Annotated in this window: 56 protein-coding genes (2 of these 56 only partly in view); 21 read left to right on the top strand and 35 right to left on the bottom strand. The window is 45.7% G+C overall.

The genetic code is table 11. The features are described from left to right. From AZI86_RS18330 to AZI86_RS18340, 3 genes are all read left to right on the top strand, one after another. On the top strand, positions 1-444 hold the 3' portion of the coding sequence (locus AZI86_RS18330) for an AMP nucleosidase (RefSeq protein ID WP_061836738.1). It extends 330 nt beyond the left edge of the window; only the last 444 of its 774 coding nucleotides appear in the window; its start codon lies off the left edge, out of view; it ends in the stop codon at positions 442-444. 239 nt (positions 445-683) lie between these two features. After that, a complete protein-coding gene (locus tag AZI86_RS18335) occupies positions 684-1,217 on the top strand; it encodes a hypothetical protein (RefSeq protein ID WP_253716021.1) in 534 nt (177 codons plus the stop codon). 346 nt (positions 1,218-1,563) lie between these two features. Further along, the gene (locus tag AZI86_RS18340; RefSeq protein WP_061836814.1) at positions 1,564-2,043 is read left to right on the top strand and encodes a Dps family protein; all 480 of its coding nucleotides are present in this window, start codon (positions 1,564-1,566) and stop codon (positions 2,041-2,043) included. A gap of 65 nt (positions 2,044-2,108) precedes the next feature. Here AZI86_RS18340 and AZI86_RS19300 read toward each other — a convergent pair whose 3' ends face one another. The 3 genes from AZI86_RS19300 to AZI86_RS18350 all read right to left on the bottom strand — a co-directional run bounded on the left by AZI86_RS19300 (position 2,109) and on the right by AZI86_RS18350 (position 4,791). Beyond that, entirely contained in the window at positions 2,109-2,273 is a 165-nt protein-coding gene (locus AZI86_RS19300; RefSeq protein ID WP_157684769.1) for a hypothetical protein, read from the bottom strand. 24 nt (positions 2,274-2,297) lie between these two features. Then, positions 2,298-3,668: a hypothetical protein gene (locus AZI86_RS18345; RefSeq protein WP_157684770.1), complete on the bottom strand. Its 1,371-nt coding sequence runs from the start codon at positions 3,666-3,668 to the stop codon at positions 2,298-2,300. Between the two features lie 175 nt (positions 3,669-3,843). Then, the gene (locus AZI86_RS18350; RefSeq protein WP_061836740.1) at positions 3,844-4,791 is read right to left on the bottom strand and encodes a DUF4421 family protein; all 948 of its coding nucleotides are present in this window, start codon (positions 4,789-4,791) and stop codon (positions 3,844-3,846) included. A gap of 196 nt (positions 4,792-4,987) precedes the next feature. Between AZI86_RS18350 and AZI86_RS18355 the strand changes: the two genes are divergently transcribed. From AZI86_RS18355 to AZI86_RS18395, 9 genes are all read left to right on the top strand, one after another. After that, positions 4,988-5,419 carry a helix-turn-helix domain-containing protein gene (locus AZI86_RS18355; protein ID WP_061836741.1) on the top strand — a complete coding sequence of 144 codons (432 nt, stop codon included), beginning with the start codon at positions 4,988-4,990 and terminating at the stop codon, positions 5,417-5,419. Between the two features lie 66 nt (positions 5,420-5,485). After that, complete coding sequence (locus AZI86_RS18360; RefSeq protein ID WP_061836742.1) at positions 5,486-6,688, top strand: S41 family peptidase; 1,203 nt, start codon at positions 5,486-5,488, stop codon at positions 6,686-6,688. Between the two features lie 192 nt (positions 6,689-6,880). Then, on the top strand, positions 6,881-7,486 hold the full coding sequence (locus tag AZI86_RS18365) for a hypothetical protein (protein WP_061836743.1): 606 nt from the start codon (positions 6,881-6,883) through the stop codon (positions 7,484-7,486). A 72-nt stretch (positions 7,487-7,558) separates the two neighbouring features. Beyond that, positions 7,559-8,782, top strand: a complete 1,224-nt coding sequence (locus AZI86_RS18370; RefSeq protein WP_061836744.1) for an RDD family protein — start codon at positions 7,559-7,561, stop codon at positions 8,780-8,782. Beyond that, on the top strand, positions 8,779-9,738 hold the full coding sequence (locus AZI86_RS18375; protein WP_061836745.1) for a rhomboid family intramembrane serine protease: 960 nt from the start codon (positions 8,779-8,781) through the stop codon (positions 9,736-9,738). The genes AZI86_RS18370 and AZI86_RS18375 overlap by 4 nt, the downstream gene beginning before the upstream one ends. A gap of 87 nt (positions 9,739-9,825) precedes the next feature. After that, positions 9,826-10,674 carry an endonuclease I family protein gene (locus AZI86_RS18380; protein ID WP_081111993.1) on the top strand — a complete coding sequence of 283 codons (849 nt, stop codon included), beginning with the start codon at positions 9,826-9,828 and terminating at the stop codon, positions 10,672-10,674. A 95-nt stretch (positions 10,675-10,769) separates the two neighbouring features. Beyond that, positions 10,770-12,329, top strand: a complete 1,560-nt coding sequence (gene mqo / locus AZI86_RS18385) for a malate dehydrogenase (quinone) (protein WP_061836746.1) — start codon at positions 10,770-10,772, stop codon at positions 12,327-12,329. 316 nt (positions 12,330-12,645) lie between these two features. Then, positions 12,646-13,386, top strand: a complete 741-nt coding sequence (locus tag AZI86_RS18390; RefSeq protein ID WP_157684771.1) for a hypothetical protein — start codon at positions 12,646-12,648, stop codon at positions 13,384-13,386. Continuing rightward, a complete protein-coding gene (locus AZI86_RS18395) occupies positions 13,383-13,712 on the top strand; it encodes a hypothetical protein (protein WP_061836748.1) in 330 nt (109 codons plus the stop codon). The genes AZI86_RS18390 and AZI86_RS18395 overlap by 4 nt, the downstream gene beginning before the upstream one ends. On the opposite strand, the gene AZI86_RS18400 is transcribed toward AZI86_RS18395, so the two are convergent. The 8 genes from AZI86_RS18400 to AZI86_RS18435 all read right to left on the bottom strand — a co-directional run bounded on the left by AZI86_RS18400 (position 13,701) and on the right by AZI86_RS18435 (position 20,385). Further along, the gene (locus AZI86_RS18400; protein WP_061836749.1) at positions 13,701-14,504 is read right to left on the bottom strand and encodes a hypothetical protein; all 804 of its coding nucleotides are present in this window, start codon (positions 14,502-14,504) and stop codon (positions 13,701-13,703) included. The genes AZI86_RS18395 and AZI86_RS18400 overlap by 12 nt on opposite strands. Further along, positions 14,492-15,007 carry a hypothetical protein gene (locus tag AZI86_RS18405; RefSeq protein ID WP_061836750.1) on the bottom strand — a complete coding sequence of 172 codons (516 nt, stop codon included), beginning with the start codon at positions 15,005-15,007 and terminating at the stop codon, positions 14,492-14,494. The genes AZI86_RS18400 and AZI86_RS18405 overlap by 13 nt, the downstream gene beginning before the upstream one ends. Continuing rightward, positions 14,997-16,286 carry an HTTM domain-containing protein gene (locus AZI86_RS18410; protein WP_061836751.1) on the bottom strand — a complete coding sequence of 430 codons (1,290 nt, stop codon included), beginning with the start codon at positions 16,284-16,286 and terminating at the stop codon, positions 14,997-14,999. The genes AZI86_RS18405 and AZI86_RS18410 overlap by 11 nt, the downstream gene beginning before the upstream one ends. Next, positions 16,283-17,593 (bottom strand): MATE family efflux transporter, encoded by a 1,311-nt coding sequence (locus AZI86_RS18415; RefSeq protein ID WP_061836752.1) that lies wholly within the window; start codon positions 17,591-17,593, stop codon positions 16,283-16,285. Before AZI86_RS18415 ends, AZI86_RS18410 begins: the two co-directional genes overlap by 4 nt. After that, a complete protein-coding gene (locus AZI86_RS18420) occupies positions 17,586-18,116 on the bottom strand; it encodes a hypothetical protein (RefSeq protein ID WP_061836753.1) in 531 nt (176 codons plus the stop codon). Before AZI86_RS18420 ends, AZI86_RS18415 begins: the two co-directional genes overlap by 8 nt. Then, complete coding sequence (locus AZI86_RS18425; RefSeq protein ID WP_061836754.1) at positions 18,113-18,913, bottom strand: multinuclear nonheme iron-dependent oxidase; 801 nt, start codon at positions 18,911-18,913, stop codon at positions 18,113-18,115. The genes AZI86_RS18420 and AZI86_RS18425 overlap by 4 nt, the downstream gene beginning before the upstream one ends. Next, positions 18,910-20,019 (bottom strand): multinuclear nonheme iron-dependent oxidase, encoded by a 1,110-nt coding sequence (locus AZI86_RS18430; RefSeq protein ID WP_157684773.1) that lies wholly within the window; start codon positions 20,017-20,019, stop codon positions 18,910-18,912. Before AZI86_RS18430 ends, AZI86_RS18425 begins: the two co-directional genes overlap by 4 nt. 63 nt (positions 20,020-20,082) lie before the next feature. Next, positions 20,083-20,385 (bottom strand): hypothetical protein, encoded by a 303-nt coding sequence (locus AZI86_RS18435; protein WP_061836756.1) that lies wholly within the window; start codon positions 20,383-20,385, stop codon positions 20,083-20,085. A gap of 335 nt (positions 20,386-20,720) precedes the next feature. Between AZI86_RS18435 and AZI86_RS18440 the strand changes: the two genes are divergently transcribed. Further along, the gene (locus AZI86_RS18440; protein WP_061836757.1) at positions 20,721-21,830 is read left to right on the top strand and encodes a winged helix-turn-helix domain-containing protein; all 1,110 of its coding nucleotides are present in this window, start codon (positions 20,721-20,723) and stop codon (positions 21,828-21,830) included. Then, positions 21,827-22,264, top strand: coding sequence for a hypothetical protein (locus AZI86_RS18445; RefSeq protein ID WP_061836758.1), 438 nt, complete (start codon positions 21,827-21,829; stop codon positions 22,262-22,264). Before AZI86_RS18440 ends, AZI86_RS18445 begins: the two co-directional genes overlap by 4 nt. Before the next feature lie 120 nt (positions 22,265-22,384). Here AZI86_RS18445 and pruA read toward each other — a convergent pair whose 3' ends face one another. The 4 genes from pruA to AZI86_RS18465 all read right to left on the bottom strand — a co-directional run bounded on the left by pruA (position 22,385) and on the right by AZI86_RS18465 (position 26,881). After that, positions 22,385-25,333: an L-glutamate gamma-semialdehyde dehydrogenase gene (pruA, locus tag AZI86_RS18450; protein WP_061836759.1), complete on the bottom strand. Its 2,949-nt coding sequence runs from the start codon at positions 25,331-25,333 to the stop codon at positions 22,385-22,387. A 152-nt stretch (positions 25,334-25,485) separates the two neighbouring features. Then, positions 25,486-25,740, bottom strand: a complete 255-nt coding sequence (locus AZI86_RS18455; protein ID WP_061836760.1) for a hypothetical protein — start codon at positions 25,738-25,740, stop codon at positions 25,486-25,488. A 65-nt stretch (positions 25,741-25,805) separates the two neighbouring features. Beyond that, positions 25,806-26,390 (bottom strand): fumarylacetoacetate hydrolase family protein, encoded by a 585-nt coding sequence (locus tag AZI86_RS18460; RefSeq protein ID WP_061836761.1) that lies wholly within the window; start codon positions 26,388-26,390, stop codon positions 25,806-25,808. Next, positions 26,387-26,881, bottom strand: coding sequence for a phosphoglycerate mutase family protein (locus tag AZI86_RS18465; protein ID WP_061836762.1), 495 nt, complete (start codon positions 26,879-26,881; stop codon positions 26,387-26,389). Before AZI86_RS18465 ends, AZI86_RS18460 begins: the two co-directional genes overlap by 4 nt. 97 nt (positions 26,882-26,978) lie before the next feature. Between AZI86_RS18465 and AZI86_RS18470 the strand changes: the two genes are divergently transcribed. Further along, entirely contained in the window at positions 26,979-27,878 is a 900-nt protein-coding gene (locus AZI86_RS18470; protein ID WP_061836763.1) for an Hsp33 family molecular chaperone HslO, read from the top strand. A gap of 3 nt (positions 27,879-27,881) precedes the next feature. On the opposite strand, the gene pdeM is transcribed toward AZI86_RS18470, so the two are convergent. The 4 genes from pdeM to AZI86_RS18490 are packed head-to-tail and all read right to left on the bottom strand — an operon-like array spanning position 27,882 to position 33,581. After that, a complete protein-coding gene (gene pdeM, locus AZI86_RS18475; protein ID WP_061836764.1) occupies positions 27,882-28,529 on the bottom strand; it encodes a ligase-associated DNA damage response endonuclease PdeM in 648 nt (215 codons plus the stop codon). Beyond that, positions 28,526-30,940 carry a ligase-associated DNA damage response DEXH box helicase gene (locus AZI86_RS18480; RefSeq protein ID WP_061836765.1) on the bottom strand — a complete coding sequence of 805 codons (2,415 nt, stop codon included), beginning with the start codon at positions 30,938-30,940 and terminating at the stop codon, positions 28,526-28,528. The genes pdeM and AZI86_RS18480 overlap by 4 nt, the downstream gene beginning before the upstream one ends. Continuing rightward, a complete protein-coding gene (locus tag AZI86_RS18485) occupies positions 30,937-32,589 on the bottom strand; it encodes an ATP-dependent DNA ligase (protein ID WP_061836766.1) in 1,653 nt (550 codons plus the stop codon). The genes AZI86_RS18480 and AZI86_RS18485 overlap by 4 nt, the downstream gene beginning before the upstream one ends. Next, entirely contained in the window at positions 32,586-33,581 is a 996-nt protein-coding gene (locus AZI86_RS18490) for a ligase-associated DNA damage response exonuclease (protein WP_061836767.1), read from the bottom strand. Before AZI86_RS18490 ends, AZI86_RS18485 begins: the two co-directional genes overlap by 4 nt. Before the next feature lie 200 nt (positions 33,582-33,781). On the opposite strand from AZI86_RS18490, the gene AZI86_RS18495 reads away from it, so the two are divergent. After that, entirely contained in the window at positions 33,782-34,558 is a 777-nt protein-coding gene (locus tag AZI86_RS18495; RefSeq protein ID WP_061836768.1) for a sensor histidine kinase, read from the top strand. On the opposite strand, the gene AZI86_RS18500 is transcribed toward AZI86_RS18495, so the two are convergent. Continuing rightward, positions 34,559-35,293, bottom strand: a complete 735-nt coding sequence (locus AZI86_RS18500) for a coenzyme F420-0:L-glutamate ligase (protein WP_061836769.1) — start codon at positions 35,291-35,293, stop codon at positions 34,559-34,561. A 7-nt stretch (positions 35,294-35,300) separates the two neighbouring features. Beyond that, positions 35,301-36,299 carry an isocitrate/isopropylmalate dehydrogenase family protein gene (locus AZI86_RS18505; RefSeq protein WP_061836770.1) on the bottom strand — a complete coding sequence of 333 codons (999 nt, stop codon included), beginning with the start codon at positions 36,297-36,299 and terminating at the stop codon, positions 35,301-35,303. Positions 36,300-36,752: 453 nt separating this feature from the next. Between AZI86_RS18505 and AZI86_RS18510 the strand changes: the two genes are divergently transcribed. Together AZI86_RS18510 and AZI86_RS18515 are read left to right on the top strand one after the other, a co-directional pair. Further along, positions 36,753-37,391 (top strand): matrixin family metalloprotease, encoded by a 639-nt coding sequence (locus AZI86_RS18510; protein WP_081111995.1) that lies wholly within the window; start codon positions 36,753-36,755, stop codon positions 37,389-37,391. A 114-nt stretch (positions 37,392-37,505) separates the two neighbouring features. Next, a complete protein-coding gene (locus AZI86_RS18515; RefSeq protein ID WP_061836771.1) occupies positions 37,506-37,733 on the top strand; it encodes a hypothetical protein in 228 nt (75 codons plus the stop codon). 162 nt (positions 37,734-37,895) lie between these two features. On the opposite strand, the gene AZI86_RS18520 is transcribed toward AZI86_RS18515, so the two are convergent. The 4 genes from AZI86_RS18520 to AZI86_RS18535 all read right to left on the bottom strand — a co-directional run bounded on the left by AZI86_RS18520 (position 37,896) and on the right by AZI86_RS18535 (position 40,543). Beyond that, a complete protein-coding gene (locus AZI86_RS18520; RefSeq protein WP_061836772.1) occupies positions 37,896-38,369 on the bottom strand; it encodes a Fic family protein in 474 nt (157 codons plus the stop codon). Between the two features lie 36 nt (positions 38,370-38,405). Then, positions 38,406-39,692, bottom strand: coding sequence for an Hsp20/alpha crystallin family protein (locus tag AZI86_RS18525; protein WP_061836773.1), 1,287 nt, complete (start codon positions 39,690-39,692; stop codon positions 38,406-38,408). Positions 39,693-39,723: 31 nt separating this feature from the next. Continuing rightward, positions 39,724-40,029, bottom strand: coding sequence for a hypothetical protein (locus tag AZI86_RS19085; RefSeq protein WP_081111999.1), 306 nt, complete (start codon positions 40,027-40,029; stop codon positions 39,724-39,726). Between the two features lie 199 nt (positions 40,030-40,228). Further along, on the bottom strand, positions 40,229-40,543 hold the full coding sequence (locus tag AZI86_RS18535; protein ID WP_253716022.1) for a hypothetical protein: 315 nt from the start codon (positions 40,541-40,543) through the stop codon (positions 40,229-40,231). A 150-nt stretch (positions 40,544-40,693) separates the two neighbouring features. Between AZI86_RS18535 and AZI86_RS18540 the strand changes: the two genes are divergently transcribed. Further along, positions 40,694-41,584: a PBECR2 nuclease fold domain-containing protein gene (locus tag AZI86_RS18540; RefSeq protein WP_061836775.1), complete on the top strand. Its 891-nt coding sequence runs from the start codon at positions 40,694-40,696 to the stop codon at positions 41,582-41,584. A 9-nt stretch (positions 41,585-41,593) separates the two neighbouring features. Here AZI86_RS18540 and AZI86_RS18545 read toward each other — a convergent pair whose 3' ends face one another. The 5 genes from AZI86_RS18545 to lnt all read right to left on the bottom strand — a co-directional run bounded on the left by AZI86_RS18545 (position 41,594) and on the right by lnt (position 48,722). Further along, entirely contained in the window at positions 41,594-42,346 is a 753-nt protein-coding gene (locus tag AZI86_RS18545) for a hypothetical protein (RefSeq protein ID WP_061836776.1), read from the bottom strand. Positions 42,347-42,510: 164 nt separating this feature from the next. Continuing rightward, positions 42,511-43,290 carry a hypothetical protein gene (locus AZI86_RS18550; RefSeq protein WP_061836777.1) on the bottom strand — a complete coding sequence of 260 codons (780 nt, stop codon included), beginning with the start codon at positions 43,288-43,290 and terminating at the stop codon, positions 42,511-42,513. Positions 43,291-43,342: 52 nt separating this feature from the next. Then, positions 43,343-44,800, bottom strand: a complete 1,458-nt coding sequence (locus AZI86_RS18555) for a lipase maturation factor family protein (protein ID WP_253716023.1) — start codon at positions 44,798-44,800, stop codon at positions 43,343-43,345. Between the two features lie 3 nt (positions 44,801-44,803). Then, entirely contained in the window at positions 44,804-47,134 is a 2,331-nt protein-coding gene (locus AZI86_RS18560) for an endonuclease MutS2 (RefSeq protein ID WP_061836778.1), read from the bottom strand. Beyond that, the gene (lnt, locus tag AZI86_RS18565) at positions 47,112-48,722 is read right to left on the bottom strand and encodes an apolipoprotein N-acyltransferase (RefSeq protein ID WP_061836779.1); all 1,611 of its coding nucleotides are present in this window, start codon (positions 48,720-48,722) and stop codon (positions 47,112-47,114) included. The genes AZI86_RS18560 and lnt overlap by 23 nt, the downstream gene beginning before the upstream one ends. 81 nt (positions 48,723-48,803) lie before the next feature. On the opposite strand from lnt, the gene AZI86_RS18570 reads away from it, so the two are divergent. Further along, entirely contained in the window at positions 48,804-49,538 is a 735-nt protein-coding gene (locus AZI86_RS18570; RefSeq protein ID WP_157684774.1) for a hypothetical protein, read from the top strand. Between the two features lie 18 nt (positions 49,539-49,556). Here AZI86_RS18570 and AZI86_RS18575 read toward each other — a convergent pair whose 3' ends face one another. From AZI86_RS18575 to clpS, 5 genes are all read right to left on the bottom strand, one after another. Then, positions 49,557-50,948 carry a S8 family peptidase gene (locus AZI86_RS18575; RefSeq protein ID WP_061836781.1) on the bottom strand — a complete coding sequence of 464 codons (1,392 nt, stop codon included), beginning with the start codon at positions 50,946-50,948 and terminating at the stop codon, positions 49,557-49,559. Positions 50,949-51,019: 71 nt separating this feature from the next. Continuing rightward, positions 51,020-53,215 carry a tetratricopeptide repeat protein gene (locus AZI86_RS18580; protein WP_253716024.1) on the bottom strand — a complete coding sequence of 732 codons (2,196 nt, stop codon included), beginning with the start codon at positions 53,213-53,215 and terminating at the stop codon, positions 51,020-51,022. Between the two features lie 48 nt (positions 53,216-53,263). Next, complete coding sequence (htpX, locus tag AZI86_RS18585; protein WP_061836782.1) at positions 53,264-54,163, bottom strand: protease HtpX; 900 nt, start codon at positions 54,161-54,163, stop codon at positions 53,264-53,266. 95 nt (positions 54,164-54,258) lie between these two features. After that, positions 54,259-56,577 (bottom strand): ATP-dependent Clp protease ATP-binding subunit ClpA, encoded by a 2,319-nt coding sequence (gene clpA / locus AZI86_RS18590; protein WP_061836783.1) that lies wholly within the window; start codon positions 56,575-56,577, stop codon positions 54,259-54,261. Continuing rightward, positions 56,574-56,918 carry an ATP-dependent Clp protease adapter ClpS gene (gene clpS, locus AZI86_RS18595; RefSeq protein WP_061836784.1) on the bottom strand — a complete coding sequence of 115 codons (345 nt, stop codon included), beginning with the start codon at positions 56,916-56,918 and terminating at the stop codon, positions 56,574-56,576. The genes clpA and clpS overlap by 4 nt, the downstream gene beginning before the upstream one ends. Before the next feature lie 239 nt (positions 56,919-57,157). Here clpS and AZI86_RS18600 point away from each other — a divergent pair, with 239 nt between their 5' ends. Further along, positions 57,158-57,671, top strand: the 5' portion of a protein-coding gene (locus AZI86_RS18600; protein WP_061836785.1) for a type IV pilin protein. Its footprint extends 44 nt past the window's final position; the window shows 514 of its 558 coding nt (coding positions 1-514); its start codon is at positions 57,158-57,160; its stop codon lies beyond the right edge, outside the window.

The raw sequence follows: 57,671 nt of genomic DNA on the forward strand, positions 1-57,671 counted from the left end.
ATCGCCGCCATTCGCGGTGAAGGCACAAGTAACGAATATCTGCCAAAAGAAATCCCGGCCCTGCCTTCTTTCCGCTTACAGAAAGCGGTGTCTTCAACAATCGCCAAGCACCAGTGCGATTATTGGACGGGAACGGTTTACACCACCAATCGCCGCGTGTGGGAGCATGACGAGGCCTTTAAAGATTACTTAGCTAAAACTCGGGCGATGGCCGTGGATATGGAAACAGCCACGATTTTTGTGACCGGCTTTGTGAATGAAATTCCGCGTGGGGCCTTGTTGTTGGTTTCAGATAATCCCATGACTCCAGACGGGATCAAAACGGAAGAGTCCGATAAAAAGGTCACGGCTAATTATGTAGAACAGCACCTTGCCATCGGGATTGATGCGCTTCGCGAGTTAAGAGACTCAGGGGAGTCGGTAAAACACCTGCGCTGGGACTAGTCGGTTTACAATATTGAAATTTCGACACTGTTTTATCTGAATGGCGCCTCGCGTTTGGGAAACAAATTATTATTTTAAAAAATCCATTTCCCCTCTGACAGGAGGGGATTTTGGTTCCTCAAACACCCCCGGGAATTCTTTTCATAGTATTTAACATATTGTGTCATTCATAGAACTGCGATATAACTGGCTCCACTTTGAATCACTAAAGATAAGATGCACTTTTGGGGAGGCTTGCTTTGATCAATCCGGGCAACAATATGCACGTTGAAGATATCGACTCTGATTTGGACTTGGACGAAAAAGAGATGAAAAAGACGTCTGCTTTTGAAGCAGACATGGACGATGACCTGGAAACAGAAGCCCTGGCCAATATGGCAGGCGCCCTTCTTCAAGAAGGTGAAGAAGACGATACAAATCTTGATGAAATTGAGAATATTTTAGAGCTACCAGACAATGGTTTCCCAAAATTTACTTTGGCGAAAAACAAGGCCCGCTTCTTGCGTATGGTCAGCTGGTACCGCGGTAAAGAAGAGTGGATCGAAGTCGCTCCTCTTTCAGGTGTTACAAAACTTTTCAAGCAACAAACAAAAGAGTTAGAAGGCATCCGTTCTTCTAAACTTGATTACGAAATGGAACTTGAAACGGGAACATTGACTCCATCACAACGTTCTTACCGCCGTGACGAATTGAAAATGTGCCGTGTCCAAGAAAAAATGGCCGTTCACTTGATCTCTAAACTTCAAGTTAAGATCAAATCAGGTCGCAGATAGTTAAATCGCGAAAGCGACTAAAGAAATTCCGTAAATTTAAAAAGCCAGGTTTAAAAAGCCTGGCTTTTTTTATTTCCGTAACGCGCAAAGCTGCAGGACGCGGCAGCGAGTTGCGTTACAGTTTTGACACCCATCCGTTTGGACTCCGTCCCAAGCCTTACGCGGCATTCTCTTTTGGTTTACATTGTCCTCCTCGGCCAAGGCTGCGGGGGGACAGGTCCCGGTGGTGGCTCAGGCGGAGTGCTTGATGTGGAATTAAAAAACCTAGGAAAGGGTTGTTGTTATGAAAGCAAAAAAAGAAAAGTCTGCAAAATCATCTAAAAATTCATCTAAAGTTGAAATGGTTATGGACCATAAATCGCGCATCGATATCGGTATTCCAGAATCTGATCGCGTAAAAATCGCCGAAGGCTTATCCAAGCTTCTTGCAGATTCTTACACTCTTTACCTTAAAACTCACAACTTCCATTGGAATGTCACGGGACCTATGTTCCGCACACTGCATCTGATGTTTGAAGAACAATACACAGAGCTAGCGCTTGCCGTTGACGTGATTGCAGAGCGCATCCGTTCATTGGGAGCAAATGCTCCGGGCACTTACCAAGCTTTTGCGAAACTAACTTCTATCGAAGAACCAGAAGGTGTTCCAGAAGCCAAAGAAATGATTCGTCAATTGGTTCAAGGTCAAGAGGCTGTCGTAAAAACAGCTCGTGCGCTTTTCCCACGCGTTGAAAAAGCGGGTGACGAAGCCAGTGCGGATCTTTTAACTCAACGTATGCAATTGCACGAAAAAAATGCGTGGATGCTTAGATCACTACTTGAGTAGTGATTGAAAATAAAGATTAAAACGAAAAAGGCGGGCCCAGATTATTAGGCCCGCCTTTTTTATGCTTAGATGCTAAGACCTTGCTGTTCAAAACCCTTCGCACGGTTTTCAATAAGTTCGGCGATGCAGTTGATGATTTTCACTTCGGGATATTTCGTGGAAAGATTTCCGCCAAAGTATCCTTGTGAGTTTTGTATTGGGTGGGTTTCACAACCTAGGGATTTAGGCACGCTGAACCGAGCCTATAATTAAAATTATTTTTTTAAATTTAAAAGAAAAACCTGCTCGATATCGACAACATCTTCGGTACTCTTTTGATTTTTATCGTCCCGTAATGCCGTGACGTTGAAACCACCCGTTCCGGGTGACACGGAACCTTCAACGCACACTCGCTGACCACGTCTGGTTTCATACGACGGATCTATCTTTAAAAACGATTCCTTCACCAAAAGCGTCCTCAGATTTGATTTGCCCTCGATATAATATAATGTGCCATTAACGAAATCTTTTCGGACGAGCTTTCCGCAAAGATTTTGCGGTTTGCTATACCAACCCAGTCCAAGATTCTTGCTTTTTTCTGCAAGGTATTTGTCCGAAACCCAAACTAAGCAGTTGTCTTCATACTTCAATGAAGGCTCCGGATCAGTTTTACACCATTCACTGCCCCACGAATTTTTCAAAAGATATTCCACTTTTGAACTCGTTTGACGTCTTCCAACAATAGTAATGGCATGGTCACCGCACTCGCTTTCGCCGGCTCTCAAAATGCCACTACAGAATGTGAGTCCGACAGGCTGGGGATTTTTTGCGCAAAGATTTGCGTCTACAACTGTGTGCAATAGACTGATTCTCTTTTTAGGTTCAGAGCTATTAAAATGAATGAAATTACTCATTACGGATGTCACAGGCGAAATCAAATCTTGGCCACATAAAATCGGAACGATTTCCTGTTGAAGAAATTTACTTTCACTCACCTGTGGACCATTTTCATCGGGATTAAATAAATAGGGCCCTTTTGAAAAAGCGATCTCGAGCTTCTCTAAAATTGCTTGCTTTTTTGCAGGCTCGATCTGAAACATCCTTAGAGATCTATCCAAACTTTCCATAACTCCCGACTGATTAAGAATTTGGCGTATTTTCTCAGTGTCCAAATCAGCATGTTTCAACCAAAAATCGCGATTAAGCAAAACGGCGTCATGAAGTGCCTTTACGAAAATTCCCAATGGTCGACCATTCAGCGCCTCATCTACTGCACGGTCAGAGCAAAGATATGGTGTTTTGATGTGGTCAAGCGCACCAGAGAAGTCACCAACAATTTCACCATAAGATTCACTTACAACTCGTTCCCTATAGGCCGATACCATATCAAAAAATATATTCAAATTAGACGAGGTTTTCTGTAGATCGGTTTCGCCGTGGCTAAATCTCCACGCATCGTAAAGCTGTGTCCCGGTTTCGTACATGCAAGTTCCGCCAAATTGATTCCGTAAGGGAATCGTTTGCATGAGCGATTGATCAAGCCGAACAGTGCCACACGAGGATTCCACCTGACCGCTTTTAGCAACGCTGAATAATGGCGCCAATCCTAAAACTAATGCTATGGTTAAGTTTTTCAAATTATTCAAGGGAACCTCGCGATGAAATATTTCTATTCAATTTCTCTACAAAGTTGGACAATATTTGGCTTCTAAGAAAACACAGCCGCCTTTTAATGGACCTGACCTCAGACCGGAACATGCATTGCTAATTACGTTCCAAAATCAAATCCTTTGAGGTGAGCGTTGCTGACGGCAGGGGCGATTAAAACCGATAGCCGTAAAACACCTGGCCGGCCATAAGGGTCGAATAGATGTCTTGGGTTCCCAGGCGAGAGTATAAAGTATCAAGAAAAATACGGGCGCCGACCATTTGATCTTGAGAGTTGTGCGCTAAGGAAAGTTTTAATCCCCATTTCGCCGAAAAGCCCCAGGTTTTTTCTGGCGCCACTCCTGGATTTTCTAAAGTTTGGCTTTGGATCGCGGGGCCTAATGAGGATTGCGCCGAAAAAGCCGCGGCATAAGCCGGTATCAGCCACGTGTGACCATAACCGACCGTGCTCCCTAAGCTGACCAGATGCAGGTGATTCACGTCGGGGAAGGTTTGCAAGGCATCACTTTCTGATCCTAAAATAATTTTATCGCCCATATCTAGAACCAGATAATTTAAAAAGGGCATCACAAACCAACTGCCGCCATCGACCAACGGGATTTTAGTTTGATCAAAGGCCGCGCGCGGGCTGTAACGGGTGTCATCAAAAACAATATAAAGGTTTGCCCCCATATTGGTGACAGAGGCATCTGGAAATTGGGTGTAGCGTTCTGATTTATTAAAAGAAAACTCGGTCACCGGATTGCCAGCATAAAAGCCTCGATAATATTGGGAGTAAATATCGATATCATAATCAAAGATGTGCGTGTGGATAATAAGACTTTGTTGTTCAGACCTTCCACGGCGATCGATTTCCTCTTTGGGGATGGGTAAAGAAAAGGCCAAGGTGATTTGGTTTTCTTTCCACCCGGCGGTCAAACCTAGGCGGGTGGCATAGTTCGGGACAAAGGCATATCCTTTGATATCGGGAGCGCCCAAGTAAAATGAATAGGTCGGAAGTTCTAAGAAGGGGCGCAGTAAATACGGCTTTTGAATTTCTTCAAACGAAGAAAAGGCACTTAGCGGCACCAGCAGAAGCATCAGTGAAATAAGGCGATTCATGCGATACCAGAAGGGTCCAATCTCATTGTGAGACAGTCAAGTTACTAAATTCCCCGAGCAAAAGTCCAGTCATTCGAGACGTTTATACTGTCTCAAAAAATAATTGAACCTAGCCCTTTATTCTCACCATGAAACGCCGATAGGTACAAAGTGAGTCAAATTGCATTTGCTAATGTTTCAAAAGGGGAGGACTAAAATGTCACGTACAGTTATGATCGTGGTGAGCGACAACCAGGAAACTATCGAAAACACAAAGAAGTACTGGGAGAATCACGATGTGACAGTTCAAGCTTATTCATCAGCCCAATGGCGTGAAGGCTTGGATAATGCATTTTTCAGACAACAATTAACTGCTGGTGTTCCGGCTTTGATCTCTGGATCAAGTCCGTTGAATTCTGACGTTTCGGGAAATGTTATTCAATTCCCAACGCCAACAGCATCTTCTAGCAACGTCCAAAAAATGGAAGAGCTAGAAGCACACGCGATTGAAAACGCAATCGTCCAATACAAAGGCAACTTGACTGAAGCCGCTAAAGCTTTAGGTATCGGTCGCGCCACTTTGTACCGCAAAGTGAAGCAATACCATATCGATCCTTCGGCAGCTCGTAAGAAAAAAGTGGCTGCTTAAGCCCTTCCTTTACTTTTTAAGTTCAAAGACCGAGACTAAAAACCTCGGTCTTTGTATTTGGAAGCGATGAAAAAAATCTTAGCGATACTTTTCTTTTTTGGTTGCGCCGTCGGCGCTTATTTCTTTGGCGTAGAAAAAGCCTTCGTCAATCCGTATCCGGCGGTCTGTAATCTTGTCGCCCAAAAAATTTTTTTAGAAGATGAACCGGTAAAAAAATGGCACCGTATCTGTCTGCGCCGCCAGCGTTTGGTGACACCTTATTCACCACGCAAGCTTGTGATTAAAGATATCAATAATGTTTTAGGTCTATTAAACGTGTCCCACTTAGAAGTCTTTGATTCCGCCGCCGTAAAAAGTATTTGGGTCGGGGAAAGCAAGGAAACAGGACTAGAAACCGACTTTGTCGACAGTGAACTTGTGGTTTTTAAAATCCATCCCAAATCTCCGGCGGAAAAAGCCGGATTTAAAAAAGGAGATGTGATCACCACCATCAACGGCGAACAGCCCAATCCCTGGGAAGCACAGTCCGTCGCCGGGGTTTATATCGTTCAACGCCACCAAGAAAAGATTCCTATCAAAATTAAGACTGAAACCATTCAGCGTTTTGAACAAATCACTTTCAGCAATTTTAACAAAGACGTGGTGATTCATATTCCCTCTTTTCAGGCACGCTTTTTTTCGGACGAAAAGCTGCAGGAAATTTCTGAAAAAATGGCCGGGGCCCGCCGGGTCGTCGTGGATTTACGTGGTAACAGCGGCGGAAACTTTGTCGCGGGCTTAAGATTTTTATCCACAATGATTTGTAAGCCGTCTGAAGTCGGTCGTTTGGTAAGGACGCGGGCGGAAAAAAAGACGTCCTTAGAAATGCCCGATGATCTGCGCGATGAAAAACAGATCGAAGTTTTAAATAGTCACTATGAGGTGTTATTAAAAACCTTCCCGCAAAAAAGTTGTTATCGTGGTGAGCTGCGCGTCTTAGTCGACGGCAAATCAGCTTCGGTGGCGGAAATGGTGGGGCAGGCTTTAAAAGAATTCCGTCAGGCCAAACTCTTAGGTAACGTCAGTCGCGGGCAGCTTTTAGTGGGTGTTTGGTATCCGCTGGATGAAGTGGGGCCGGGTGTGCAGATTTCTATTCCGGAAGCTTATTACATCAGTGCGCAAAAGCACCGCATCGAAGGTCATGGTGTTGACCTAGATAAAGTTCTTTACTATGACCTCGATGAGTTACAAGCGGGCCAGGACACGTGGATTAAAAAGGCGCTAGACTAGTCTTGTGAACGGATGTCTCTTAATGAGATGATCACTTTAGAACGTCTAACAGCTTTTGTTCGTGTGTAGATCTCTTGGTCGAAATACAAGGGCGAACGGGCCTATAGCGGTTTTCAGTGGGCACACTCCTCGCATCAGCATCTTGTGTTGGCTATAAAATTAGCCGAAAATATTTAGCGAGGGGTCAGAGTTATGAGGGATGCAAAAGTGATCGAATTTCCAAAAGAACAGTCAACACGCAAAAGAATGCAGAACCGCGTGCAAGAACAGAAAGCCGTTCTAATGCTTTCTATCGCCTCGGTTTTAGTGATGACCGTTTTCTTGAATCAATGGTTGGTCCAAAGTCCAGCATCCTCGCTAACGACGGACGGCAATCGTAACGTGGCCAGCTTTGAGCCCGCGACTTTCGCTAAGGACGTAAAATGGGAACAGCACTTAGCCAAAGAATTTTCTAAATCTAAAGTGAGTGGTCAGTTGGCTGAAGCGCCCACTTTACGTGATGAATTGATCTTTGGTTTCCTTGAAGGCAAATACGGAATGAAATTGGCTTCAGGTCGCATTTCAAGCTTAGAGTTCATTGACGCGCAAGCTGGTGAGCAGCCTTTAGCAATCGGGGATAAAGCCGACTTCTTAGCGAAGTATGCGGATGCCTTTGGCTTAAAATATTCAACGGTCAGCCCTAAGGCTGATGCGCAAGACACTTATAACTTGATTGATTCGGATAAACGCATTGTTGCGACGGCGCACTTTGTTTTAGACGATGAAGGTCGAGTGGCTTCTATCAATATTTCCGAATAAAACATAAGGTCGAGTGATATCTCGACCTCAAGTTCCATTTAGAGAACTCCTTTAAACGCCGATAAATTCATTATGGTTTTTCCAGATTTATCGGCTCCAGAAGCACGACCTATTCAAAAAGATTCTAATCACTTTGCTATTGCTTCGGTGTCAGATCGCTTGATTGCGCTGATTTTAGATTTCCTGATCTTTTCACCGGTAGTCAGTCTTTTTATCGCAAGCTTCTTGAAACAAACGCGCACTTTCTTTTTGCTAAGCTCGTCTTCGCAAGAAGCTTTCGTGGCGGCGGCCTTATTAACGGGTTTGGTATTTTTCTTAGTGGTCGTTCTGCAAGCGGCGTTCTTGTTTTTCTGGCAAGCCACTCCGGGGCAAATTTTTTTGCAATTGCGTGTGGTTTCTTACCCGCATCCGCAGCGGCGTTTGACTTTGAATCAATGCTTTTTAAGATCTTTTTTATGGTGCACAGGCTTTTTACTATTAGCCTTGCCGTTTTTAGAAGTCGCCAGTCATCCTTTGCGTCGCGCTTTTCATGAAAGAGCTTCTGATACGGGTGTCATCACCTTAAAACGTCGGGCCGATGACGGACCTCATCCGATTGAATCCCGATTTATTGGCTCATGGATGCGCATGAGCTTTCTTTTGCTGATGCTTTTTGTCGCGATTGGTTTTTTGCAAACTTATAAAGAGCTTTTAGCGGGCCATTATCGTGGGACTTCGGGCACATCGCTTGTGGAAAACTGCAAAGAGATGAAAGATTCTGATCTTAAAGGCAGCGCCCGATTGGATGCGGCCTTTACGCTGTTTTTGTTAGAAGAAATTTCCCCTGAATGTCTAAATAAAGAAGCCGATGTCGTCTTATGGGAAAACCCCGTGCAAGCCGAAGGCTTAGGGTATTTGGCGAAGTACGCCGCAGCCGAAGGTGATGAGCAAGACAAGTACTTCACGAAGGTATGTGAAGACCGTAAATCGGGTGTCTGTATCTTGGCGCGTTTTATGGCGGGACAGGGGGCTTTAGACAGCCTAAGTAAAGACGATGCTCGCTGGTGGACAGCACAGTTTTTACAATCAGAAGAAAAGTTTTCAGCCCAAAATATCACGGGCAGTTTACAGCTGATTGAAAACCTGCAAAAGATTGCCGTTTTAAAAAATCCATTAGAAAAACGTTTTGTGCGTTCGGTCTGGACTCTTCAAGAGGGTTTTGAAGTCAAACGCAACAACGGTCGTAGTCCGGCAAGTACCAATGAAAACCGCGAAGAGTGGCTTGAGAAATTCAAAGAACGCTACGAGGTTCCATGATTCTGCCTTATCCGGAAGAAATCCAGTCGTTAAAACGCTTCCCGCTGACATTAACTTTGGCGGCATTGAACGTTTTGCTTTTTGTGATGATCTTTAGTGGCAATCCGGGTGGAGACGTGTCCTCTTCGGCCCTTTTAGATTCGGACGGTTTGGTTTTAACCGGCCGACTTTATCATCAATATTACGACAGTCTTCCTCGAAAAGACCAAGCCCGCCGACCTTCATGGGTTCAAAAGACGAACTCTAGCGACACTGAACATTTAGGCGTCTTAGGGGCTTATGCTCTTCGCGATGCCAACTTTGTGGCGGCGGCCGAAAAGTTTTCTTTTAAAGGAGATGTCATCCAGATCGAGGGATGGAAGAAGCACTTTACGGAGTTCCGCAAAAAATATAAGGCTCAGCTGCTTTATCGTTTCGGTCTGAGTTCGCTGGAGATGAAGCCGCTGTCTTGGGTTACCTATCAATTTTCGCATTCAACCTGGATGCATCTTTTATCGAATTTGGTCTTTTTAGTTGTGATGGGCATGGCCGTGGAAAGCATGGTGGGCAGTGCCGGGCTGGTATTGGTATATCTCTTAGGTGGCTTCCTGGGGGGCTTGGGCTTCCTGATTTTCGACCCCTCCGGAACGGTGCCGATGGTGGGGGCAAGTGCTTCAATCAGTGCTTTGCTGGCATTTTATTGCGTGGCAGAGCCTAGAATGCGAGTGCGGTTTTTATACCTGGTGTCGCCGATGCCGGGCTATTATGGCGCGATATATTTACCGACTTTGTTAATGATTCCTTTGTTTTTGGTGTCTGACGTTGCCAACCTGTGGGCGACCCCCGAGGGCTTGGGGGCGGGGGTGGCTTATGCGGCTCACCTGGGGGGTGCTGTTTTAGGCGTTTTCTTAGGGACTTTGTACCGTTTTAAAAAACCTCTTCAGTTAGAACATCATATTGTAAAATATTTCTCTTAAAGGTCCCGCATTGACGGCATCGGGGGGCTTAAGCGACTCTCTTTGGCAGAGGCTGTGAATCACCCCCTAACCATATGGTGGACCCGAATGAAGCTAACGAAGCTCATTAAGTCAGTGATTAAATTAAACGTATTTTCCCTTATCTTTGTCGGAGCCTTGGCTCAGGCCAATGACCAAATCGCCTACTACGGCGATGAATTTTATCAAAACTTAGAAGCCGGTGTTTCAGATCTCGCCCTGAAGCAAGATTTAAAAGCCATCTTTGATAGCTTTCATATCGCGCGTGCAGGCAAGAGTGATTTGATCTCGAATGTATGCAGCAATAAAGAGGGCCAATGTTACCGCCACAATGTGGTCGGTTATAAAGCGGCCCGCAACTTTGTGACTCGCGACTTTTATGTTCGCCAGATCTCTAATGGATCTTATGTTGTGGACGATGTTTACTGTGATATGACTCGCCCGGCTTCAAAAAACGGGGGGAGCAACGCAGTGAATGTGGAGCACACTTGGCCACAAAGCAAATTCAACCGTGGCTTTGCCGATGAAATGCAAAAATCGGATTTGCATCACTTATTTCCGACAGATCCCTACATTAATATGATCCGCGGCAACCATATTTTCGGCGAAGTCGACACCGACGAGCAGCACCTCGATTGCAAAGGCCCGCGTTTTGGTCTGGGGACCGGGGGATCTGAAGAAGTTTTTGAACCACCTCAGAACCACAAAGGCAACGTGGCTCGCGCGTTGTTTTATTTCGCAGTTCGGTACGATTTAACCATCGGAAAAAATGAAGAGCAGATCTTGCGTAAATGGAATGTTGAAGATCCTGTCGACGCTGAAGAGATGGACCGCAATAATAAGATCTTTGAATTGCAACACAACCGCAATCCCTTCATTGATTTCCCGGAATTAGCCGACAGAATCTCTGATTTTTAGTCGCCAGAAATGTGTCTTTTGTGGGGTTTGTAGCAATAGACTTTTCGCCTCGCCCACTTCATGTTTAGGATCTCTTTAGAAAAAGAGGTCCTTTGATGAAAAATCTTGTAGTCCTTGTTCTTGCGCTTTCATTATTTGCCTGCGGCAAAAATCCTCCACCTCCTGAAAAAGAAGTCGATGCGGTCCTTATCGGGGCCGGCATTATGAGCTCCACTTTAGGAGTCTTTCTTAAAGAACTTGAACCCCAGATGACCATAGAAATTTTTGAGCGCTTAGATGGCGCCGGGCTTGAAAGTTCTGCGGCTATGAATAACGCAGGCACAGGGCATTCGGCTTTTTGCGAATTGAATTACACTCCCGAAAAAGAAGACGGCACGATAGAAACGGTCAAGGCCGTGGCGATCAATGAACAATTTGAAATTTCAAAACAATTCTGGGCCTATCAGGTCTCTCAAGGTGTGTTGGGCGATCCAAAAACATTTATTAACAATGTTCCGCACATGAGTTTCGTGTGGGGGGACGACAACGTCCGATATCTAAAAAAACGCCACGAAGCGATGATCAAAGAGCCCTTGTTTCAAGGCATGCTTTACACCGAAGATCATGAACAATTAAAAAAATGGATTCCGCTGGTGATGCAGGGGCGTGATCCCAATCAAAAAATTGCCGCGACCTACATGGACATGGGAACGGATGTGAACTTCGGATCTTTAACCACGCAGTTCATTAATCACCTGGGTCAACAGCCTGGCGTCGCCGTTCATTATCGCAGTGAAGTCCAAGATCTGGTGCGGGCAGATGATGGCTCTTGGATTGTGGTCATTCGTGACCTCGGCTCTGAAGAAACTCGGTCGGTGAAAGCCAAGTTTGTTTTTATCGGCGCGGGCGGACGGGCGCTCACTTTGTTGCAAAAATCCGGCATTGAAGAAGCCAAAGGTTATGGAGGCGTGCCGGTGGGGGGCGAGTGGCTTGTCACCACGAATGAAGAGATTATCAATCAGCACCAGGCCAAGGTTTATGGCAAGGCCAACTTTGGGGCACCTCCGATGTCGGTCCCTCATCTCGACACGCGAATCATCAACGGAAAAAAGGCATTGCTCTTTGGACCCTATGCCACGTTTTCGACAAAATATCTAAAAAATGGATCTTGGTGGGATATGCCTCGTGCTTTAAGCACGGACAACTTGTGGCCGATGATTCGTGCCGGTTTTGATAATCTGGATTTGACCTGGTATTTGATTGGTCAGCTTGTGCAAAGTGACAAGGATCGAGTCGCGGCTTTGCAGGATTATTTTCCGCAGGCCAAAGAATCGGATTGGACATTAGAACACGCCGGGCAGCGCGTGCAAATCGTAAAGAAAGATAAAGAAAAAGGCGGCATCCTGCAGTTCGGCACCGAGGTGGTGAGTGCGGGGGATGGTAGTATGGCCGCCCTTTTAGGGGCGTCACCGGGGGCGTCCACCGCAGCCCCTATTATGCTTTCAGTGTTAGAGAAAAATTTTAAAGACAAGATGTCCAGTCCCGCATGGCAAAGTCGCATCAAAGAGATCATTCCGTCTTACGGGCAGAAGCTCAACACGGATATCAAACTTGCCAACAAAACTCGGGCCCGGAGCAGTGGGATCCTAAAGCTGAAGGTACACACGATTCAGTAAAAGCCGTTGAGGTTGATAGAGTCTAGTGGTTTTGGTGGATTGCACCCCCTAGATCTAGGGGAGGTCAAAATGAGCCCGGGGGGACTTTGTCAGAGCGGCCTTCCGATAGTATTTATTTTCTCAAAATCTTAAAAAATATGTCATTGCCCTATTGCAATCTCTTTTTGCCTATGTTGGAATCATTGTTACGGGAGGGGTGATACCAAGGATGGTTCATGGGAGCATGATGTTCTCACCTCTATTTTTAAGAATTTAGGAAGGGCTGATGCAAATCAGCCCTTTTTCTTTTTCCCCACTTCTGAGATCATTAAAGCTTATGGATAAGATCTTAGTTATTGTTTTAGCTATCCTCTTAAGTTCACCATCAAGGGCCGTTACGCCTGCCGAAAAGCCTTATTGCGGCGTTAGTTTCTTAAACGATTTTAAAAAGCATTACGGAATCATCGACTGTCTTAGCCGCGGGGATCATCTCTGCGTGAGTGATCGCGTGCATGAAAAAAGCACCACGGCATTCGCGTCAACGGCGGGGGCCACGGGGGCCGCTGCCGCCAAGCTGGCAAGCAGCAAGTTTGCCCCGGCCATTGTTCGTCAGGGGGCCCAGACGGCCGGGTCTAAGATTGCTTGGGCGGCGGTGGCGGGTGGAACTTATTTTATTGCCACTAAGGCCATTGGCGGAGTTTTTGGCTTTTTAGCGGATTCTTCTGAAGCGGGGGAGTGCCGTGATAACCATCCTTGGATTTTGTACGTGAAAGGCAAGCGTGGTTGTGAGATCGGTTATAAAATCGCCGACAATCCGGTCGCGGCCAACTTTTTTAATCTGCAAAATGAATCAGAACAACTGGCTTTGTTTAAAGATGAAAGAGTGTGTGAATACTTTTATCGTCTTCATCAGTTGATCATCGCCAAAGGTGAAGCAGCCGCGGTAGAGCAAGGCATTGATGATCCGACGCTGTTCCAAAAATCTCCGCGCGAAACCGTAACGACACCTAAAACTTCGCGCTTGCCGCAAAAAGCTGACAAGCCAGTTGATGCGAAAAAGCAAAAGGGGGAGCGATGAAAAAACTCTTTTTTGCGTTTTTGTTTTTAGCTTTGTTTGCCGGTGTTGAAGGCTTTGCTAAATCGTCAGAGTTGCAAAAGAATAAAGGCTTCGTGGGATATGTCGAAGCTGGTACGGTGGTAGAGATTAAATCGATCAGCCTTGAGACACAGACGTTGAATTTTATTGCCCCCAACAACTTAGATGTCGGCACCTTACAAGCCACCTTTAAGAATTTTGAGCGTGCCTTAGGGGGTGGTAAGAAAGTGGATTACCTGCATAAGGTTGAACCTTTACCTGGCCGATCCTTTACGCTGAAGCACAATCTTGTGTTGTTAAGTCTTTGACGGAACAGTGCCTCTTGCGAAAAAGCTAATTCCTAGGAATAGGCTAAAAAAGATCATAATTAGGCTTAGGTCTTTGATTTTAAATATGATCAGCGCGTTGAGATGCAACCCCAAAATTACCAACCAAATTAAGATTCTTGTTTTTCTAAAAAGAATCAACGGCAGACACAGTAATTCCGCGTAAACTGTGAGCCAAGTTAAAGACTTCAGTATCCCCTTCGGTAACGACATCAAAGTGGCGCGCACCAATTCGTTTGCAAGCAGTCGATCGTGCGGAATGATAATACTTAAAGCCGTGCCGTCGAACCACAGCGACGACTGAACTTTTAAAATGCCGTTGAGAGTATACCCTAAACCAAATATCAGCCATCCGCCAAGCCAGATATATGAGGGCACTTTTCCTTGAGGAAGCGTCTGTGGAATGAGAGCCAATGCCAAAAGCAACCAGCCCAGATAGTCATAGCTGACATTTAGAATCATGGGATTTTTCAATAAAAAACACGTATGCACGTAGAGCAAAAAAAGGCAGGCCCCGCGGCGCTGAATATCTAAACAGACAAAAATAGCGCTAAGGCAAGCCGCGGCATTAAGAACGCCCAAAAAAGGAGCCGCGTCGACATAAGAGAAAATATTGAGAACGCCGCCATCTTTAAGGGCTAAAAATTTTTCGGAAAATAAAACCTCTAAACTGCCAAATAAAAAGAAAAAATGAAAAAAAAGAAAGACCCCGAAAGCCGTCCGGAAAATTTTAAACAGCTCAGATTCTGTGGAGGGAAGTTTTAATTTACGCACAAAACCTCCTTGGTCCATACGGTATTTTTAGTTATGACATTTTTTCGCGCAATCAGGGCCATCATCGGCTTGTCCGCGATACCATTGACAGTTAAAAAATCCTGATCTTGGCAAACCAAGTACTTTAATATTTGTCCCGCGTGGGCCTCAATGTCCGGGGCTTTGATCGGCCAAAAAAGACTGTGCAGATAGACGTCGTATTTGTACAAGTGTCCACGGGCTTGTTGATCAATGGCTTTGAAATCAAGGTCGATCAGATAATCGTTGTGGGCGGATTTAATATATATATCTATCCCGTCTGAAAACCCCAATCCGGTATAGGCGCGTGGCAGTGGCGACAATCCTAATGCGCCGATGACGCCAAAGGGACTAAAAAGAGGTGAATTGAACCCCTCAGGTGAAAGGCCCGCTAAGTGCAAGTAGCCGCCGGCGATGCGGTTAAGGCTTAAAAAAAGAAACACGGTGATCAACGAATATTTGCCCATGGATTTCTTAGATGGCATCGGTGGCCTCGCAAGACGCAGAGTAAAGTGGGATTGTTTTTTCGTTTCGCGATGGGGTTAAAGAGGTCTCGTGCAAGAAAATTCTTAGCTCAGAGGGTTTCGTGTTTTTGCAAAGATATGTGCCAAACAGATTTAAGACCGTCGAATTATGGGGACGGGCGATTTGCATGAAAAACTTTTGCCAGTGATGACTGGGATAGTTTTTTTTCGCGTCTGGATAATAGAGTCGGTTTGTGATCAGTTCAAAAGAAATATTAGATTTTGCCGGTGAAGGCGAAAACATGCTCCATTTTTGATAGACGCCTAGATTCTGCAATGCCAATTTTAGGGGCTTAAACCCTTCTGGTTGAATAAAGAAAAGAAGATTAGACACGATGACGAGGATTAAAATGACACCGGATGCAGCATTTGCAAATCCTAAATGGAAATCCGATACGGTTTTGGAGCTTGCTCCGGGATAAAATAGAAAACTGCCCAACATACAGACGAAAGGAAATGTACCTATATCCATCGTGATGAAAATACCCAGATGAAAAAGGAAAAGGGAGATAAACAGGGCCCAACGTAGGGGGCGTAATTTAAAAGCCACAAAAATTAAAGGCAAAACTAAAAATTCTAAAGCCACCGTGGCATAGGTGAGGATCTTTAAGAGCGTGGGAAATTGAGAGAGGCCTTGACCGAGGCTATTTGAAATCCAGTCGTTTTGAAAGGCGTAAAATAGGGCTGAGCCATCAAGCCATTCTGGTCCGGATTTGTAAAGAGCTGAAAAGAAATACATCAATCCGATTTGTACAAAAAGGGCTAAGGTCGCAAAAGAAAAAAATCTTCCATTTTCAGCCTTCCAGCCAGAAGACCATGAATAAGATTGCATGGGTAAAAACAAAGACAACAAGAGGAACATTCTTAATAAGATATCGCCACCATGAAGAACAAAAGGATTTCGATTTTGAATAGAAAAAAGAAGAGCCAGCGACAAGACGCCAAAAAATCGTGTTCGGTACCCAGCTAAATAACACGTATAAGAAATGAAAGAGAGTACAATCAAAAAGTAGAAATAAAAATCATGCGCCGAAATCAAATACAAAGACAAAATGGACTTGTCTTTGAGGGCTTGTAAGGCCTGATCTACCGGAATAAGTCCTTGGGGAGAGATTAAATCATAGCCATAAATCAATCGTGAAATCAGATCCACCAGTAACAGCGTGCCAATCCCAATTCTAAAAAGACCTAGTGAGCGAAGGCTGATGGAAAAGTTTTGGCTTAAGAACTTGCGAATCATAATTTTTGTCCAAGAACGGATTGTGTCGAATTACTAGCAATCTGCAGCGATTTAAAATGAAGAACGCCAACCTTCAAGGCCGGAGCTAGAATGAAAATTGAAAATGCCACCAGGGGTGAATTGAGGTAAATGCCCAAAAATAAAACCGGGATAGAAAAAAACCAATCAATGACGATATCGGTTTTAGCCAGAACACTCATTTGTTTGTCAGCTTGAAAGCTGGCGCGCTGAAAAGAGTCCACCCATTTAAAGGGCAGAGCCAGGCAGCCAAAAATATAAATATATTTCCACCACTCTAAAGAATTGGCTGGCATATTATACCCTTTTTCTGCAATCACCTGACCAAAGGGGATTAAAACGAGGGCGAGCAAAGCAAGACCGATAAAGCCTTTTTTGCTCAAAGCCTTGATGGAGGCATATTTTGACTGGAAGTCCTTAAATCCAGACTTCGTGATCTCGATAGCGGCTCCTCGCAGCAAGGCGACAAAAGGGGTGTAAAGCAAAAATAAAAACTCTGCCCCAATACTAAAAGAAAGCAGGGCCGCTGAAAGAGCAGAAGCCACAATCGCGATTTCAACCAATGACAACACCCGGTCCGAAGCGACTCTGGAAAATTCCGCAAACTGTTTTTGAAAAAACTGAAGGCACCAAGAAGTGTCTAAACGGACGAGCTTTAGGGGAATTCCTGATTTTTGGTAAAGCACCCAGGCTGCATACATCAATGAAACGATGCTGGTGATAAAGGTCGCGATATATATTCCGGCAAATCCAAAACCCAGGGGATAGATAAAGATGTAATTAAGGACGATATTGAGCGCCAAGTTAAAGACGCCGACAATAGGCAGGAATCGACCATTCCCGGTCCCGTGAATGGCCATAGAGATAGCAAAATAACAAAGACGCATGGGGATAGAGAGTGTCAACCAGATTACGGCGGACGAAGCCAGCTGGGCGATCTCGCCGTCAGTGACTAAGAACTTTACTAAAAGAGGATAAAGCCCCAGTCCAAGACCCGTGAGCACCAAGGAAAGATAAAAAGTAAATGTTAAGCACTTTTGCACGACATCAATACGCTCATGAGGCGAGGATTTTTCGGCCACAAGCACTGAAATCACCGGCGCTAAAGAAAAAGCCACAATCATGTCGATGATACTGACGCGCACTGGGATCGCAAAGGCGGCAGCCGCGTTGGCAGAAATCTGGCTTGCCATAATCAGGTCGGTTTGATTGATAAGGCGCCCCACGATAAACGTCAGAAAAAAAGGATAGACCGAATGAAAAAGACTTTTGGGATCAAGCTTAGTCATAATTTAGAACCTCCCAATTGCTGTGGTCTTCCGCCAGACGTGACGTGCTGACCGAAAAGAAAAGGTCGTTAGTACTGTCAATATTGTCATGTAAGATTACTTTGAAGGTTTTGTCGTCGTCAATCCCAGCCGCTTTTTCACCCAAGATAGAGTGTCCGAAGTTTTTTTCGACGATAAAGATGGATTGAGCTTTGGTGAGATCAGAGATTGTCCAACGAATCGCCGCGGCCATCATCAGTTCCGCGCAAAGGTCTTCAGTCAAGGTGCCAGCTTTTTTATGGTCATCTAAAATAATAAAAAATACTTTCCAATTTAAGCTGATATTTGCGGCTTCAATTTTATCTAGGAAAACATCCAAAAACTCTTTACCCGATGGTGGATACATCGCTAATAAGGTAGGGCAGTAATCAAAAATATAATGCCAAGCCTGACGCAAAGAATGAGACGCAATAGATCTTTCGCGAGAATTTACAGGTAAAAGGCGTGCTTTAGACGGAGAAAGATAAGTGCTGAAATTGCTCATAAGGGTCCCACAGATTGGCGGATAAGTTGTATGTCCTTGGCAATGCTTTCAATCTCAAGATTGGCGTCGCGTTCAATGACTATGGATTTGCCTGAAAAATCTTGAAAGAAAGACTTTGTAAACACGGCTGTTTCTACGGAAATGCCCGTGTCATGACTATCAATAATCCATCGCTCTGATTGTTCTTTTCCCATGGTGCGGTAACCCGCCACATGGAAATGGCTGCAATAAGATTTTAAACTCAACCAATCGCTAAGGCGGGAGCCGCCATTAAGGTCGGCGACGACGGCGTTGCTCAAATCAAAAAGCAAACCGCAGCCCGTTTCAGAAATAAGGTCTGCAAAAAACGAGGCTTGCTGGCAAGATACACCCGCCGTGCGCGAAGGGAAGTTTTCTAAAAGAACGCGTGTCTGTAGCATTTCCTGCCACTGCTGAACTTTAGCGACAACCATAGAATACTCTGTTTCATAGTTGATTTCGGCGGTGATGGGCAAAACTTGGGTGTGAATATTAAAACGGGCTAAATGATCCGAAATATAAAGGGGATTTAAGACAGATGAAAACTCCTTTATGATCGCGGCGTATTCTTTAAGATCCGACGTGTCTTTATGAATAAATTCAGACTTCATGATGTGAAATCCCACGTCAAGGCCATCTAACTTTTCAGCAATGTGTTCTGGATTTAAATGCGTGAAATTATCCAAAAGAATTTCCACGAAATCAATGGCGCCTTGATGAGCAAGATCGCTGGCAACGCGATAGCTGACGGGGTCGGTAATATTAAATCCGATTTTCATACAAGACTCTTTCTGATGTACTCGTTGAACCCGTCCATCAAGGTGACAGTGACTTTTTCTTCAGCTGCGGATACTTCATTTTTCGAAAATACCAAACGAAGATCTCCTTGCATAAACTCTTGGATCCAAGCACTTAAGACATCTCTTTGTTCATAGCCGTAAGCGGACAATAAGTTTTGAATTTCTGGATGTCGAAGACTTACGATGCGATTTAAATTTGAAATAGCGTAGTCAATCTGCTTTTGGCTGAAGACCGAGGTTTGTTTTCGTGAAAATTTGAAATTCTTCAATAATGCAAATTCTTCTGCATATTGGGCGGGCTTGCGAGTCCACGAAAGATCGGTGTGTTCGATATTCACGATGACTTCTGAGGAAGTCACGAAATGCTCTAAAATAAACTGCAACCACTGCCAAATTTCTGGCTTTACGGGTTGCGAGTGACCGTCATGCAAAGCTCCGTCGGCACCCACCACGAATCCGGAGATATGAATTTCAACGACGCATTTCCAAGGGATGAGGGCAAAAATGAATTCAGGCGAAAGGCCTAAATTATGGCATTCGATATAGCTGTGAGTCAGGTCAAAGATAAGTTTTGCCTCTGCAGAGTCTAAAATGCGACGGGCACTTTCCCAGTTTTGAATGACTTCTTCTGCCGAAGAACTGTAAAAATTGGCGTTTTCTATCCACACCGGAAGAGCTGTTTGGTTTTTTAATTTTTTTATAAAACGAATGGCATTGTCTTCGTTGACGGCGGAAGTTTTGAAGTGAGAAGAAAATCCAAGCTTGCCCAGACCTTGGTTTCTATTTCCTGTCAGATGAACCCCGATAGATGACACTTTATTTGAGTTTCGAGAGATTTTTTCTTGAACGAATTCACAGAAATTATTTTGAGATTCTTCATCTTCGCAGATGGGTGAGCGCGCCAGGTGCAAGGAGAGCTCACAGCCGGGGTAAAGGGCGATATTGTTATGGCGCTCTAATTCAGCAAGTCCTAGTTCTACAAATTGAGCTTCAGCAGGGATGGACATAAAATCAGTAGAGTCCGCGGGCATCATGTGGGAAGGGTGGTATCCGCATCCGGTGACGATCTTGATATTAGTGTTCATATTACCTCCCGGAAGTTTGAAGAAGAAAAGCCAACCCATTTCTAGGTTGGCCTTCACAGATGATTACAAGTTATAATCACCACAAGTCATGCCGTGACCGATTCTTTGCACAGACTCATCTGAAACCTTCATGCGCATTTTTTGGAACTCTTTAGCGAAGTTCACTTTTTTCATGACGACACCAATTTGGGCGACCTTTTGAGATTCGCTGATCGATGAGTTGTTTAAAATGAACTGAATGCTCGAAGCTGCTTTTTGATCCAACTTTGATAACTCTGCCGACAGTTGAGCTGGGCTGGCGTTAGCTGTTGAAGAAAGAACTCCGGCAGCGATAAGTGTGGCGATTGAATTCAGACCTAATTTCATAGATTGCTCCTTGTTGTTTTGTGTTCGTGAATCGAACCCTAGGGCAAGGTTGCAACCCCGGGACCAGGCCAAAAGCCCCCATAAATGCGTTTAATTGGATTTGGTGTCCGATGGGCGTCTTGGTTCTTAGAATCCGGACGGATCCGTGGGGGGTAGGAACATCGGCCACTCGCAATGCCTTGTGTCCAAAAATTTAAGAAAACTTACGAAAAGTGAAATCCCCAGAGAATCAGTGGATTAAATGCCTTTTTAAAGGGCATATAGTCGCGAATAACGCATGACAGACAATTTAAGATTCTTGACCCATTCCTGACCTAAACAATACAACGTTCGGGATGAAAGAAACCGTCACACTTCTTTTAAATATTGCTCGCAAATCCTATCTGGGTGCTGATTTCAGGCAGGCCATCAGTTATGCCTCAGAAGCGAAATCTTCGGCGCAAGGTCGGGATTGGTTAGAAGCTCAAAAATATCTCTTGGGTTGCTACGGTGAACTGTTAGAAAAATCAGCGGTGCAGTCGATTCAGGATGAGCTGCGCGATTTCTCTCGAAGCTGCGATAATACGCTGAAGTCGTGCGCGCATTATCTTTTAGCTCAATCGTTTGCTATTCAAGGCCAGTGGCCCAAGGTGAAAGGAAATATTGAGATCGCTTTAGAAGCGGCCCTAGCTCAGGGAGATTTTGATGACATTTCTTATGCCATTTTCGGCGCGGCACGGATTGATGCAAACCTGGGACAATACCAAAAAGCCCTGGAAGGTTTAAGCAAATTAGAATCGATTCTGAATGCGCGTCCTCGTCCCGACATCCAGATTTCGCTAGAGATTCTTAAAAGTTATATCTACAAAAAATTAGGGCAGTTTGATGTGGCAGCAAGAATTGCTTGGCGGGCCTACGAGTTTGCTAAGGTCGAAGGATTTCATGTGCACATTCCGATTATTTTGGTCTCACTTGCAACCCTTGAGTTTGATCGTAAGAATTTTAACGAAGTACGCGTGTATCTTTCGTTAGCTGAAAAAGGTGTTTTGGCCGAAAAGCAGCCAGCTTTATTCAACTATCTTCAAGCAGAAAAACTCCGTTTGGATAAAGTTCTGCCCGTATCAGAATTTGATTTGATCGTGGACACCCATGCACGAGTTATTCAAGAGAAAGAAAAAGGATTGATTGATTTTCGCAATCAGCACACTTTGTTGGACCTCGCTTTATTGTTTTTAAGAAATCCCCAAAAGTCTTTTGATAAGAGTGAACTTTTGTCGCAGGTATGGGGACGTAGTTATGCGCCGGGATCCGACGACAATTTAGTTTATGTGACCATCAAACGATTGCGTTCCATGATTGAGCCTGATCCCGAAAATCCAAAGTATATTTTAAGAACGCGCCATGGATACTATTTTGATAACAGGCATAGACTGCATTTTAAAAATGAGGAGCAAGCCGCGGTATGAAGCATCTAGCAGCATTAGTACTTTTATTTTATTCATTAGGCAGTTTTGCAAACTCTGAAGTTCTAAGAGATCCGGATAATCCAATCACTCCCTGGCCTCTAGAAATTGGTCGTCAGGTCATTGACGTGAACTCTTTTGGCGGAACTTGGTTTGGCGCAAGTGGTGACGAAGACCCCTGGATTCTCACGATCACACCATGGCAAGAGGGGCGTGCGTATCATTGGGAGTTGTTCTTGCGATCTTCGCCCTCTTTGCGCAGCGAAGGTATTGTGTATCTTAAAGATCAATACGTGATCGGGCTGATCCAAGCCCCGTTTGTACAGCAAGAATTTATTGTGATGTATTTGTCTGAAGGAAGGCTGCATTTAAAACTGGGCGGGCGAAGTGCACCGCGGGTTGAGGTTTTGTTTGTCCGGAAATCGAACGAAATTTAGCCCTGAAATTTCGCGGCGCAGAACCGCATCGGTTCTGCAGTGCGAAACCGATGCGGTGGTAAGGCAAAAAAAAAGGCCGACATTGCTGTCGGCCTTGTAAAACTGAACCTATTTTTTAAACTACTCCTCAAGCGGCGCAAAACCACGACGAAGAGTATTTTCAGTGACAGCCACTGGCTCCATATATTGTTTCAAATAATCGGGCCCGCCGGTTTTTGAACCCACACCTGACATTTTGTACCCACCAAATGGATGACGATCCACCATCGCACCGGTGATACCGCGATTCACGTACAAGTTGCCGACTTCAAATTCATTTTTTACACGCGCGATGTTCGCTGGACTGCGAGAGAATAATCCGCCTGTTAAAGCGTACTCTGTCGAGTTTGCAATTTCTAAAGCTTGATCCAAGTTTTTCGCACGGATCACAGCCACCACCGGTCCGAAGACTTCTTGTTGTGCGAGTTTTGAATCGCCTGGAACATCACCAAAAATAGTCGGCGGAGCAAAGAAGCCTCCTGCTGGAACGGAAGCTTTGAAAAGAAGCTTATGCGATTTTTCCGCATCCGCGATCATTCCTAAGATCCTGTCATAAGCTTCTTTGTCGACCACCGGTCCCATGTAAGCTTTAGGGTTGTCCGCTGGTAAGATGTCGATAGATTTTGCGGCTTCCACCAAACGGTCGACGAAACGATCGTAAACTTCATCTAAAACAATCACGCGGCTGGCCGCTGAACATTTTTGACCACTGAATCCAAACGCTGAATAAAGAACCCCGTCCACCGCTTCGTCAAGATCGGCATCGTTATCGATAATGACCGCATTTTTGCCACCCATTTCGATGATGCACCGTTTGACATGGGATTGACCCGGCTGCACGTAAGACGCGCGATTCAGAATATGCAAACCAACCGCTTTTGATCCGGTGAACGCAATCGTCGTCGTGAATTTGTGATTCACGATGTATTCGCCCACTTCCTCACCAAAACCCGGTAAGAAGTTGATGACTCCTGCGGGGAATCCGGCCTCTTGGATCATTTTCATTAAACCCCAAGCAACCACGGAAGATTGTTCGGCAGGTTTCATGACGACAGTGTTTCCCGTCACGGCGGCGGCGGTCACCATGCCGGCAAGAATCGCTAACGGGAAGTTCCACGGAGCAATCACCGCGGTCACCCCACGCGATTTGTAAATGTACTGAGACACTTCACCCGGGGTAAACCCGGCACGCAATGGCTTTTGCAACTCGCGCATATGGCGAGCATAGTAACGGCAGAAGTCGATGGCTTCACCGATATCGCCATCCGCTTCATTCCAAGGTTTGCCGACTTCAAAAACTTGCGTCGCGATCAGTTTGTAACGATCCCGAGTCATAATATCGGCAAGCTTATCGACAAGCTCTGCACGTTTCTCAGCCGAAACATTTTTCCAGGTTTTGTACGCCGTTTGGGCGGCTTGCATGGCTTGTTCTGCTTGATCGATATTTGCCATGTGAATTTCGCCGACCACTTGTGATTCGTTTGAAGGATTCACACGATCAAAAATCTTTTCGCTGCGAACTTCTTTATTGTTGATCATCAATGGCACTTGAATGGGGAACGTGGCCTTAACCTCTGCCAATGCTTTTGTCATATTCGCTCGCACGGAAGGCACGGCGAAATCTAACAATGGCTCATTGTAAAAGCGGTGGGCTTTTTTATAACGATCAGGACTGCTGTGGGCTAAGTTCTGTGCTGGATCTTTTAAAAGCTCTGCGGTGGTTTTGCCATCGGCAAATTTTCCGCGCAACCAAGATTCGTTCGAAGTGTTTTCTAAAAGACGGCGAACAAGGTACGCCATGCCGGGGATCAATTCACCGACCGGAGCATATTCACGCAGACGATAACCCATATCCACGATGGCCTTTTTAATCGGTTCAGCCATGCCGTAAAGCATTTGGAATTCCAAAGCCTCTTTGGGGATATTTAATTTTTCAGCGTACACCATACAAGCGGCCAGCGTGCGCACGTTGTGCGACGCAAACGCCGGGCGGATGAACTTGATATTTTCTAACAAGTACTTCGCACAAGTTTCATAATTGGCGTCCGATTCCATTTTGTTGGTGTAAACCGGAATCGCCCAACCACGTTGTTCAGCCTCAATCGTTTCCGAATCCCAGTAGGCACCTTTAACAAGTCGAATCCAAAATGGTGTGCCACGTTTTTTTGCAAACTCTGTCAAATTTTTGATGTCATCAAACGAGTCGCGCAAGTAAGCCTGAATCACCAAACCAAAGAATTTATAATTTTTAAATTCAGGCTCGTTGATAAGCTCGGTGAAAACTTCGACCGTCATGTGTTTGACAGCGTAATGTTCCATATCCAGATTGACGAAAACGCCTTTATCCATTCCCAATTTAAAAATCGGGCGCAGACGGTCTTTGACGATTTTTTTAGACTCTTCCCACGCCAAGTCTTTAATTTGCGAGTAAAGTGCCGTCATTTTCACCGACACGTTCACTTTCGGCAATGAACCCTCGTGATCGCGTTCGATTTGAGGAATTTCATCCCAGCTTTGGGCGTCTTTGGCGAGCCAGTTCACTAGCTCGATGTATTTGTTAGAATAATCTTGGGCTTCTTTTTCAGACAATGTCGCTTCGCCTAAGATGTCCACAGTGAAAGTCATTTTATTTTTGCGGGCTTTTTTTAATACCGGCAAAGCTTCATCGGGGCTTTCACCCGTGATAAACATTTTTGCCATCCCCATCACGTTTTTCTTAATCGCGCCCGCCATCAAACCGGGAGCCAAAGATCCTAAACCAAGGCCGACGTTAAAAACCGGTGGCAAGGAACCACCGTCTTCAGCGAAGTATTCTTTTAAGTGACGGGAAACTTCATCGCCCGAATTAATCGAAGGCAAGACGTCGACAAAACGAAACATATTGGTTTTGAATTTTTCATTTTTCATACTCCATTCCATGATGGAGCCGTACCAGAAGTCTTTAGAAAAAATGGATGCCTTCGATTGGCTCTCCATGCGTTTAAGAATTTCTTCACCGCGCGCGATAATTTGCGACTGAATGTCGTTCATACATACCTCAAAATCGTGAGGGCCGCATATTCCCTCTGGGTGAGTAAAAACTCAAGGGATTTTGAGAGGAGGAAAATAGAGGATTTGCCGCGCCATAACGCACGGCAGCCTTTAGCCGGGAACACGCCCGGCCTCATGAATTTTCCAGTTGCTTAATTTACGAAACGGCAGCCGGTCGCTTTCACCTCGCCATTCCAATTTTTATCAAGAATGACGGCATCCGCCCGACGTTTACAGGTCTTTTCGCCACGAGCTTCGTAATTGCTTCGGTCCGCGTCGAAGCGAATGATATCCACCCACTCCCAGTACGCGGGTCTGCCCGCAAGGTAATAGCAGTAGCACTCCACCGTTGTTGCTTGGGCGAAAACGGGGCTTAAAAATAGAAAAGATGCTAAAAATAGTTTCATTATGACTCCTTTTTTTATTTCGCCCAGCTTTTGCAATGGGCGTGCCGTAAAAAAAGGGTGCGTTTTCAAACCGCGGTCCAACGGTGATGGGTTTTGCCTTTGATTTCGGCTTCCAGAATGTCACCGGATTTAAATGAGGCCACTCCCGCAGGAGTGCCGGTTAATAATAAATCACCGGGTTGGACGGGGAAGTGCTTAAGAACGAAATCGATCAAAATTTCTAAAGAAAAAATCATCTGCGAGGTCAAACCTTTCTGACGAAGCTCTCCATTCACTTTTAAGGAAATTTCCAGGTTTTTGAGTTCTTCCAGGTTCTGCACCGGAAAAAAATCCCCTAACGGACAAGAGCCCTTAAAACTTTTTGCCAACGTCCACGGATGGCCTTTGCTTTTAAGCTCGTTTTGCTTATCGCGATCCGTAAGATCTAAAGCGATGGCTGCAGAATCAATTTTTAAATCCGCGCCGAAGCGCAAAGCAAGCTCCACTTCATGATGAATATGGGGTTGCCATGACGGCATTTGAATTGTGTGGCCCCAAGTAGCGGTGCTGCCAGCTTTTAAAAAGATCATAGGTTCCTTGGGAACGGCGTTTCCCAATTCTTTAGCATGATCGGCATAGTTGCGGCCCACGGCCCAGATATTTTGAATCATAAAGAAATCCTTTTAAATTCGACAAACTCAAAAAGTCCCTCGGCGGTCACATTAAAGTGAATGTATTGGCATGGCCCCCAATGACTGAATTCCGACGTGTGAAGGTCTTTATCCGACGGGATCACGGCCATGGCTTCCACCACCCAATCATAATGGGTGCAAGCATAAATAACGGCATCCGATTTTTTGTCGGTCATAGTTTCAAGCAGGCGGTTGATGCGCATGCGAAACTGAGCTAAGTTTTCATCACTTTGTTGTTCGTAAAGCGCTTCTTGGCCTTGCAGCTCTAAGCCATAATGTTTGGAAAGCGGGCGGAAAGTACTTTGCGTGCGTTTTTTGGGGGAAACCCAAAGCTCTGTTGGCACGGCCATTTCGTTTTTAATCACCTTATCTAAAAGTTTTGAAGCTTGTGCGTGGCCCTCCGCAGTTAAATCAGGATCACCGGAAAAATCCATCGCTTTTTGGGCATGTCTAAACAAATAGAGTTTCATGGTTTTAGGGCTCGCTTCTGCTTGAAATTAGGGACGCGGTTTGTTACTTTGCCAATACTTTCGAAGGTTATTTTTCCATAGTCAGTTGGAGTTTGTCATGAGTAAAGAACGGGTTCATCGTTTCGTATCAAAGGATTTCACGCTGAGAGTCGCGGCCGTAAATGCAACGGGAGTTGTTCAGCACATGCAAGGCCTGCAAGACACTTATCCTTTAGCGACCGTGGCTGTCGGACGAAGTATGGTGGGTGCGCTTTTAATGGCATCACAACTTAAAGATGGTCAAATGGTGGGAATTTTGTTCCGTGGCAACGGCCCTTTGCGCAGTATCTATGCGGAAGCCTCTTTTGAAGGCCATGTGCGGGGCTACACGCCGGCGCCTCATTATCAGCCAGAAAATTACAACAACGGACTTAGTCTCCGTGAAGCTGTGGGCATTGGATTGCTGAATGTCACTCGTCACCAGCCTTTCCAAAAGCAACCTTTTCAGGGAACGGTTGAAATCGTCAGCGGTGAAATCGGCGAGGACATCGCTCATTATCTTCATCAATCCCATCAAATTCGCTCTCTAGTTTCTTTAGGGGTTTATCTAGACACCTACGGGAAAGTCCGTGCGGCGGGTGGCGTTTTGATCGAAGTCATGCCGGGTGTGGAAGAAACTTTGGTAGAAAAAATCCAAAAAAACTATGAAGATAAAAAACCAAATATTTCTAAGATGTTGATGGATGGGGCTGAGCCGATTGATTTGGTTCGTCCGTTTCTTGATGGGATTGAGTTTGAAGAAATCCCTCATGACCATAACATTGAATATCATTGCCCATGCACAAAAGATCGGGTGGTGCGCGCCCTGGAAACTTTGGGAGAGTCTGAACTTAAAGACATGATCGCTAAAAACGAACCCGCCGACGTGACTTGCCAGATCTGCGGCAAACCTTACAATGTTTCTGTCGCCGAAATCACTGAGATCCACGATAAGATTCATCGCGAGTCGCTGCACTAGGATTTATCGGGGTATTTCAAAAACTTCGTTTTCCCCCACGCCCCAAATGCGATCCGTTTTTTGGGGCTTTATTTTATAACCCCCCGTAAGTAGGCCAAACGAGGGGAGCGTCAGGCGCTCTTTTTCTAACCAAAAACACGGCAGATTCAAACGTAAAGGCCCTTGTTGTAAGTGAATGCGGGGATGGATATGGCCGCGAATTTCAAACAGGGAGCTTTTGTGTTGCTTGTGTCCGTGAGTAAAGACAAACGGACCCTGTTCTAAGTCTTCTTCGTGCAGATCGATTTTTAAAGTTTTTAAAAACTCCACCGACCCTCGTTCATGATTGCCGATTATAAGATGCCAATGAATATCTTCATGTTTTCTGAAAAAAGCCTGCAAGTCTTTTAAAAGCTCTGCGGACCAACTGCTTTTTTGATGAATCAGGTCTCCTAAAATATAAACTTGCCGAACGCTGTTCCCGTAAATTAATTTTTCTAAGCGTTGAAATTCCAACAGATGATCTCCGGACGGAAGCGGGATGCCGGCGGCTTGAAAGCTTTCGGCTTTTCCTAAATGCACATCGGACAAAATCAAAATTCCCAATCGTTCCCAAATCAGGGCCTTTTCTGAATGCAGCAAAAGGGACTCACCTAAAAGATCTAATTTCATTTGCTCTTTTCCCACGTTTTTTTAAGTCGGGCAATTTTGGCCTCAAGGCTTTCATTTGAAAGCTGACCGATCGCAATGCTTTCCACTAACAATGGAAAGGCCAGCGGGGAGGGGCTTTCCAAAACGACCCAGCGTTGATGTGCCGATTTCATGCGATTTAAAGTTTTTGTTAAACGATCACTTTCTAAGGAGTCGTGCAAAACTTCCCAGTAAGATTGTTTGATTAAAAGATTATTAGGCTCGTGCTTTTTAAAAACCTCATAAAGCAGCGAAGCACTGACTTGCATCTGTCTGCCGGTTTTAGGTTGTCCGGGGTAGCCCGTAAACACCAGTCCCGCAATCTGCGCAATCGACCGAAATTGTCTTTGAGTCAATTGTCCGATCTGTAAAGATTCGCCGATCTCTTCTTCTAATCCTTCGGCATTAAAGAAGTCGTCAGAAAAAAGCGCTTTAAAGTCGTATCCAGAATGGGCGCGAATTTCTAAGCCATAGTCATTGACCGCAAAAGAAAATGTCGCGGCCTCTTTTTTGCCAAATCTTAAGCCCCACAATTGCGCAATACCCTCGTGCACGGATCTTCCGGCGAACGGATACACATAAAAATGCTCGGCTTGTTTTGAAGACAAAGTTTCAATCAAAAGATCCTGAGGTTCCGGTAAAAATGAAAGCTCTTTTTGTGCTTTTAAAAGCGGGGACAGCACGCGATCAATGGATGGATGCTTTTCGTTTAAAGACAAACGCAAGGCTTCGCTTAAGGTTTCTGAAATCGGGAACCTTCCCCCATCCCATGACGGCACCACGTTGGTGGGGGCCTTGCTGCTTTTCACATAGGCTGTCATGTCTCGCAACATCACCATTTCTAATTTTCTGCCGGCAAACTGAAAGACATCGCCCTTTTTAATTTTCGAAATAAAACTTTCTTCCACCGAGCCAATGCGAGTGCGATTGGTGTAAGAAACTTGCACCGATTCCCGCGAAACAATAGTTCCAATCGACATACGATGTTGGGTCGCGATACGGGAATGGGCCGGGTGATAGCGGCCGTCCTCTTCATCATAGACAAGCTTACGAAATTGCGGATAGGCCTTTAAAGTTTCACCGCCTTCCGTCAGAAAGCGGCGACACCAGCTCAGTTGCTCTTGCGTGATGTCCGCAAATGAAAAGGTGTCGCGCAGGGAAAGTTCTAATTCATCCATGCGTAAGCCCGGACCACAAGCCAGCGTCATCATATGCTGAAGTAATACATCAATGGGCTTATGCAAAGGACGGCGCGCTTCGACGTGTTTTTCTTTTAAAGCTTTTTTAACGGCCTCAAGTTCAAAGATTTCCCACGAATTTGTGGGAAGGAAAATCAAATGACTGCGCCCGCCGGGGCGATGGGCAGATCGTCCCGCTCTTTGCATCATGCGTGCGACCATTTTGGGGCTGCCAATTTGGATCACCCTTTCGACGGGTTGAAAGTCCACACCTAAATCTAAAGACGATGTGCAGACGACCCATTTGATGCTGCCGTTTTTCACGGCTTCTTCGACGGCCTCGCGTTCTGTTCGTTCTAAAGAACTGTGATGCAAAGCCATTTCATTTTCCATTTCAGGTCGCATCTGTAAAAGGCTTTCATACCAGCGTTCGGCTTGCGAACGGGTGTTAGTGAAAATCAAAGTCGAAATTTGCGGATCTAAGATTTCAGCTAATTTTTCTTTTAAAGCCATACCCAAATGTCCCGCCCAAGGGAAGCGATCCACTTTGTCCGGTAAAAGACATTCGATTTCTAAATTGCGATCGCTGCCGCCAGAAATAATCACGGGAGTATTAGCGCGACCGACGGCCACCTTTGCGGCCTCATCGAGGTTGCCGATCGATGCTGACAACGCCCATACTTGCAATTCGGGATTTAACGAGCGCAAGTAAGAAAGACTTAATTCACAAAGACTGCCGCGCTTGCTGGCTAAAAGTTCATGCCATTCATCTAAGATGACGACCTCGATATTTTTTAAGATATTTTCGGCGTCACTTTGGGAAATAAGCACCGCCAAAGATTCGGGCGTGGTTAAAAGCATGTCGGCCGGGTTTTGCAGTTGTTTTTTCTTAACGGATGTCGGGGTATCCCCCGTGCGGGCCTCGATTTTGATGGGCCAGCCTTCTTGTTCAATGGGTTCGCGCATGGCGATTTCTAAGTCGCGAGCAAGCGCGCGCAGGGGAGTTAGATAAAGAGCTTTAAGGCCTTTTTTGGGTTTAGCAATAAACTTGGCAAAAGGTCCCATGATCGCGGCATAAGTTTTTCCAGACCCCGTTGGCACGTGCAATAACCCGGATTCACCTTTTAAAAAAGCTTTCCAGGCTTTTTCTTGAAAAGGAAAAGGCTCCCATCCACGGTTTTCAAAGAATTTTTTTATCGGCTTTAATTCCTTCACGGCGAAACTTCCGTGTCGGGCAGGGCCTTGGCGTCTAAAAGTTCAAAAGCTGTTTGCAAAGAATCCGCATCCGTCACTTTTTTGTCTTTGCGCCAACGTAAAATTCTTGGGAAGCGCACGGCGATGCCAGATTTATGACGCTTTGAAGGGCCAATACCTTCAAAACCGATTTCAAAAACATGAAAGGGCTCTAAGGATCTCACGGGTCCGAACTTTTCTTTGGTGTGCCGGCGAATCCAGTTATCCAGTTCATCGATTTCTTTCTGATCAAGGCCCGAATAGGCTTTCGCAAAGGGGACAAGTTCTTTGCTATCGCCATTATCTTTCCACAACGCAAAAGTATAATCAGTATAAAGGTTGGCCCGGCGGCCTGTGCCAGCTTGCGCGTAAATTAAGACGGCATCTAACGTCAAAGGATTGACCTTGTGTTTCCACCAGTTGCCAGTTTTCCGTCCGACACTGTAAGGACTTTCCCAGCGTTTGATCATCAGGCCTTCCGCATCATGTTCGCGGGATTTCGCGCGCCAGTTTTCAAGATCATCGACGTTTTTGACATCCAAGACTTCAGAAATTCGCACTTGTGAGCTGAGAAGAGGACTTAAAATTTTCTTTAAGGCCATACGACGCTCTTGCAGTCCTTTTTGGCGAATGTCTTCACCGTCGATTTCAAGACAGTCATAGGCGATAAAACCGACGGGTTTTTCTTTTAACATCGCCGGTGAAACTTTCTTTCGACCTAAACGAGTTTGTAAATCCTGAAAAGGCAAGATGCGATTGTCTTTGATGATTAAAATTTCCCCATCAATCACACTGCCATTGGGAAGCAGAGCTAATTTTTCAACCAGATCGGGAAATGTATCCGCGATTTTTTCTTCTCCACGTGACCAAATCCATATTTTATCTTCACGGCAAATCACTTGCGCGCGAATGCCGTCAAACTTCCATTCCACGGCCCACTCTGTGGCATTCCATTCCTTTTCGGCCCGTTCATTCCATGGATGGGCTAAGCAAAATGGATAAGGTTGGCTAAAGTTCACCTCTTGTGCTTCAGGATGAATCAGACGCGCAAAAGAATCAGCCCCGGGTGAAACATCCCCGGTCAACCGATGCGCCACCTGGTCGGTGGGAATATTAAAAACTTCGGCCAACGCTCGCACCACTAACTTTTCACTGACCCCCACGCGCAAGGCCCCCGTCATAAGTTTATTTAAAATAAAAACTTCTTCCATGGTCAGGCTTTGCCACCATTGCATTAAGGTGCTTGCTTGCTTTTCGGCGTCTTTGATTTTAGCAAGTGCTGGGATGCGAACCTCTAGCCACTCCGTCAAGGTTTGCTGATCATGCACCGTGGGTTTATCACTGCACAGGCGTAATGATTTAGCTAAAAGGCTTAAGGTTTCGGCGGTGTCGCCCACCTGGGAGTAACATTCGCTAAACAGCCATTCAGGGTATTTCGTAAAGTTTAAAAACATCACGGCCAAGGCGCGGGACGTTAGAATGCGCTTACTGATTTTTCCGGTCAGAATTAAAACGGCCCACATCGCATCGTCAGGTGAAGCTTTAGAAAAATACTTTTTTAAAGCATCCACTTTTTCTAAGGTCGAAGTGGTGGAATCGAGTTCTTCAAAAAGATGCGTAAACTTTCTCATGCTTCCGCTTCTCCTTGGTCTTCATATTCCGTCTTAAATAAACGAACCTTTTTACCTTTTTCCTCTAAGAATCTCTGTAAAACATCCGTTCGGCCATGGGTCAAAAATACGGTCTTGGCTTGGGTCTCTTCGATGGTTTGATTCAGCTCGTTCCAATCGGCGTGATCTGAAAGCACAAAACCTTTTTCATAGCCACGACGACGGCGAGCCCCGCGGATTTGCATCCAGCCCGACGCAAATGCGGTTTGTGGATCTTTAAATCTTTTCATCCACGCGGACCGATGGGCCGAAGGCGGCGCTAAAATCAGATCCCCTTTAAAAGTATAATCCTTGGCTTGATCAATAACAGGGGCGGTGGGCAGCATTTCAATGCCCTGCTTACGATACACACCTGTCAGATGAATCATCGAGCCGTGCAAATAAATTTTACGATCCGTCAGACGCTTAAGTTCGGCTAAGATTCTTTGCGCTTTGCCTAGGGCGTAACAGAAAATCAAAGAGGGCCGTTCGGGTTCAGACTGCCACCATTCGTAAATCTTCTCACCCGTGATTTCCCCGGTGTCCCATTGGTAAATAGGTAAAGCAAAAGTAGCTTCGGAAATAAACACATCACAAGGAACGACCTCAAAGGCATCACAAGAAGGGTCGGGGGTTCGTTTGTAATCGCCTGACGCCACCCATACTTGGCCTTTGTATTCTAAGCGCACTTGCGAAGACCCGAGGACATGGCCAGCAGGATGAAAGCTTAACGTTACATCACCGATTTTAAATTTTTCGCCGTATTTTTTGGCTTGGATATTAAGGCCTTCACCTAAGCGAAGATTTAAAAGCGGAACGCATTTTTCGTTGGCGTAATAGATCTTACTGCCGTAACGGGCATGATCGGAATGGGCGTGAGTGATGACCGCACGTTCAACAGGCCGCCAAGGATCGATATAAAAATCCCCGGGTTCACAGTAAAGTCCTTCATCGGTGGCGCGAATCAAATCCATCAAGGGAATCTAGCACAATCCGCCTTTGAGGAGGAGCTTCGGTTAGAAGCCCCTGTGTGATGACAAGGGACTGCTTAAGGGCACATAAGACGCCTCATCTTGAGACATGACTGCCGTGAATGTGCAGCTGTCTAAGCCCTCAACAACCAAACACGTCTTGGTGGGTATTACCCGGACCGTTCTTTGCTTTGTACAAGGGTATGGATAATTGGACCTTAAAAGCTATTCAGTTGATTTCTAGATTGCTCGCCCCCCTTGGTTTGGGCTTAAAACGCGATTTTGATCTGCGTTTGGCCGAACAAAAGAGCCTCGCGGAAATTCAATTGCAACAAGAGCTAGCTCAAGCCAGTGCGCAAATCGCGGATGATATTCGTGGCCCGCTGATGGCCTTAACGACCCTAACTCATCTGTCTCACGAAATGGGCGCCGATAAAAAAGAGCTTTTAAAAGTCGCTGTCGGCCGCATTCGTGGCATTGTGAATGACCTGGTTCAAGCTCCCGCGGACGAAACTTCGGACCTGGTGACCGTCATTGAGCCGCTATTGAAAGAATACAAGTTTTCAAACCCCTCCACGCAATGGGCGTTACACAATCACTTAAGTTCAGCTCAAGTCCCGGTTGATTTAGACACCGTGCAATTGCAAAGGGTTTTAAGTCATCTTTTAGATAATGCGGTGGAGGCTGTCCCTGAAAATCAATCTTCTATTGAAGTCACGCTGATGGAAAGAGCCGACCACTACTTACTGCAAATCATGGATAATGGTTGTGGAATTCCTGAAGATCTTTTGCCGAAAGTGGCCGAAGAGGGTGTATCGCACGGAAAAGAAAAGCGTCATGGCTTAGGTCTTTTTGAAGCGCGAAAAACGATTGAAGCTTTAGGTGGAGAATTGCAGATTCGGTCCCGTGAAGGTGTGGGGACGCAAGTGATCTTATTATTCCCCAAAAAATTTAAATCAGAAGAAGCCTTGGTGATGTAATCACTTTTTATCGGCATTAATCATGTGCCGGTAAAGGGGCTGATACATATCCTGTTCAGGGCTTAACATCCACGAAGACAATTCAAAACTTTCCGTAAACTCTGCCGGAGTGTTGTGAAGAACAACCAACGGGCAGGCTTCCGCCGCTTCGCCCATCATTAAAACTGCTGTCGCCGCTAAACTGTCTGCCACATTGACTTTGGTGATTTTAAGAGGCCTTCCGAAAAGATCTTTTTCACCCACTTTGTCTATGACCGGTGAAAAACCGGCACAAGCCAGTGCCGCGCCCGTGACACCTAAACGTAAAGGATTAGAGCGGGAATCCGTGAAGATCACTCCGAGTTCTTTTAAATTCCAGCGATGCATTAAGGCTTCACGAAGTTCGTAAGCTGATTTCATCGGGTTTTTAGGATGAACAATAAAATCGCCATTTTCAGAGTTGGATTCATCCACCCCCGCCCCCGGCATCAGCAGACTGTGCTTGATGGCCAGGCTGACACCGTGACCGATTTCACCTAAGAAAATATCACTCTCGTTTTTGGTGAGTGTTTTTTTATCGATGCTGCCTTTAGGGATAAGGCAGTGTTCCGCCAGGCTCACGATTTTCGTGGTGACGGCTAAGACCATGCGCTCTTTGATCAAAGAGCTATCAACATAGCAAACGATGAAGTCTGCCAAACTTTCGCCGACATGAAAAATCGGAGTTTGAATGGCAGAAGCACTCATCGTTTTCATATAACAATCAACCTAACTTTTGGATGATAGCATCCGTGAAAGAAACCGTTGTTCCTTTACCGCCTAAGTCACCTGTGCGGGCATTGACATCAGACAACGCGGCAATCAAAGCTTTCATGATCGCATCGGCTTTGGTTTGTTCGTTCACGTGTTGAAGCATCATCACGGCTGATTGTAATAAGGCTGTCGGGTTGGCTTTGTTTTGGCCCGCGATATCTGGTGCTGATCCGTGAACCGCTTCAAAGATCGCCGCTTTTTCGCCGATATTTGCTCCTGGCACAACCCCTAAGCCGCCAACAAGGCCCGCGCAAAGATCACTTAGGATATCGCCATACAAGTTTTCAGTGACGATCACGTCAAACTGTTGTGGACGAGTGACTAATTGCATACAAGCGTTGTCGACGATCACATCGCGAGTGGCAATATTTGGGTATTTAGCGCCGACTTCTTGCGCGACTTTCAAAAACAAACCGTCTGACATTTTCATGATATTCGCTTTATGCACGATCGCGACCTGAGATCGTCCGGTTTTTTGTGCCAATTCATAAGCATAACGAGCAATGCGCTCAGATCCTTTGCGCGTGATGCGTTTAATACTTTCAGCTGTGTCGTCATCGACCATGCGTTCAATACCCGCGTAAAGATCTTCGGTGTTTTCACGCACGATGGTTAAGTTCACATCGGAACAAACGCATTGGACTCCCGGCAAAGAGCGTACAGGGCGCACGTTGGCGTAAAGATCGAATTTTTGTCTCATGGTCACGTTGATAGATTTATGACCACCGCCCACCGGAGTTGTCGTGGGGCCTTTGATCGCAAGTTTGGTTTTATTGATCGAATCAACTGTCGTTTGTGGCAATAAACTTTGGTGAGTGATCAATGCGGATTCCCCAGCGGCATGTTCTTCATACTCAAAGGGGGCGTTGACGTGTTTAAGTACACGTAAAACTTGGGTCATAATTTCTTGTCCAATTCCATCGCCAGGAATTACAGTCAATTGCATCATTCATCTCCTTAACTTGATGGGTTTGTCTTATCAGGACGCGAGCTGATAGAGGAGCTTTTTTAGCTCCCTACCAGGAAGGCGGGCTGTGGGGCGGGGGTGAGGGCTTGCTGGGTCGTCCCGAAGGGGAGAGAAGCCCGAATCAGTCTCAAAATGAGACCTTACGTCCACTAAAGCAAATGCGAGACCAGGTGGTTCAGAGCCACAATTACACCACAGTTTGCGGCGAGGGGGTGTTAGGGATGTATACACCCTAAAGTGCCCTGATTTTAGATACTTATGGATCTCAGCGGGGACTGTCTGTCTACGAGACACTGTTTTGCCCGTTCCGGGGGCAATTCGTGCTCACGCGCGCAGGGGCGCAAAAATGAAGTGAAAACAGGTCTTTAGGAAATTAAGGCGCACGTCGTCGTGGTGGCCTCCTCCTTGTAATAGGTTAAGTTCATGGAGGTCACCTTGAAAAAGTGGCTTGGAACCTCATTGGTTCTAATATTTATGACATTGCAAGCGTGTGCGCCTAAGTCTCAAGAAGATTGCGGCTTCGTACAAAACGTTTATGGCGAACGCATCTCTTGGAAAAGCGATGTCCCAGTCACCATGTATCTTCATGCCGATGTGCCAGACTCAATGGTTCAAGCCATTCTTTCAGCGGCAGAGACGTGGGATCGCACGGTGGGTCGTAAGATATTTAATATTGTTACCTATCCTCGCGTGACCGGTCCGGTGAATCCTCATCAAGACGGTAAAAACATCATCTATTTTATGAAAACTTGGGAAGCCAATAGAACTTCCGAACAAGGGCGCACCAGCGTCTATTGGGTTGGTGACCTTATTAAAGAAGCCGACATTCGTTTAAATGCCGCAGATTTTGGCTACTATTGGCGCAGCCAGACGTTAAGTGCGGCGGCGAAAAGTGATCGCGCCAATCTGCCTCCCGTGAACGTGGAAGCCTTGGTGCTTCACGAAATGGGGCATGTTCTTGGGTTAAAACACAAAGATAACGGTGGTTCGGTGATGGCAACGTATTTAGCAAGCGGAGACGATCGCGTGTCGTTAGCGAATACGGATGAAACAGCGCTGCGCTGTGAATACTGAATCGGCGTGTAAAAGTTCTATGTAAGTTTATTTAAGTTGTGGGATTGAAGTCAGTCTCACTAGACTTTTAATTCTGCGCTTCGCACATGTGAAGCGGCTTTGAAGGAGATGACCATGAGAATTATCAAACAAGAAGAAAACGTAACCGTATCTAACGTTGAATCTTATTTGAATTCGTCAGAGTCTCCCGTTACGCACAAATCTTATCATGAGCTGTCTGAGTCGCCTGTTCACGAGCTCGATGCTTTGGCGCAATTGCACAACAATCTTGAAATGCTTACGGATCTAAGCGGTCGTTTGACGTTCTTGATGCGCGAAGTGCGCTACATGTTGAAAGCGTAATTGCAAAATTACGCTTTATTTTTTTTATAAGTCGCCTGGGCCTTATCGCCAAACTTTCTCAATTTACCATCTTTTATAGCTTGAGCTAAATCACGACTTGCACTAGCGGTCGAGAGATCTCTGTGGATTTGCATATACTCTTTCCGCGTAAAGAATGCGTCTTTAAAATACTCCAAGGCGTGTGCAATGCGCTCCGAATTGGTAGATTTGCTTTGCAGGGGGAGCAATATGACTCACTTTAGCTCCCTTAAAAACGCCCACATTTCCCGCGCGATATTTACCTGCGGAAGTTTTTAGTCCCTTTAAAAGAATTCCGTGCGCTTTCAACAAATCTTTTTCTTTATGGGGCTCAAACTCCTGGAAGCGGTCATAAAGCTCCAGAGCATTGATCACCTCCATGATTTGATCCTTGGGGCCAAGAATTCTCTTGTTCTCTAAAAGGGCGGTGACTTGCTCGGCTGTCAGCGAATTGCCTTCAATAGCTAGGCTGTGATGAATGGTTTTAATCTTATTCTGTTTGCGTAATTTCACCGAAGGTTTCACGCGGCTATAAGTCTTAAGCTCACCGATTATTTCTTGAATATTCGCGATGGTCGTCAGGATCTTTGAGGTGATGCTAAATGGAGGCTTATACATAACATGATAGTATCATATGATACTATCATTTGCAGATTAAGCCTTGCGATCAAAGCGGGGAATGCCCTTAGGAATATGATAAACCACCCAGTCACCTTGACGTTCACGAGTCATGCCTTCAGTGATCACGGGTTTTTCAAATTGAAATTCTTCCCGGAAAGTTTGGAAGTTCGAGCTGCTCACCGTTTTTCCAGAGCTGGCATCTTCCATCTTGTCTTTAAATGAGCGCTGACCACTGACGGTGGCTTTGTCATTTTGAATGGCGACCTTCACATTGTCTTTTTCATGCTCAGGGACGAAGGCGCGTAAGATATAAAAATCGGGATTTTCTCTTAAATAGCTGCCGCGGTCTTCAACTTTATAAAATGGATCATCGGCTTTTTCAGAATACTTCGCGGCCGCTTTGGCGAAATCGCGACGAGTTTCCGCTAATTCTTTGGTTAGATTTTCTTTTTGGATGCTGAAAGCTTCGCGGTTGGCCTCGGTGTTTTTTTCGTAAGTACTTTGGAATCGGCGATTTTGCAGACTTAATTGCTCTTCGTTTTCTTTTTTATTGTGCAACAAGCGTTCAGAATACATCTTGTTGGTGTTTTCTTCTTTGGCGACCCATTGCTTTTGTGTTTGATCGTAACGTTTGGCATTGGCGTCGTTCATACGGGCAAACTTTTTTTCGTGCTGCTCTTTTTCAAAAGCGATTTCGCGATCGCCGGTAGATTTAACTTTGGTAAGTTCTTTTTCATTGCGTTCGCGCTGGCGATCTTGCACCAGTTTCCCGTGTTCAGTTTCTGATTTCAGGGCTTGCTCATTAAGCCCGCGTTGTTGTTCTAAACGCTTTTCGCTGAATTCGTTAATTTGTGCTATGTCGTGATTGTATTTGTCTTTGGCCTGAGCCAATTCGGTTGAGCTGCGCTCGCGCACATTTTGAATGCGATCTTGCGCATCGCCCTCGATTTTTTGGACGCGGGTTTCAGCGTCCGTTTTCGCGCGGGCTAGTTGTTTTTGGCGCTTCTGGCGAGTTTCATTTAATTTTTGATCATAGGTTTTCTGCAGGGCTTGAGTGCGAGCGTTGTAGTTTTCGCTTAAACGGGTGCGTTCGGCAGAGGCTTCTTCGGCCACTTTTTGTTGGCGTCCGCGGATATGATTGATGGCTGCTTGATTGGCTTCGTTCAAACTCTCTTTTTTTTCACCGTAATAGTCTTTGATATCTGACAGTTGTGCTTCGTTTTCTTTAACGAGCTGACGCTTTTTACGATTGTGCTCGGCCTGAATATCATTCAGTTCGGCTTGTTGATTTTTGCGCGTAGTATTGTCAATGGACGACATGTGTCCATTGTATCAAAAAGAGATGTCGGTCTTAAGGGGTCGAGGCTTCTGGCGGTGGAATCTGGCCTTTGGGGGTGCCTCGTGGATTGGAGCAGTGGGGTTGGAAATCTCCGGTACGCCCATAGCAGCGCCAAGTGTCGATATAGGTCACCTGTTCATTCGACGCGACGTGATTGTAAAGGCGGTATTGTTCGTGATCGAGCGTGCTTTCAACCAGACGGAAGTCCTGAGGATTGTCTTGCTTATAAATTTTAATGACGAAAACTCGGTACTCCGCAAGGCAAGCTTGGGGCAGAAGGAGCAAAAAGAAAGCCGATAAGAAAAATCGATATTTCACAACTCTTCCTATCGGCTTTGCGGTGGGAAGCTTGATACTTCTAAAGAATACCATCACCGTCACGCATTGCATTGGGGAAAAAAAGGAAATCTGATTTTTAAACATCACTAAATGGCAATGTTAGAAAAACTGCCTAGGTATTAGACGACCTTGCTAAAAAAAGAAGGTCGTTTTTGTTGACGTGTTTAGAAGTGTTTTATCAGTGGAATTCGTTGTTGGCGCGCACGGTGTTTTCCACGATGTGGAAGTACGCACGGACCAACATTTGATAGGAGTCAGGTTCGAGAGCTTGCAAGTACGCCATTTTCTCGAAGTAGGTTTTTTTTGCGATGAGTTCTGTCATCACGTCCTGGACCTTCTTCATCTTGTCGAAGCTATAGAAGTCTTTGTCGTCTTTGACCTCTTTAAGAACTCCGGCAATGTCTTTATTGTCAAAAAGAACATGAACACCTAGGGCGGAATGAGATAGCAAGGCTTCCATTCTTTCCAGACTTGTTTCTTCAATATTGACCAAGGCGCCTCCCTGATAATTTGATGGTGAGGATAAAAGCTTTTTCTTGCAAGACCAAAAATGACAGTATGACGGGGCTCGTCGTGTGAAGTCTTTTTCTATTGTTGTACAGAGGGAATATCTCGATAATAAAATCTTTAAGGATTCAAACTGATGGCAAAAGCTCCTACCAAATCGAAGTCCCGCACCAAAAAAACCAAGACTGTTCCTGGCCAAGGTCCAGACTCGGAAAAAGAATATATTGTGGTGGACGAACCAGCCGGTTTGATTTTTGAAAACGAAGAAGATCTTTTTGGATACTTCCGTGAAGGTATCGACAAACTAGAACAAGAATATTCTTCATTAAGAGCCCCCGAAGATTTCACCGACGAAGAACAAATCGAACGTGAAAACTATCTGGAAGCCACTTTAGACGAACCTGATGAAGTGTGGATGGATGAGACAACCATGGGGGATTTCCCGGTTTATCACTACATCAAAAACTTTGACGAGGGTGCGGAAGGTTTTCAATACGTGGCTTCGGCCTATGTTTCTTCCGAAGAAGAATATCCAACCTTTGTCTTTATTCATTTTCCAACCAAAGACACGCGCTTGGTGCAAAACTATCAGCGCGGGGAACTGGTTTACGACCAAGCTTTTGCTGAAGTCGCTGACGGTGCGGTTGAAGGTGACGCCTTGGGTGAGGGGGATCCATTAGCCATGGGTCTTTACCTCGCGATGGTGCGCTTGCGTGGGGAAAAAGACATCACCCAAGATAAATTCCAAGACTTTGCCGAACTTCGTGAAGAGACGATCGAAAATGCAGATGAGATTTGGCGCAAGAATGATTTAGACGGAAATGTCTTAGTCAGCTTTATTAAAGAGTTTCCTGATAATGAAGTTTCATCAGATATGGTTTATATCGCCGTCACGCAAGAAGATGAATCTTCCAATGTGCATTCATTATTATTTTCTTTCCCGACAATTGATAAAACCTTAGTAGATCGATATCGTCAGGGAGAAAACCTGCAAGCCGAAGACGTCAGTCAAGAGTCAGCCCATTAGGCTGACTTTTTAGAAACAGTAGCTGTCAGCCATTGATACAAATTGAGATGAAGAGTACCCCGAGTTTGCGTAGCTTTTGAATGGGTGCAAGTTGTACAGTGAAGAGGCGCGGGCGGAGCCGTCAGCTTCTTTAGCGTAATCTGCAGGGTTGGCGTAAAAGATCGGTAACAAAGCATCCACTTGGCCCACAGATTTATTGGTGGCGATATCGTAGTTAGAAACTCTTAGGACATCATAGTCCCCATTAACGTCTTTTAAATCCACCACGATTTTCATCGCATTAAAGAATGTCGTTGCATCCGAATAACCTAAATTTGCCGCGGCTGTTCTTACGTCAGCCCAACGAATTGTGCTTTTCCAGTTTGTGATCGCCAATCCCGTTTTAGGATTAATAATTAGGAAGTTCAATGGTGTGGAATCTAAATACGTGTTGCCTGAAGCATTCGACAACCATCTCCACATCGAAATATAAGAAGTATCTGAAGTGAATGTTGAAGGTAAAGCGGTAAAGCGGACAATCATATAGTCCATGCGAACCTTGTTGGTGCTTGGATCCACATAAGCGCGAAGTTTCGCGGTAATACCATTATCCGAAGCTTGGTTGCATTGGGCTAAGCCCTTGGTGCCGGAAGTGGTGTTAGTGGCGTCAGGGATACGGCTGGCTTGGTCTGTTGAACCGCTGCCGCGTGGGGCACACGCTGAAAGAAGTGCGGCTACTGTAAGAACAAGGATCGTATTAGAAAGCTGTTTTGAATTTTTCATAAAACCCCCTGATGCCTTAAGACTAGTGCAATCAAGAGGCCATATTTCACTCTGAAACAGAGGTAAAAGATGTGGATTTTTGCGGGGTTAGATAGAAGTTAAAATCTCGAAAAAAGACAGTCTCAAATCATGACGTCAAAATCCGTTTTCAGAGCCGCAAAGTGCTAACGTTGGCCTTGGCCGGGACGTTGAATGGTTCTTACATCGCCCGCTTTAGGAAGACGTCCTGTCACCGGAAGGTACTCGCAATTGGTTTTACCGGCGTTGGCTTTATCTTGGATGACGCCATAATATTTGGTCGAACTTGCGGAGTTATAAAATTCGGCGGGCAAAATATCCGCAAGTCTTTTAGCTCCTTGAGAAACATATTTACCGTCCATAAATTCACGGTATTCGTATTTGAAATTTTGATCGTAATCAGTCATCGGACCTAAAACGTCGGTATAGATCGCTTTACGTTCGGTAGCGTTAAAAACCTTTTTACCGTCTTTTAAAAGCATGCGGTTGGTGGCAACCGAAGTTTCCACTAAGATCGGGTCTACCCCGGAATTCGGCGTGATCGGTGGTTTGCTATTTTGCTTGCGTAAATCCTCTTCCCAGTAGGCCAGTCTTTTTTTAAGGGCCGCATAAATAACCGGTTCCAGGTCGACATTCAAGGTTTCATCGTTTTGCACCAGATAAAGAGCGTTCATAAGCGTGATGCTGCCATCGACATCTTTGATTTTTAAAAAACGTTTTTTATCATTGCCGTTTGCCGACAGGGTGGGCTGATTAAATTCAATCTGCACTTCGTCCCCGTTGGTCAGACCTGATTCAGGATAAATAGTTACCTGAGGAGGTTTGGGATTGAGCACCGCTAAATTGCATTGAGGTTTATCTGCCGCCTGGGTCGCCAGCGCAAGAAAAGTCAGTCCGATGATAGGAGAAAAAGAGAAAATCTTCATAGACACCTCAAGTTTATTTATCGGTGCCTTCTGATCCCGTCTTAAGAGGCGCTTAAGGAGTTTCTTCCTCTGAAAAATCGTCACGCTCAAACAAAGGTCCATAGGGACCCACAAGTTTTCGTTTCCACCATTGCCGGTTTTCCCGAAGCTCGTCCCATTTTGAGAACTCGTATTCGTAACGCAAAAAACGAATAAATTTAGGGGGAGATTGGGGAAAAGGATTTTCACCCAGCAGGGCTAGGACATCTTGTGATTTTTGAAATATGCGGGTGACGAGATTTTGTAACCACAAGTTGTCGTTGAAAGTTTCAAGCGCGGCAAACCACATTTGCCAATCCAGGCGCGGCTGATGAGGGGCGACGACGGTGGGCATTTTCTTAAGTGAGGTCACTTTGTGGTTGAACTGATATTCTTTCCAATTCACTTCATCATCGCTGCCTTCCATGACGATTTCCGGACGCGTGCGGGTCATGATCGCAAAAAGGCCATAGGGATTTGAAATACGAAAAGGATAAAGAGCTCTCATCCATGGTAAAAGAAAATCCATGACTTTGCTTTTTTCAAAAAGACTTTTATAAATCCAAAATACCGAAGAGGGCCCAACGACCATCAGCGGTATTAATGTCGCCCACCATGCGATCATTTCTTTTTCAACCCAGCCGATTTTAAATCCCCACGTGCTATCGGGGAGAACGCTTAAACTTAATCCCAAAGTGATCAGATTAAAAAAACCATAATTGCCGGTCGCGGCGATTAAAACCTGCAAGCCAACAAAACCGATCACCGCCGCCGTTTGCCAAGGGCCTGGATACCAAATCAGAAACGGAAAAACCAGTTCGATCACAAACATCATGGCGACACTGATTTTTTGAATCGCGGGGGGAAGCTTTGAGGCGAAATAAGCTAAAGGTGTCGGCAGGGGTTGAGTCCAATAATGAAAATTTAAAGCGGTGAAATTGCGCCAAGTAGTGTCTTTGCTGACAAGCTTGGCCACGCCAGAAAGAAACATTAATTTGAATAACAAAAACAAAGCCAAAAAATAAATTAACGGTTGGACCAGATGAGTTCCTAAAGGCAGCCACTCCCATTCTAACGGAGCAAAGAACAAACCTAAAAAACCAAACTCTAAGAGCAGGCTGTCCCACTGATAGCTTAAAAATACCTGGCCACAGCTAACAAAAGAAAGGTAACAGACAAAACAAATGGCGAGCATGATGCTTTGACTAAAACCCAAAAAAGAAAGCGAAGCGGCCGTCATGCCAATAAAGCACACCGCTTTTAAGGTCATATCCGAAGAACCTAACCAAAACACCGAGGGCAGATGGAAAAATCTTTCCGCGCGCATTTCTTTGTCCAAGATATTTAAAAAGTGATCAATCGATAGCAGGCCTTCGCGACCAAATAATCCTAATACCTGGGGTAAAAGCGATAAAAAGGCGATGAAATAAGAAAGGCTCAAGGTTTTTGCCAAGAGCCAGCTGGCGGTAGAAAGTTCCATCGCGGAAATCACAGATTAAGCCTCTCCCAGTTCAACCCATGTGATGCCGTCGCCGCCGGATTCAGGTGAACCCGCTTTCCATTTTTTTACGTAAATAGACCGCGAAAGGTAGGTACGCACAGCGCGCTTTAAAGCTTCCGTGCCGTGGCCGTGAATAATTTTAATGCGATCTTCACGTGAATGCGCGGCTTTATCCAAAGCCACCTCAAGATCAGAAAGTGCATCGTCCACCGTTTTACCTCGCAAATCCAAGGTGCGATCGTCATCGGCTAAAGATACCGAAATAGACGACCCCTGGCGCACTAATTGTGAGGTCGGATTTTGTGGTTTCCCGGGAAGTTTTAAGTCTTGCCAATTCAGTTGCAAACGGATGGATCCCGAAAGGATCATCAGATCGCCTTTTGAATTCGGCGCACTTTGCACGATACCGTCTTGATTCAGTGAAGGAACAAAAACCTTTGCGCCGGGAGGAAACTTTTTACCGAATTCTTCTGCTGTTTCCGGAGCCCCGGCTTGCGTGATGGGTTTCGCTTTTACGATTTCTGGCAGCTTGTATTTGATATCTTGTAAAGCGCTGTGACGCTTAAAGGTCTCCGTCACCTTGGCCTGTGCGATCGCTTCTTCAACTTTGCGTTCGGCTTTTTTCAAAGTTCTTTGCAGCCATTCGTCTTTGTCTTTATTGAATTGCTCTAAAAGGCCTTCGTATTTCTTTTTAGTTTCAACGGCTTTGTGAGTTTCTTTTTTAAGATGCTCTTGCAAAATCGAGATATCGCTTTTTAGTTGCTCGATTTGCTCTAAGCCCTCTAAGCGCGCCCGCGTGGCCGGAGCTAGGACATCCATCGCCCGTTGCACGATCGCAGGATCCACCCCCACGCGCTTTGCCGTTTGAATGGCTAGTGAATCCCCCGGGATACCCGCAATAAACTGATAAGTGGGGCGACCCGTTTTAGGGTCGTATTCTAAACTGCCGTTCAGGACTTTGCTGTCATCATCCCAGCCGGATTTTAAAGGTCCTAAGTGAGAAGTAATAACGGCGAAAACTCCGTTATTAGAGAAGGCTTCAATAAAGGCGCGCGCTAAAGCGGCCCCCTCTTCGGGATCTGTAGAGCCCGCTATTTCGTCAATCAGGATTAAATTATCACGACCCTTCATTTTGGCGGCACGGCCTAAGATTTTTAAATGCGCGGCAAAGGTGCTGAGTTCTTCATCGACGCTTTGGGCATCACCGATGCCGATCAAAAGATCTTTGAAAAACGGAATCTTTGAAGTTTCACTAGCGCAAATCGGAAGTCCACATCGCGCCATTTGCGAAGCAAGGCCTATGGATTTTAGTAAAACTGTTTTACCGCCGGCATTGGGCCCGCTAAGAAGCAAAATACTTTTTCGCGGATCTAAAAGCACCGTATTGGAAATGACCTTTTTACCCGAAAGTTGCAATAAGGGATGGCGAACTTCAATCAGCTCAAAACCTTCATTTGAAAACTCAATAGGGTGAGCTTCAATTTTATTGGCAAACTGCGCTTGCGAAAAACGCACGTCGGCTTCCTCAAGCAAAGTGCGCGAGGATTCAATTTCTAGCGAGAGCGAAGAAAGATATCGAGAAAGCTCCGTAAGCAGACGCTCGATTTCGTCTTCGATCTCCACTTCAATTTGGCGCAGGCGATTGTTGGTGGGGATGACGGTTTCGGGTTCAATGAAGACAGTTTGTTTTGTTTGGGATGAACCATGAATCACACCGGGCAGATGATGTTGCATCCCACTGCGCACCGGCAGCACCCAGCGACCATCGCGAGTGGTGACGTACTTGTCTTGCAAAACGTTTTCCATTTGATGCGCATGCACCAAGCGGTCTAAAGAGTTTTGCACTTCGCGCGCAAGACGTTCTTTTTCACGATAAAGGCGATACAAGGTTTCACTGGCGTCCGAGCGAATTTCCCCACCGGGGGTCAGAATCTGGTCGATGGCAGAAACAGGCTCTTCAGCGTTCATCAAGCTTTGACCCACACGTTGAGCCCAGTCGTTGTTGACCGAATTTAAAGCTTCTTTTAAAGCCAAGGCCTCAAGGCAAAAACTGCGCACGTCTTTGATTTCTAAAGTTTTTAGAACGGCATTCTTTTTAAGACGGGTGATCCAGGTTGAATATAAATCCAGGCTTTGCATGTAGGGACGCACGCCTTGATTTAAGACCTCCGTCGCTTGCGAGATTTCTTTGAAACTTAAGTAAGCTTCGTCGGGTGTACTTAAAGGTTTGATTTGCAAAACTTGATTGCGACCGGCTTCGCTTGTCGCGTGAGAACTGATTTTCTCTAAAATTTCGACCCAATCAAGAACGACGAGATCTTGCATTATAAGCTCCAAAAATAATTGTCAGAACCAGCACGACGATAAGAGCCATCCAGTCACGGTGACCTCCACGAACGAAAAAAGTCGTCGGTGCGTCTTTAAGATATTTAACATTGAAAGTGCCCGTCCACTCGGTGTGAATCGGGGATTGTTGTAATACATCGCCATTGGCTAAAATAGCGGTGGTAATGCCAGTATTGGTTGAGCGCATCAGCGGGCGACGAATTTCAATGGCGCGCGCGAAGGTCATGTACAGATGTTGGCGTGGCTCAAACGGATATCCAAACCACGAGTCATTGGTGACATTCACGATGATGTCCGTCCCTTTTTCTGCCAGGCCGCGAGAAAAATTGGGATAAAGACCTTCGTAACAAATCTGGGGTCCCCATTTTATTCCCTCTCCCTTGTGGTTGAGGGTCATGGTGTGTGGTCCCTGACCCCGGCCAAAGTTAGAAATAAAGGGCATCCACTTTAATAAAATTGGAAACTCTTCTGAAAAAGGCAGGTACTCGCCAAAGGCCAACAACTCTGTTTTGCGATACGGCACATCTAAGTTGTTGCCATTTTGATCAACTAAAAACATGGCGTTGTAGCTGGAGCGATCAATGCGCGTATCTGTGTTGGGATCTTTAGAATAAGCTCCGGTGATGAGGGGTTTACCTAAGGGGGCCATGCCACTGATCAATAACTGTTGGTTGCGATGAGTGAGATAGTGTTGGTCTAAATAATCGGGGAAGGCTGTTTCCGGCCAAACAAAAACGTCGGTTTGCGGAAATTTTTGCGCAGCTTCCGTGGTCAGGTTGATAAACTTATTGGTGATGACCTGTTGATAGCCGCGACCTTGTTCGGCGAAAACTTTTTCTAAGTTGCCGATATTGGCTTGAACGGCGGTGATATTGATTTCGCGATCAAACTTGTTCCAGCCTTTTCCGTGCCAGAAACCTGCCGCGACTAACAACGAAAAACAAATTGTTAAAAGACTTAGGTGTGTCAGCGCTTTACGAATAAAATTTTGTTTCAACCAAATGTAAGCCACCCAAGCGTTGAAAAGCAGCACGATGGCTGAAAGCCCCAAAAAACCCACCAGATCTGCAAGGTGATAAATGGGGATCTTCGCCCACAACAAGGTGTAACCTAAATGCCAATCAAAGATGACGGGCCAAACACGTTCTAGAAGCGAATGTAAAATCGCGATAATAACCAATGTCGGACCGGCAGAAAGTTTGAAACGCAAGCGCAGCCAAGTTCCTGCGGCCAAGGCCACCGGAATATACAAGTGCATGAACGCACAAAAAAGTAGCAACGCGAAAACAGAAACAATCCATGGGATCTGCCCGAATTCATGGGCGGTGTAAGCAATCCAATGAAAACCAATCAAGGTGAGAACGAATTGAGTAACCCAACCTCCCCAGAAAGATTTTTTTACCGACGTGCTTTCTTCAATCGCAAAAAGCCACAACGGTGTATAGCAAAACACCAAAGCCCATGGTGGAAACGGAATGTAGGTGGTGCCGACTAAAATTCCAGAGAGCAGGGGCCAACGAAATTCGTGGGCTTTCTGCTTGAAAAATTGAAACGTTCTCTTCATCATGGTATTAGTAACATAAACAATGAGTGAGTCACCGTGAATTTATCTGAGAAACTGAAAATTAGATGCCCTTCGTGCACGAAGTTGTACGAAGTAGATAGTGGAGAAATTCACTCTGAAATGCCTCTTTTTCAGTGCATCTCTTGTGACTCTCGTTTCAGTTTTGAATTTCCACCGCAAGATCCGGCCCATGTTCTTTGTTTTGTCGTTCCCGCGAAATCTTCGTTAGAAGTGGCGCCGGTGACAGAAGAAAATGCCGCAAAGCAACACGAAATGAAGAGCTGTCCTAAGTGCGGCGCCATGAACGGTCGTCGTGCCAAGGAGTGTTATTCTTGCCACGTTCTTTTTGAGCGTTTGGAAGGTTTGCCCCAAGATCCAAGCCTGAAAGCTCAACCAAGCTTGGTGCGTAAATGGAAAAACTTGGTCCATAATTTTGAAAATGAAAAACTGCATGAAGAGTTCTTGATGGCTTGCCATCAATTGGACGCGCTTCGTTTTGCCACCCTGAAATACGAAGAACTGAAAGCGGCGCAAGGCGGGGATCCACAATGCGATATTATGCTAGCGCGGATTCAGAGTCTGATGTTGGTGGGATTGTCTCAAAAGACCGTAGCATCTGAAAAGTCATCGGCGAAACCAAAATGGCAAAAGTACATGTACTGGGGACCGTTTGGTTTAAGCGCGCTTTTAATTATTTTAGGCACGATCAACCTGGCTCATCGCAATTTAGTGGGTGTCGGCGTGGCCTTTGCGATTATGAGTGCCGGCCTGATCGTGATGATCCGCGGGCGCTTCCAGGCGTCTGACTTTTTTGACTAAATTCTTAAGCTGGGCGAACTAAGGTTCGCCGCTGCCTTGTTTTGTACCTAAACGTGTGGGGCGATTTTTGGAATCATTGCCGATGGCATTGATTAAAGACTTACCAAAGGCTGTCATCTCGCGAGCAGACGTATCCACGCCTTCTTCGGCAGGATCCCCCTCCGTCGCGGCTTTGCCACCTTTTTTCGTTTCTAGGATGAACTTCTTTTGCGTATTCACCACAGAAACCCCGGACACGGATATCCCTGAATCTAAAATGGTCAGCGCTTTATAAAGATTCAACTGACGAGACGTTCTGGTTTTTGAAGCCAATTGCGACTGGGCATCGCCCGTAGCTAAGATATACTTTTTCACATCTTCGGCTTTAAAGGACTGCTTGTGCGCCATCACAAGGGCCGCGGCCCCCGTTGCAAACGCCGTGGCTTGTGAAGTCCCGGTCATATAACCGTAAGAATTTCCTGGTAAGCAAGAAAGAATGTTTTGTCCAGGGGCTGCGATATCCACCGTTTCTACGCCGTAATTTGACGATGCCAAAACTTGGGTTGATGGATCAATCGCAGTGACTGAAATAATATTTGAGAGTTTATAATCGGCTGGGTAGTAGTGATGCTGATCGGAATTAGATCTTTCATTGCCGGCAGCGGCGACAAAAAGAATTCCTTTTTTCTGCGCTTCGGCCACGGCATCATGCTCTTCTTGGGAAAACTCGGTGCCCCCACCTGAATAGTTGATGATGTGTGCGCCCATTTTCACCGCATACTTAATGGAAGCGATGGTATTTTTTAAATTGTCGGTGCCCGGAACTTTTGGATCATAGTATTTTAAAATCATCAAGCTGACTTCCGGGGCAATCCCGGTAATACCTTTGCCGTTTCCCGCTTCCGCCCCGATGATCCCGGCGATATGAGTCCCGTGACCGTGATTGTCGTCCAGTTTGTTATTGTTAGAAACAAAGTTCCAACCGTACACGTCATCGACAAAACCATTGCCGTCATCATCGATGCCGTTGGTGGCTTTGTCGCGGCCTTTGGCATCAACACCTGATTCACCAGGATTTTTCCAAAGATTGCTCGCTAAGTCTTCATGCTTAACATCAATGCCCGTATCAATGACGGCCACGATAATATCGCGGCTGCCTTTGGTCACCGACCAGGCGCGAGCCGCATCGGATTTTTTTAAACCCCAAGCTTGATTGATCGCGGGATCGTTAAACAAAGCACTGGGCTCATCTTCGACTTTGTCGGTTTTAGATGTGATGAAAGAGTTTTCTAAAAGGCGTAAGGAATCTTTTTTGGAAGAGCTGGAGCGGTGAGGGCCCTGGTCTTGAGTGGAATAAATATAAAGTCCTAGGCCTGCAAAGAAGACTAAAACACCAACAGTTCCTAGGAGCCACCACTTGCGAGAAAACATCAAGACCTCCGCTCTTTCTTATCGGTGAACGGGGGTCTTTCTTAAGATAAACTCTCGAGTCTAGGAGTGTTTCAATTCGAGACGGGGCCCGAGACCTGGCGGGTTCTGGTGAGCTTTAAGAGCTCTTCAGGGAATTTCAAGCTTTCGTCCTGATCAAGAAGTCGACGATAGAACACATAATTTCTCATCGTCAGCTTGATATAGGCTCGGGTTTCCTCGTAAGGAACTTCTTCGATGAACTCTAAGGGGTCGTCGCGGAAGCGAGTTTTGATCCATCCACGAATGGCTGAGTCATTGGCGTTGTATCCTGAAACCGCCAAAATAAATTGGTCATCGTATTTGTTCATCAAAGCTTTTAATTCGTAAGCACCCAGCGGGATATTGATTTCAGGCTTAAATAAATCCGCCGCCTCTTTGTATTCAAGATTGTTTCTTTTTGCTAATTGCTTAGCCACACTTGGCAACAGCTGCATCAAGCCGAACGCATCCACAGGGCTGCGGGCTTCGGGATTAAATGCAGATTCTTGACGAATGATGGAATAAATAAACTCTTGCGGGGTTCCGCTTTTTTGTGAGGCTGAACTGATGATGTCTCCGAATGGTTTGGGGAAAAGTAAGTCCGGATGATCATTTAAAAGTTTATCTTTTACTTTTGAATCCAGCGCCCCTAAGGCAGAAAACAGTGGTAAATAGAGGCCGGTGCGCGCGTAACCTGAAAACATCGCAAGCCAGGTGTCTTCAGAAGTTACATTGCGTTTTTTAAGGTCGTCCACGGCAATATTTAAAACTTTTTCGGCAAAAGGTTTTTCGTGAACCGCGATAAGCCATTCCGCGATCAAGCGCATTTGGGGATCTAGTTCCGCGATTCCCAGCAGGCTTAAACTTTCTAATTCTTTGCCTTGAACTTTGAGCGGCGTAAAGTTTCTTTGCAGTTCACGGTTGGCCATGACACCGTAATATCCCAAAGGATCTTCTTGAATCAGCTCTTCAAGCTCTTTAGTGGCTTCATCGGAGCGATTCAGAGCCTTTAAAGTTCTGGCGGTCCAGAAGCGAGCGCGTGCTTTATCCGACGGATCTTTCACTTGCTCTTTCATTTGCGCGAGACTTTTTTCAGCCTCACCCCATTTTTGCAACTTATAATAGTTCCAAGATTTTAACCACGCGATCTTATCGCGCAATCCCGCGAAGCTGACAGGTTGAGCGTAGCTGGCTTCAAAGTATTCTAAAGCTTTGGTGTAATTTCCTTTTTCTTCATCGATGCGACCCAAAATAAAAAACACTTCATCCATCGGATAAGCGCCCCGTAATTGGCGGTGAGTGTCTTTTAAAACCTGAACCGCGCGTGAAGTTTGATCTTCGGTCCACAGGGTTTTGGCGAAAAGAACTTGGGCGTCGTGATATCGGGTGAGCGATTTGCGATCTTTTTTGTTTTTATTGAACTGAGTCTTAGTCCAATTCACCAGATCCGCCGTCGCATTGATATAGTCGTTGCGCTGTTGCGCGACTTTGTAGGTCTGACGGATATTTTTTAAGGCCTGGAACTGATCCTCGGCGCTCGCTTCTTTGGAAGTCATGATTTTGCGATAGGTTTTTAAGGCCTGTTCAAATTCGCGATGAAAGCGATAGTCAAAGGCCACCGAGCTGAGGTCTTTATAAGCCGGCAGGGGATTTAGGCGAGGAGAGTTTTTATAAAGCTGCGTTTGCAGTTCCTGCACTTTTTCTTTGTCGCCCATTTTTTGCGCGATCAAGAGGGCCTGCATGTAAAAATCTTCTTTGTTTTTACGTTGCGTTTCTAAACGTGCTTTTTCAACCAAGGCCTCAAGATCATCTTTTTGGTCCGTGGTGCTTTGCGCGTCTTTCAGTTTGCTGTCGACATAAAGATCGCGGTACCAGGGGGGCACAGAAGAGGGCAGCTCCGCCAACGTGCTGCGATCCGAACACGATTCGTAAGCGCGTAATAAAGCAAGATCATGCAAGGGAAAATCGGTGGCCATCGAAAGCTGTTTAAAACCTTCACAGGCGGTTTTACTTTGTGTGTCTTTCAGTTTCATGGAAACGACATAAGTCTTCCACCAGCGGATGCGATCTTCCTGGTCGCCGCCGACTTCGATCTTTTGCAACTCTTGCACGGAGGCATTGTTGTATTTAGCAAGGAATAATGGAATAGGGGGAGTCAGGCGCTTATCAATGCGCGTGTCATGGTGCGAAGTCGTCGCACAACCCATTAAAATCGAAAGAAAAGTGATGGTAAGTACTAAACGTGGCATAGCCCCTAAAGGCTATGCCGATTCGACGAAGTTTACAAGTCGGGAAGATTACAGACGTGAGCGTTGTAATGCTTCGATGCGCACTTCTAATGGAGGATGCGTCATGAATAATTTTGCTAAAGCGCCTTGTTTATCGCGATTTGAAATCATCAAAGTCGCGGTCGCGCCTTCTTCCGGTGGGATTGGCAAGCTGTAAACCGAGCGCAGCTTTTGTAAGGCCGCGATCATGCTTTCACGGCTCGCATAACGAGCGCCACCGGCGTCCGCGCGGAACTCGCGACGACGAGAGAAGTAGTTCACAACAATCGAGCCTAGCAAAGTAAATGCGATATCGCCCAAGATCACGACGGCAAAGTGGACCACGCCGCGGAATTTTTCATCGACATTTGACGCAACGATGTTTGCCAAAATACGAGAGAAAAACATCGCAAACGCATTCACGATACCTTGGATCAACGTCATAGTCACCATGTCACCATTTGCGATATGGGCCACTTCATGGGCCAAAACGCCGTCGATTTCCTTTTCATTCATGCGCTGTAAAAGTCCGCTTGAAACCGCGACCAGGGAATTACTTTTTGAAGGTCCGGTCGCAAACGCGTTGATGTCGATAGATTCATAAATACCGACTTCAGGCATTTTTGGCAGACCTGCTCGGCGAGCAAAGTCGTGAACTTTATTTACAAGCGCACGCAATTCAGGGTTTTGATTGTTCGGCTGAATAATTTGAACGCCGTGGAATTTTTTAGCCACCCATTTCGACATAAGAAGTGAAATGAATGCGCCACCCATACCCCACACCAAACAGAAGGCCATCAAGAAGGGGATGTAAGAATTAAGGCCCGCTAAGCCGAGGAAGTGGCTTACCAAAGACCAAACGATACCGATGGTGACCATCACCAACACGTTCGTTAATACAAATAAACCAATTCGTTTTAAAAATGCCATTTCGACAACTCCTTTGGTCTGCACTCCGGCGTTGCCGGAGTAGCTTACAATGAAGATGATAACTCAAAAAGGAATGTCAATACAACGCCGTCACGCTATGTCGTGACGGGTTGTTTAAGAATTTTAGGACTTGAGGTGGTGCTAAAATGGAACTTCGGTATATCGCGCTCTATCTCCACGTTAACGCGTCCTCCATCGACAAGGCGTCCAAAAAGGAGTTCGTCCACCAAAGCTTTTTTCAGATGTTCATCTACGGCGCGGGCCAAGGGACGTGCGCCGTAAACTTTGTCATAGCCTTTTTTCATTAGCCACTTAATTACATCTTGAGAAGCATTCAGTTCTACTTTTTTCTCTAAAAGCATCATCTTCAATTCGTCGACGAATTTTTGCGTGATCTTCATCACCATATCGTCACCCAAATCGCGGAAGGACACCACAGCGTCCAAACGATTGATAAACTCGGGAGAGAAAGATTTCTTAATTGCTTCCATCGACAATGAGCTGCGACTGTCTTCGATCATGCTGATCGTGCCGCGCGAAGTTTCCATCGCCCCGGCGTTGGAAGTCATCACCAAGATCACGTTTTTAAAGTCTGCCACGCGTCCGTTAGCATCAGTCAGTCGACCGGCGTCCATCACTTGCAGCAAGATATTCGTGATATCCGGATGAGCTTTTTCAATTTCGTCGAGCAACAACACCCCATAAGGATTTTTGTTCACGGCTTCGGTCAACAATCCACCTTCTTCATACCCCACATATCCCGGAGGCGCTCCGACCAAACGAGCGACTGCATGTTTTTCCATGTACTCACTCATGTCAAAGCGTTCAAAGTGAACTCCCATCAGCTGCGCTAATTGGCGACACACTTCTGTTTTACCGACACCCGTAGGGCCGGTGAATAAAAAACTTCCGATCGGTTTATTAGGACGACCCAAACCACTGCGCGAAAATTTGATATTCGCCACCAAGCGATCGATGGCTTCGTCTTGTCCAAAAATCAAAGCTTTTAGTTTTTTGTCTAAATCTTTGAGCTGATGTTTTTCGCTAGCCGAAACCGTCGCCACCGGAAGATTCGTCATCTTCGCAATGGTTTCTTCGATTTCGCGTGTGTCGATGGTGATCTCTTCCGCCGCTTCGTATTTGAGGCGGAAGTGCGCACCAGCTTCATCAAGCACGTCAATTGCTTTATCCGGAAGCAATTTGCCTTGGATATGTTTTTGCGAAAGCTCTACGGCGGCCTTAATTGCTTCATCCGTGTAGTGAACCTCATGGAACTCTTCATAAGAGCTGCGCAAGCCTTTAAGGATCTCAATACAGTCTTGAGTGGAAGGTTCATTCACGTCGATACGTTGAAAGCGTCTGTTTAAAGCGCGATCTTTTTCAAAGTACTGGCGATACTCACTGTGGGTGGTTGAACCAATACAGCTGATATCACCGTTTGCTAAAGCCGGCTTTAATAAATTAGACGCATCCATGGAACCACCGCTGGTAGCACCGGCACCCACGATGGTATGAATCTCATCAATAAATAGAATAGCTCCGGGACGTTTGCCGATTTCTTTGACGACCGCTTTAAGGCGTCCTTCGAAATCCCCGCGGAATTTTGTGCCCGCAAGCAAGCCCCCTAGATCCAAGGAATAGATCACGGCGTTTTTAAGTTTTTCCGGCACTTCGCCATCCACGATTTTCTGAGCTAAACCTTCAGCGATAGCTGTTTTACCAACACCAGGTTCACCAATTAAAAGTGGATTGTTTTTCGTGCGGCGAGACAGAACTTGCACGGCACGCGCTAAAATTTCATCGCGTCCAATCAGTGGATCCAGTTGTTTCTTTTTTGCTTTTTCATTTAAGTTAACGCAAAAACTTTCAAGTGGGTTGGAGCGTCCTTCTTGAAAGGCCTCTTCGTTTTCACCGTTGCCGCGCGGACCGGAAGCCGGTGGGATCTCGTGGTCTTTACCGTCTTTAGTAATTCCGTGAGAGATATAATTAATAATATCAAACTGTGTCAGCCCCTGACGAGCCAGCGCAAATGTGGCGTGCGAATCTTGTTCATAAAATAAAGAAACAAGCAGACTGCCTTCGCTGATCTGATTGCGTCCAGCGCTTTTCATTTGGATTGCCGCACGTTGAATCAAACGATGGCATGCCAGAGTAAATTCTGGCGTCCAAGACTCAAAGCCGCCGTAAGAGGACAGTTGTTCATCGGTGATAAGCGGGATGCCCACTCGTAAGTGATCCCTTAAATCGCCGCGAAGTTTTTGGACGTTCACTCCGCAAGCTTCAAGAATTTCAACCATGATCGGGGATTCCGTCAGCACTAGAAGAATATGTTCCAGCGTGACGAACTCGTGCTGACTTCGTTTGGCTAGTTCCGTGGCTTCGGCGAGCTTGCGCTCTAATTCACGACTCATCATGATTCCTCCTCCAGCGTGCTTTTAAGCGGGTACTTATTCAACTGCGCGAACTGGTTGACTTGCATCACCTTCATTTCCGCGATTTCCAGGCTGTAGACTCCCGCAATCCCTGCGCCCTTCTTATGTACATCTAACATTATTTCTGTCGCTTGCTCTTCTGTTTTTGTGAAAAACCGACGCAATACAAGGACGACAAAATCCATAGGCGTATAATCATCGTTTAATAAAATCACTTTATACATTTTAGGCGTGTCTAATTTTGGGACGATCTGGACACCGGCCTCGCCTTCGGGAGAGGAGAACGGGTAGTTGCCGTCGTTGTGATTCTCATTATTTGCCATTATAGATTCCCATTTACTCAAATTGTCTTCAGCTTTTATTTTAGCTTAGTAATAAAGCTGTGTACGTATTCATAATTTGCAAGTCTAGCCGATAAGTAGAAAGCTAGTTTTTGGTCGGGTGTCCGTTTCGCTCCTGGAAAACGATAGTGAACAGGACTTTTTCGGACCCCTCTTGTAATCAATAACTACATTTGACACACTTATGTACGTACACAAAATAAAACCATTGGAGGTTTGGAATGTTCTCGAAAAATCGTAAATCTCAGTCGGGCTTCTCGCTCGTTGAGTTGATGGTCGTAGTTGCCATCATCGGGGTTCTCGCGTCAATCGCGGTACCACAAGTTAACAAATACATCGCGAAAGCGCGTCAGTCTGAAGCGAAGACAATCTTGTCTTCGATTTATACTTCCGAGAAGGCTTTCTTTGCGGAGTACTCTGCATATCATGGCATGTTCGGCGCTATCGGCTATTCGCCAGAAGGTAAGCTACGCTACAATGCGGGTTTTTCGGCAACAACAAACGCTGGGACCGCTCAAGGTTTTAATAACCCACCTACGGCTCTTCCGGGAACGGCTGTGACCACTGGTACATATTGTGGCGCCAACGGAAATATGGCCTTCGGCTGCACAGTGCTTAACGGTCTTACTGGCAACCCTCCACCTGCTCCAACAAATGCAGTTTTGGCGCTCAATTCATTCACAGTGGCCGCTCATGCTTTAATTTATGGAGCTACGACAGATGAATGGACGATCG

The sequence above is a fragment of the Bdellovibrio bacteriovorus genome (assembly GCF_001592735.1).
GTDB classification, from domain to species: domain Bacteria; phylum Bdellovibrionota; class Bdellovibrionia; order Bdellovibrionales; family Bdellovibrionaceae; genus Bdellovibrio; species Bdellovibrio bacteriovorus_D.

Coding starts and splice junctions, on each gene's coding strand:
- AZI86_RS18340 (WP_061836814.1), top strand. CDS start 1,564: ATGGACCATAAATCGCGCATCGATATCGGTATTCCAGAATCTGATCGC.
- AZI86_RS18350 (WP_061836740.1), bottom strand. CDS start 4,791: ATGAATCGCCTTATTTCACTGATGCTTCTGCTGGTGCCGCTAAGTGCC.
- AZI86_RS18355 (WP_061836741.1), top strand. CDS start 4,988: ATGTCACGTACAGTTATGATCGTGGTGAGCGACAACCAGGAAACTATC.
- AZI86_RS18360 (WP_061836742.1), top strand. CDS start 5,486: ATGAAAAAAATCTTAGCGATACTTTTCTTTTTTGGTTGCGCCGTCGGC.
- AZI86_RS18365 (WP_061836743.1), top strand. CDS start 6,881: ATGAGGGATGCAAAAGTGATCGAATTTCCAAAAGAACAGTCAACACGC.
- AZI86_RS18370 (WP_061836744.1), top strand. CDS start 7,559: ATGGTTTTTCCAGATTTATCGGCTCCAGAAGCACGACCTATTCAAAAA.
- AZI86_RS18375 (WP_061836745.1), top strand. CDS start 8,779: ATGATTCTGCCTTATCCGGAAGAAATCCAGTCGTTAAAACGCTTCCCG.
- AZI86_RS18380 (WP_081111993.1), top strand. CDS start 9,826: ATGAAGCTAACGAAGCTCATTAAGTCAGTGATTAAATTAAACGTATTT.
- mqo (WP_061836746.1), top strand. CDS start 10,770: ATGAAAAATCTTGTAGTCCTTGTTCTTGCGCTTTCATTATTTGCCTGC.
- AZI86_RS18390 (WP_157684771.1), top strand. CDS start 12,646: ATGGATAAGATCTTAGTTATTGTTTTAGCTATCCTCTTAAGTTCACCA.
- AZI86_RS18395 (WP_061836748.1), top strand. CDS start 13,383: ATGAAAAAACTCTTTTTTGCGTTTTTGTTTTTAGCTTTGTTTGCCGGT.
- AZI86_RS18405 (WP_061836750.1), bottom strand. CDS start 15,007: ATGCCATCTAAGAAATCCATGGGCAAATATTCGTTGATCACCGTGTTT.
- AZI86_RS18410 (WP_061836751.1), bottom strand. CDS start 16,286: ATGATTCGCAAGTTCTTAAGCCAAAACTTTTCCATCAGCCTTCGCTCA.
- AZI86_RS18415 (WP_061836752.1), bottom strand. CDS start 17,593: ATGACTAAGCTTGATCCCAAAAGTCTTTTTCATTCGGTCTATCCTTTT.
- AZI86_RS18420 (WP_061836753.1), bottom strand. CDS start 18,116: ATGAGCAATTTCAGCACTTATCTTTCTCCGTCTAAAGCACGCCTTTTA.
- AZI86_RS18425 (WP_061836754.1), bottom strand. CDS start 18,913: ATGAAAATCGGATTTAATATTACCGACCCCGTCAGCTATCGCGTTGCC.
- AZI86_RS18430 (WP_157684773.1), bottom strand. CDS start 20,019: ATGAACACTAATATCAAGATCGTCACCGGATGCGGATACCACCCTTCC.
- AZI86_RS18435 (WP_061836756.1), bottom strand. CDS start 20,385: ATGAAATTAGGTCTGAATTCAATCGCCACACTTATCGCTGCCGGAGTT.
- AZI86_RS18440 (WP_061836757.1), top strand. CDS start 20,721: ATGAAAGAAACCGTCACACTTCTTTTAAATATTGCTCGCAAATCCTAT.
- AZI86_RS18445 (WP_061836758.1), top strand. CDS start 21,827: ATGAAGCATCTAGCAGCATTAGTACTTTTATTTTATTCATTAGGCAGT.
- pruA (WP_061836759.1), bottom strand. CDS start 25,333: ATGAACGACATTCAGTCGCAAATTATCGCGCGCGGTGAAGAAATTCTT.
- AZI86_RS18455 (WP_061836760.1), bottom strand. CDS start 25,740: ATGAAACTATTTTTAGCATCTTTTCTATTTTTAAGCCCCGTTTTCGCC.
- AZI86_RS18460 (WP_061836761.1), bottom strand. CDS start 26,390: ATGATTCAAAATATCTGGGCCGTGGGCCGCAACTATGCCGATCATGCT.
- AZI86_RS18465 (WP_061836762.1), bottom strand. CDS start 26,881: ATGAAACTCTATTTGTTTAGACATGCCCAAAAAGCGATGGATTTTTCC.
- AZI86_RS18470 (WP_061836763.1), top strand. CDS start 26,979: ATGAGTAAAGAACGGGTTCATCGTTTCGTATCAAAGGATTTCACGCTG.
- pdeM (WP_061836764.1), bottom strand. CDS start 28,529: ATGAAATTAGATCTTTTAGGTGAGTCCCTTTTGCTGCATTCAGAAAAG.
- AZI86_RS18485 (WP_061836766.1), bottom strand. CDS start 32,589: ATGAGAAAGTTTACGCATCTTTTTGAAGAACTCGATTCCACCACTTCG.
- AZI86_RS18490 (WP_061836767.1), bottom strand. CDS start 33,581: ATGGATTTGATTCGCGCCACCGATGAAGGACTTTACTGTGAACCCGGG.
- AZI86_RS18495 (WP_061836768.1), top strand. CDS start 33,782: ATGGATAATTGGACCTTAAAAGCTATTCAGTTGATTTCTAGATTGCTC.
- AZI86_RS18500 (WP_061836769.1), bottom strand. CDS start 35,293: ATGAAAACGATGAGTGCTTCTGCCATTCAAACTCCGATTTTTCATGTC.
- AZI86_RS18505 (WP_061836770.1), bottom strand. CDS start 36,299: ATGATGCAATTGACTGTAATTCCTGGCGATGGAATTGGACAAGAAATT.
- AZI86_RS18515 (WP_061836771.1), top strand. CDS start 37,506: ATGAGAATTATCAAACAAGAAGAAAACGTAACCGTATCTAACGTTGAA.
- AZI86_RS18520 (WP_061836772.1), bottom strand. CDS start 38,369: ATGTATAAGCCTCCATTTAGCATCACCTCAAAGATCCTGACGACCATC.
- AZI86_RS18525 (WP_061836773.1), bottom strand. CDS start 39,692: ATGTCGTCCATTGACAATACTACGCGCAAAAATCAACAAGCCGAACTG.
- AZI86_RS18540 (WP_061836775.1), top strand. CDS start 40,694: ATGGCAAAAGCTCCTACCAAATCGAAGTCCCGCACCAAAAAAACCAAG.
- AZI86_RS18545 (WP_061836776.1), bottom strand. CDS start 42,346: ATGAAAAATTCAAAACAGCTTTCTAATACGATCCTTGTTCTTACAGTA.
- AZI86_RS18550 (WP_061836777.1), bottom strand. CDS start 43,290: ATGAAGATTTTCTCTTTTTCTCCTATCATCGGACTGACTTTTCTTGCG.
- AZI86_RS18560 (WP_061836778.1), bottom strand. CDS start 47,134: ATGCAAGATCTCGTCGTTCTTGATTGGGTCGAAATTTTAGAGAAAATC.
- lnt (WP_061836779.1), bottom strand. CDS start 48,722: ATGATGAAGAGAACGTTTCAATTTTTCAAGCAGAAAGCCCACGAATTT.
- AZI86_RS18575 (WP_061836781.1), bottom strand. CDS start 50,948: ATGTTTTCTCGCAAGTGGTGGCTCCTAGGAACTGTTGGTGTTTTAGTC.
- AZI86_RS18580 (WP_253716024.1), bottom strand. CDS start 53,215: ATGCCACGTTTAGTACTTACCATCACTTTTCTTTCGATTTTAATGGGT.
- htpX (WP_061836782.1), bottom strand. CDS start 54,163: ATGGCATTTTTAAAACGAATTGGTTTATTTGTATTAACGAACGTGTTG.
- clpA (WP_061836783.1), bottom strand. CDS start 56,577: ATGATGAGTCGTGAATTAGAGCGCAAGCTCGCCGAAGCCACGGAACTA.
- clpS (WP_061836784.1), bottom strand. CDS start 56,918: ATGGCAAATAATGAGAATCACAACGACGGCAACTACCCGTTCTCCTCT.